Origin of the sequence: Lacticaseibacillus parakribbianus, from assembly GCF_025490915.1 — a bacterium.
GTDB lineage: Bacteria > Bacillota > Bacilli > Lactobacillales > Lactobacillaceae > Lacticaseibacillus > Lacticaseibacillus parakribbianus.
In genome coordinates this window covers 1-57,671 of the sequence record NZ_JANQBA010000003.1, presented here as the reverse complement: position 1 = coordinate 57,671, position 57,671 = coordinate 1, and the positions used below count along the sequence as shown (strand labels likewise).

Here is a 57,671-nt window from a genome sequence, read left to right as displayed (position 1 = left end):
AGGACTGGAAAGAGCTACAGGCAAAAGAGCTCATCATCAAGGGCTGGAAAAATGAAGGCACTAAGCAGTATGTCTTTAATGGGCGACAAAACAAGCACATTGCTAAGGCCACCATCCCGTACCGCCTCAAGAAGATTATTGATGACAACAATCTAAAGCCTGCTATCTCAATCCACAAGTTCCGACACAGCTATATCAGTAACATGCTTATCTCTGGCGCGAGTGTAAGCACCGTACAGCATCTGGTAGGCCATGAGTCCCCTGAGATTACACTGAGGGTCTACGCGCATATCAGTAAAGATGTAAAGACAGAGGCCGCGGATGCCTTTGCTAAGTACATGAAAGGCGATGAGCCGAAAACACCTGCTGGGAAGTCAGAAGGACGGTCAGCTGAAACCGCTCCCCAGCCGTCTAAGCCACGTAAGCCTCTCAAAACGCCGTCAGACCAGCCTGTACTTGAGTTCTACTAGCCGGTGGTAGAGAGGTGCAATTTTTCGTTAGCACTCGATTGACACGAGTGCTAAATCGCACTAACATGGGTTATGTAAACAAGAGGTGGGGCGTTGAGAGGCGCCGCACGGAATGAAAGGGAGAATTCATGATGGCAAATGACGTATTGATGACTAATGATTGGCTGGCGGATCCGTTCTTCGACGCGTTGGGCCGGCGCTTTTTCGGCGGGGTCCTGCCATCGACCGGTGACGCCGGGCTGCCGACGGACATCACCGAGTCGGCCGACGCCTACGTGCTCAAGATCAACGTGCCGGGCCGCGACAAGCAAGACATCTGGCTGAACTACCAGGACAACGTGTTGACCGTCGGCGCCAAGGCGACTGAGGACGACGCGGCAGGCGCGGTGCTGCGCGAACGCAAAACGGACCGCGTCAGCCGCGGCTTCCGTATCCCGAACGTCGCGGCCCAAGACATCACCGCGACGCTGGCCCTGGGCGTTTTGACCGTGACGCTGCCGAAGCTCACGGGCAGTTCGACCGGCGACCACCACATCGACATTCAGTAACAGAAGGCGCGGAAAGCCGGCGCGGCCTGCAGACAGTTGCAGGCCAGGCGCTGCTGCCAATTCCGCAAGCCGCAAAGTTGCGACGGCCGCGGCCGTGTTGTTAGCATGAATTTGGCGATAAGGCCAAGCTGTTTTGTCGGAAAAAGATTTGGGTGGGGCGATAGACGTCCCGCCGGTTTGGAAAGGAAGGAATTCATGATGGCTAATGATTTGATGAATCGCAATGACTGGATGACGGATCCATTCTTTGACATGGGGCGGCGCTTCTTTGATAACTTCGTGCCGACCGAAACTAGCAAGGTGCTCAAGACCGACATCAAGGAGAACGACAAGTCATACGTGGCCAAGGTCGACGTGCCGGGCATCGAGAAGAACGACATCAAGCTGAACTACCAAGACAACATCTTGTCGATCAGCGTGAAAAAGGATGACTTCAACGACCACGAAGACAAGCAGGGCAACGTCTTGATGAGCGAGCGCAGCTACGGCGCGATGAGCCGCAGCTACCGCCTGCCGAACGTCGACGAGGCCAACATCGCGGCCAAGTACGCGGATGGCGTCCTGACCATCACCCTGCCAAAGCTGACGGAAACCCCAAAGAACCCGCACACGATTGAGATTAATTAGAGCGTGGAGCCGAGCGCCTTTAGCGGGTCGGCTAGCCTAGCGCCGACGCTTGGGACGTGGTCTTCGTCCCGAGTGGCGGTGCGTAGCCAGCCGCACCCGCGTTGCTCGGTGGAACGCGTTAGAGAGGGTGGCGCGGCGCGAATTTAGCGAGTCGGCTAGCCTAGCGCTGGCGTTGCACCGCGGAGCCCGAACGGACTCCCGGCGGCTCCTCCGCCGCTCACTCCAATAATTGTCTTCTCAGCTGCCGCTGTGGAAAGGCCGAACCCAAATCGGGCTCGGCCTTTTTTTGTTCGCATTTTTTGCGATTTTCCGGCGAAAGCGGGTGCAAGTCGGCGCCAGAACGTGTACGATAGGCAGGATAAGTCAGTCAGCCAAAAGGAGATCGATGAAATGTCTACACTTGCTACGACCATCGCCGGCCGCCGCTTCAGCACCTGCCTGATGAACGCCGCGGGGATCCGCTGCCAGTCTGCGCGTGACCTCGACGCGCTGGTGGCCTCCGCCGCCGGCACCTACGTGACCAAAAGTGCAACGCCGAACAAGCGGCCGGGCAATCCTGAGCCGCGCATGACCACCTTGCCGCACGGCAGCTTCAACTCGATGGGGCTGCCGAACAACGGCCTGGCCTACTACCTGGATTACGTGCTGGCCGATCAGATCAAGCGGCCGACCGCCACGCAGTTCCTGTCGATCGCCGGCACCAGCCTGGAAGACAACCTGGCGATGCTACACGAGATTCAGGCCTCCGAGTACCGCGGCTTCGTCGAGCTGAACCTCTCTTGTCCCAACGTCCCGGGGCATCCGCAAACCGGCTACGACTTCGAGCAGACGGCCAAAACGCTGGACGCGGTGTTCGCGTTTTACGACAAACCGCTGGGCGTCAAGCTGCCGCCGTACTTCGACCTGGCCCATTTTGACGCGATCGCCGCGGTGCTGAACCAGTACCCGCTGACCTTCGTCACCACCATCAACAGCGTCGGCAACGGCCTAGTGGTCAACGCGGAGACCGAAACCGTCGCGATTCGGCCCAAGGGCGGGTTCGGCGGCATCGGTGGCGCCAGCGTCAAGCCAACCGCCTTGGCCAACGTCCGGGCCCTGTCGCAGCGCCTGAAACCCGAAATCGCGGTGGTCGGCGTCGGCGGCATCCTGAACGGGCGCGACGCCTTCGAGCACATTTTGTGCGGCGCCTCGATGCTTCAGATCGGCACCCAGTTCGGCTACGAGGGCACGGCGGTGTTCAAGCGCATCGCCCAAGAGCTCGATTCCATCATGGCGCTGAAGGGCTACAACACGATTGCCGACTTCCGCGGCAAGCTCAAGACGCTGGACTAGGGCGACGCTGCCAAGCCGCGTTCCGGCCTGCCAGAACCGCGACTTGGGGTGAGCGGCCAAGCCGGTCGGCGCCACACACAAGCGGCACCCGGGTCACGCGACCCGGGTGCCGTTTGCCGTCGGTGCGGTTCGCTCACCGGAGGGGGCGAGCTCGGCCCCGTCCTTCGCCGGGCCGTAGCCGCTGGCGACCGACCCCGTCCGGCATTCGGCTGCCGGTGGTCTTCGGTGACAGGCCGTGTCATTCGACTGACGTTATTGCGAGCGACCCGACACCGGCCCCAGCGACGCAATCCCGCCGCCCGGCCCCGCGACACGGTCTTGACCCCGGTGCCACCGTGCGGCCGAATACGTTATAATGTGAGCAAGAGGGGTTCGCCTCGGGAGTGGAGGAGCTTATGCAAGATAAAGTAACGCGGCAGACCGTGCGGCTGCCGGCCGTGGTGTGTCAGCAGCTGGGCGTTGACGCCGGCACGGAGATGCAGCTGGTGGTGGACAACAACCAGGTGGTGATTCGCCCACCACAGGCCGAGCGGCTGCGCAGCCGCGGCCTGTTTCTGGTGTGGCCGCTGATCGTGTCGGCGGTGGTGACGCTGGGGGTCTACCTGTACTGGCTCAGCCAGGGCTACCCGGTGTTGTGGCTGACCGGCGGCGATTACTCGATCGCCAGCTTCGTGATCGGCTGCGGCCTGGTGTCCGGGACGCTTTTGTTCGCCGGTTTCTTCATTAAAAACCGCAAGGACAGCGCGGACCGCCTGGCGCCAAGGCTGTATTGGCGCAACCTACCGGCGGTGCTGTTGGCCTTTGTCGTGATCTTAGGGGAGTCGTTGGTCGGCCTGTTTTGGGTGTTTGGCCAGATGTTCCCCGGCGCGTCGTTCGACCGCATCACCGCGGCCCTGGTGTTCATGGTGTTTTTGACCATCGCCAACGCGTTCATGGTGGGGGCGGCGTTGACCATCGACGCCCGGGCCCTGACGATGCTGTTGACCGTGGTAATCATCGCCGGGGTCGTGATCTCGATGGCGGCCAACGGGCAGCGCCAGTGGTGGCAGTACAACCTGAGCTTTTTGGGCACGACCATGGCCAGCAACGCCTGGCAGTTCAACCTGACGCTACTGATGTCGGCGCTGCTCATGATCGCCTTGATCGACTACTTGTTCGTGCTGCTGCATGCGAAGTACCCGCACAACTGGCGGCTGACGGCGCTGCGCGTGATTTTGACGCTGATTGCCATCGACCTCGGGCTGGTCGGGGTGTTCCCCAACGACGCGGCCTGGCACCTGTTGCACGACGAGGTGGCGGGGATGCTGGTGACGATGATCACGATTCTGATCGTCGGGCTGCGGTGGCTGTTGCCCGGCGTGACCCGCGAGTTCCTGTGGGGCTCCTACGCCGCCGGGGCGATTCTGATGGCGCTGAACCTGGGGTTTCGCATTTTTCGCTGGCCGTCTTTGACCGCGTTTGAGATTCAGGGGTTTGCGATCGGCTTCGGCTGGCTGCTGCTGCTGTTCAACCGCATCCGGACGCTGGCGGCGGCGGGGACCGTCGCCTGGCCGGTGACAATCGAGCTGGACAAGCTAGATTAGAACCATTATAATTAAGGGAAAGAAATGAGTGGGAGGCTAATGGGATGAGAAATTATCGACGGCTTTGGGCAGTACTTGCGGTGAGTGTGGTGGCGGTGCTCTGCGAGTTCGCGCTGCACCAGCCGCTGTGGGCACAGGGCATCATCACAATCCTGGGCTCCCTGATTGCGCTTTTGATGTTCATCGACATGGTCAAGACGCTGGCCTCCGGGTCGTTCGGCGTCGACCTGCTGGCGATCACCGCGGTGGTCGCGACGCTGGCCGTCGGCGAGTACTGGGCGTCCATGATCGTGCTGTTGATGCTGACCGGCGGGGATGCGCTGGAGGATTTTGCCGCCAAAAAGGCCAACGCCGACCTCAAGTCCCTGCTGGATAACACCCCGACCACGGCGCATCGCCAGGTCGGCGACCACCTGCAAGACGTCGACGTCGACGTCGTGGCGGTCGGCGACGTGATCGTCGTGCGGCCCGGCGAGCTGGTGCCGGTTGACGGCATCGTGGCGGATGGCGACAGCCTGGTGTCCGAGGCCAGCCTGACCGGCGAGGCCAAGCCGGTGGGCAAAACCACGGGCGACACGCTGCTGTCCGGGACCGTCAACGGCGACGGGGCGCTGACCGTCAGCGTCACCCACACCGCCGCGGATAGCCAGTACCAAAGCATCATCAAGCTGGTCAAGGAATCCGAGGCGCGGCCGGCCCATTTCGTCCGGATGGCCGATCGCTACGCCGTGCCGTTCACGCTGTTGGCCTACGTCATCGCCGGCGTCGCCTGGGCGCTCTCCGGTGACCCCGTGCGGCTGGCCGAGGTGCTGGTCGTCGCCTCGCCTTGCCCCCTGATTCTCGCGGCGCCGGTCGCCTTGGTGTCCGGCATGAGCCGCACCAGCCGCGCCGGCATCATCGTGAAGTCCGGCACGGCGATTGAAAAGCTGGCCCAGGCCAAGACCGTCGCGTTCGACAAAACGGGCACGATCACCCAAGGCGTTTTGGCCGTCGCAGACGTGACGCCGGCCGCCGGCTTCACTGCCGACACCGTCTTGAACCTCGCGGCCTCGGCCGAGCAACAGTCCGGCCACATCCTGGCGCGGTCTCTGGTCGAGAAGGTCGGCGCCAAGAACCTGCAGCCGGCCACCGACGTCTCCGAGGCCACCGCGGCCGGCGTCACCGCCACCGTCGCCGGTCAAAAGGTCCTGGCGGGCAAGGCCAGCTTCGCCAACGCCCCGCAGACCGTCGCCGACACCGCGGTCTACGTCAGCGTCGCCGGCCAATACGCCGGCGTCATCACCTTCTCCGACCGCACCCGGCCCGAGGCGCGTCGCACCATCGCGGCGCTGCACGACCTGGGTGTGGCCGACACCATGATGATCTCCGGCGACAGCCAGGCCGTGGCCGATGAGGTCGCGGCCGAGGTCGGCATCGACCAGGTTCACGCCGAGCAGCTGCCGGCCGGTAAAATCGCCGTGCTGGACGGCCTAGGCAAAACCGAGCGGCCGGTGATCATGGTCGGCGACGGCGTCAACGACGCGCCGTCTCTGGCGGTCGCCGACGTCGGCATCGCGATGGGGGCCCACGGCGCCACCGCGGCATCGGAAAGCGCCGACGCCGTGGTCCTGCGCGACGACCTGACCAAGGTCGCAAGCGCCGTTTTGATCAGCCAAGACACCATGCGCATCGCCCGGGAGGCCGTCTGGATCGGCATCGGCATCTGCACGGGCCTGATGCTGATCGCAGCCTTCGGCGTGATCCCCGCCATCATCGGCGCGATGTTCCAAGAAGTCGTCGACACCGTCACCATCCTCTACGCCCTCCGCGCCCGTACCGGGCGGCGGAGCGAGGTGGTGGGGTAAGTAGATTGGCAGCGAATCGGTGATAGACATCGGACGTGAACCGCGTTCGCGCAGATTACAGATGAATTACAGTTGACACGAGAACAACCCGCCTGCGGTAGTGATATACCAGGCGGGTTGTTTGCGCTGGTGCGAAGGCGGGAAGCGGGAAAAGTGATGGAGTCTGAACTAACCGATCAGCTGTGGTTTGTGGTAGGCTGCGACATCAGTGACGGGTCTTTCAGTGAGTTGCCAACATCCAAGGGTGATCTGCGAAGTGGCGAATGCGTAGTGCCAGTGGGGTGGCACCTTGAGTTCGTCAGGTGCCACGCAGGACGCGGTCGAGGTTATCGGTGATGCAGAAGGCTCTTTTGGGTGGTAGACCAAGCTGAAGACAAGTAGGTACGACGTCAATCCGATGACGCAGTCGCAATATTTGCCACAAGAATGAGAACAACGTCATCTTCAGACTTAATTTTATAGGCACACAAAAATAGCCAAAAAAAATTGACTGCGGATTGAAATCGGAATGTCTGCGTGCTAGATTAATCGTGTAAGTGTGCAATGATTCAAATCTCACATCGGCATGGAGGCACATATGGAAGATTTCAAGGATCAATTGACGTTTTTGAAAAGTATTCCAGATCCAATTGAAAAATTGTTAACGTTCAAGTTCAAGTCCGACTTCACTGATTTTGATGTTGACGTCAGTCAAAGTGTAATGGGGCTTCTCCAACAGGATTATCTATTTCTTCGCCCTTTACGGTTGTCACTTCAGCCGGGTGCCACGGCCAAGTATCAGCTTATCGAGCCAAGCGGAGATTGGTGGCGTGGTGATATCCTACATTCTTTTTGGACCACTTTCCGTCAGAGTCTCATTATCGAGCTATCCAGAGAAACCTTTGAGGAGTTCTGTAGTGAAGCTCACATTAAAACTTTGGGAGATGGTATAACTGATCATTTTCGCGAGTTTCCGCTGCCGTCGGAGGTGTGGCAATTATTGGAGAGCTTTGCAGAGGTGAATCATACGATAGGGAATATCCTGCCCGAGTTTGGATTGTCAAGACATAATATATCTTACGGACATCGAATGCATTCGATAAATACTGGACGCATGTATTTAACTAGAGATTACGCAGATTTATTTCTTCATGCAATAGACGAGTACTTCAAATATAATTGTATTGTGCTTCAACAGATGTATGGGATGAGCTTTAGAACAGTTACTGCTTGGCTAGATCATTTTGAGGGTTGGGAAGATTTCGTAGTTCAGAATCGACTGAGTGCAATGATTGATTCAAATGGAAAACCTAAAGAACTCTTTCCTATGCATTTTGAACGGTTTGATCAGATGATAGAGTCCCCAGACCGGGACTTTTCTACAATAAGTATTTCAGTGTTGCCACAGTCTCATGATGAACTTATGCTCTGTCTTGAAAATATGATTTCTCAGATAGAACAAAGAGATAAAGAGATTCGTCAACTATAGGCGTAAAAATGTTGAAGTGAGTTCTGGCTAGGAGGCACGTAATTGATCTCTCGAAATATTGATAAAACAATTAAAGAGTGGCAGGAATTTAAGAACGAAACATATTTATTCGATCCTGATTCTTCGCCGGAGGCGTTAAAATATTTTCAAAAGATTTATTCAGCACATTGGAATAAGGTAGGCAACCAATTCAATGATCTGTTTGCTTTGAACTTGAACAAAACAAAAAGGTTTTATTCAAAAGGATATTCGCGGCTGGCTTTTGTGCTCGGCATAACGGAAAGTGGCCGAAGCAAGTCAGACGAAACTAAACTTGGTCCTTCATTTAAGTTGGCTGGTGATACGGATTTTAATTTTAAGGACGAGAAGCTAGTCCAATATACAGATAAGTTGGCTGGTGATACGGATTTTAATTTTAAGGACGAGAAGCTAGTCCAATATACAGAATCTGGTAAACTAAAAGATTCCAATAGCTTGCTAAATCAACTTATGACGCTTCATTTGCAAAATCATACGTTAATCAACATGAGTCTAATGCCTAGATCTGGTTCAATGAATAACTTGAAAGGATCTGTTCGCGTCTCTGAGTCGGGGATTGGAATGGGTGGAGAGCAACTTGATCGCCAGGATACGCTAATATCCATCCTTAGCTATTACTATGAGTGGAAAAATAACACTAAAAACGATTCAGAAGTACCCGAAAAAGGGAGAAAAGAGTTTCTTGTTATATCCAACGGAAGAGGTAATGAAATCCAATTATTGAATTTTCTAAATCTGTTCGAAAATTTAGAGGATTACTGCAACCAGATGTTTCTTATTAATGATCGTAATCTTATTAATGATATGGTCGTAAGCGGGAGTAAGCCGATTATAAGCGGTGGTGAGATCCGCATCCAGGAATATCTTGATCTGATTATCCGTTACAGGAAATGTAAGCGGAGCGTAATTGATAGTTTACTCCAATAGCAGGTACTACTGAACGTATGAGTATATATCATAGAAATTCAATTTTTAATGTGAGCAAATAAACGAAATCAAGCGAACTATGAGGCACAGTATTCTTGCTTAGCATAACACCAATATTGACTATCCATTACGAATGAGTGGTTGCTATCGGGTTCGGCAAGATAATCACCTTAGCTATGTTTTCTAAGCATGTTCGTTGAGCAAAATAAGATGAGGCTTAAATTGTGCTCTGTCAAAATTGAAACGCTTCGAGCTCGAACTAGTAATCATTAATATTTGAGTATCACTGGAATCAGAGATTACCAAGCGACATCAGATAAATACCGAATCGGTTTCAATGCAGAGCCAATGAAAATGACGTCTATATTTCGCGAATGGAAGATACTAGGTTCCTCCAAAACGTTTATTTTTCATCGAGCAGGAGACATCTTGCCCCGTTGACCATTTTCAAGGTTTCAAATCTAGTTAGTTTTTCTGCGGGCCCCCGCCATGCTTTCCTTCGTCACTAGCCGCCGCCACTCCCCTGGTGGTAAAATGGGGAAAAATACTCGGAGGTTCTCATGCAAAATTTTAGCGCTCGGGTGAGTCTGGAAACTGCCAATTTGTTGGCGTTTATGAGCGATTACTATCAGCAACAGCGCGGTGTCAGCTTCAGCAAGGCCGATACCCTGACTGCGGCCTATCAGGACGCGTCTTGGGTGATGCCTGGCGACTGGGCAGCCATTCGTGACTACGCACTGCCCGAGCTGAAGCAGTTTGACCTCAAGCCATCGGCTATCAAGATTCAGATTCCGTTGGAGACTCAGATTCAAAAAGAACTTGATGATCTGAATGTCCAGATTCGGCAAGAACTGGGTGCAAACATTCTCAAACGTGGAACACAAATCAGCTACCTGCTGAAGGCCGCCTATATCAAGTACTTCGATGCCGAGATGATGCCGAAAAAAATGGTGGTGCCGACGGTAGACGCCCATGCCCTCGATTCGCTGATTGACCAATACACCCAGGCCATTCTGGCCATGACCGCCCCGGGCCGGCAAGCGACCGTCGAAATGCTGATGAAGCAGTTGAAGATCGAATTGCGTAATCTTACGATAAAAAGTTAAAACACATAATATATGGACATAAACTTGACAAAACAATCCAGCCGCGTATAATGACTCTTGCTGGATGGCTTCATCAAGGGCGGGGTACCTCACTCCCGCCCTCGTTGAACCACCCCAGCATTGACCGATGAGCCCGTGTTCCAGTCAATCATGGAGGCCTATGCGAATGGCAATTAGCGTTGATGGCAACACTGTCACCCTGCCCGACACGAATGTGCTTGAGTTTACGATGTTTGAGACCCCGCCGAGTTCGGAATGGCAGTTATACGCCAATGGTGGCACGGGGGGGAACCTATACGTACGGCGAGCATTTTTGGACTATTCTGAGATTGTGGGGCAGACCCGTAGTCCGTGGCCACGCGATGTCCTGATCAATTCGGCGGAACATTGGCTTCAACCTTGCCTTAACATTCCACAAGGGGCTGTGCCCATCAATAATGGACAGCTCTTCATTGCGAGCAACCGCACTAACGTCAAGAGCAACGATGCGGTCACCGCGGTGCAGCTCACCGCACCTAATCAACTCTACCAGCAGGTCTCGGAACTGCCGGCTAAAATATACGGCCCAAGCCAGACTTTTTTGGAACCAATTATTGGTTCCTTTTTCGTCGGCGAAGTGTCTCGGCTGGGCGGCGGGTTGTACCTTTCGTACGACTTGCTGGATCAGATTGAGTCGCTGAAGGACCGCATTCAGTTGCGACCGCTGGGACCGTTATTCCTGGGTCCCACCCCGCAAGTGGTAGCCGAGGATGGTCTGTATGACATTGACGTCGCGCATTGGCGGCTCATTCTGACAGAAACGAGGGATGACGATTGACGGCGGAAGAACTAGCACGAATGGCGTATGTATGCGAGCACTGTGGCCGAGTCGCTCACTACGCAACGCCGGAGGAAGCCTTCGACGACGGCTGGGATTACCCACCGCGGCTGGGCACATTCGGGGTTGTCAGTCCCCGGACATGTGGACAGTGTGGAATTGAGACAACCGCTTGGTGGCAGCTGGCGGCGCTGCATGTGCCACTGGATGCACTGCCACCACACCATCAGCGAACGGTCCAGCGCATTTTGGCAGAACCCGCCAGCCTCCTGGGCCGGTGTTTGACGGATGAAAGTTGATGAGGGGGTTGCGGGATGATCGTTATCGCATTGGGGGATCTGCACGGTCAGCTCGCGGTATTGCCGCGCCTGCGCAGGGTTCAGGCCCGATACCCTGAGGCGACGACGGTGTTCATCGGGGACTACATCGACTGCTTCGGTGACGACAATCCCGGGTTGGCGCTGCTGGCGGAAATTCGCGCGATTGAGGAGGCCGACCCGCTTCACACCAAGGCTTTGATGGGCAACCACGAATACGGGGCCGTATCGTTTTTCAGCGACCCTGCCAAGCGCGATTGGTTGCACTACGGTGGGGCAGCCACACTTGCCGCTGAGGCGAAGCGGCTGGGGCTATCGCCAACCCGTGAGGTGCCGTATGCCAGTGAGCAACTGGCGCTGGCAGTGAGGCAGGCGTTGCTCGCCCGGGAACCGACGCTACTCGATTGGACCGCCGCATTGCCGATGAGCTGGTCGGTTGGCAGGCTGACGTTCGTTCACGCCGGCCTCGATCAGACCAGCAATCACCCCTTTGAGGACAGCACCGTTGCCGACTATCTGTGGCTGCGCGGTGGGTACTGGTATGACCCAAACAACTGGCAGGTATTCGATCACAATCGCTTCGGCCGCACCGTGGTTGCAGGTCACACCCCCACGGGGATGATAGCGGGACGTTACCACGGCGACGTTAGAGCCGCCAAGTTAGCTTCACCACGCAACCCGATCTACGCCATTCAGTATCCCGGCGAGCCGCCGCGTTACCTGATTGATGGCGGGGCAGGCGGCCGCGACCCGCGTTTGCTCGGCAACATTGGGGTCTTTGACAGCGAGACTGGGCTGTTGATGGATGCGGTGGAGGATTGACAGAGTCGATGGGAGGCTTTGATGGCACTTTATTGTCTCAGTGACGTTCATGGTGACTTGGCCGCCTTTGACGCGGCACTTGCGCTGATTCTGTTCACTGACCCGAAGACCACGTGCTACATCCTCGGGGACCTGATTGATTGTGGTGAGCACAGCTACGGCTGTCTGCAACGCGCCTTTGAGCTCGCCAAGAGGTCGAACCAGGTTACGGTTCAGCTGGGTAATCACGAGGCGATGTTTCTGGATTTTTTGTTTGGTGAGGATACGCTGGACTGGCTGACCCAAGACGTCCAATTCAAGACGACGCTGAGCTTCTTTTCACCGGACCAGTGGCAGGCATTGTTGCAAGCGATGCAGGCCAACGTGCAGCAGAGTCGTCAGCTGGTTCGCCAAGCGTTGCTTGCGCATCACCGAAGGCTTTTGACCTGGTTGCAATCACGACCACTCGTCACGGAATTGGATGCGCAAATCCTAGTTCACGCCGGAATTGACGAGGCGGCCGGTCCGTGGTGGCGCATGGGGACGCCGGATGAGGTTCTGACCGGCAAGTATCCGGCGACAACAGGCAGATTTGCCAAGATCATCATTGCGGGTCACGTCAGCGCCGCAGAGGTGGCCGGGGACCGTGGCTTTGAGGGGCATCTCTACTGCGACGGCAAGAGCCATTTTTATATCGACGGGACCACGCTGAGAAGCCACGTTGTTCCGGTTCTACGGGTTCGGGGCAAGCGCTACGAAGAACTGTGCGAAGATGGGGTGCGGGTACTTCTGGAACAGGACTGAAGGAGAACAAAATGGAAACGACACGCGTTCTTTATGTCATCGTGGATTTACCGGGGCAGGAAGTAAGCAAAACGTTGGCCGACCACGGGTTGACCGATTATTGCGTCAGTGCGGCGGCTTTTCGGACGGCGACCGGGGCGCCACAGCTTGAGTTGGATGGCGAGGGTAAGGTGAAGCTGGCTTACAGCAAGGCCGGGGCCAAGTCCGCTCGGGAGATGTTCGAAAAAGCGTTGATGCTGCGACTTGAGGCGGGAGATCCGACCGTTGTCCTGGGTGCGACTGGCAAGCACGGGCTGAAGTTGCTGAGGCAACTCAATCCGGCCCTGGGCTATCAGATTCGCCTGGTCGACTTTGCAGCACCACTGCTGGCCGCGAACCGCGAGCAATTGGAGTGGCAGACGCTTCGTGATGCGATGAAAGAGGCCGAAAAGGAGGGCGTGCCAATTCGGGAGTGGCTGGAGGACCGAATGACGGTCAACGGCAGCGATTACCACGTCCAAGCGAGCCAAGGCGCCATCAAACTGCTGAAGCGGCGGCTGGACAAGCGTTTTCCAGGAACCATCTCCAAAGTTATCGGCGGTGAGACTGCCATTCTCGATGCCTTGGATCGTTACGATAACGCCCCTTGGGCCGATCAGGAATGGGAGGCACTGACGCCTGAGCAGTTCTTCGCCGAGGTAGATGAGCCGCTGCGCTTCCAACGTGCGAGAACCGACTCCGATTTTGGCACCAACGACCAACCGCTACTCATTATCGGCGACGTTCACGGGGATGCGGATGATCTTGCGGAGATACTAGCGGCCCATCCACACTCGGATATTACCCTGCTTGGCGACTATTTTGATCGCGGCCCCCAGAACGTGGCCGTTTTTAAGCTTTTGACGTCGCAGATTAATCGGCTTCGCTTACTGTGCGGGAATCATGAACTGGCGCTTCGCAAGGCGTTGGTGGAAGGCCGCGGGATGACCGGCGGCATTGAGCAGGAGACGGTGACGCAGTTCGCGGAGGCAGGCATCACGACCGAGGAGGTCCAGGCTTTCATTGGCGGCCTAGGGACGTACCACGCGGTGAAGTATCGGATGCGTAAGTTGCTTATGAGTCATGCCGGAGTGGAACCAGGGCTGGTTGCGGAGTGGAGTGCTAAATCGGTGACCGGCTTGCGCATCGCGCTGGCTCCCACCGAGGTGTTTGTTTACGGCGCAAAAGCACCTGGGACCACGGCATACGATCGCGACATCGACATGGCCTGGACTCAAAGCGAGGAGATTGATTGGGCTGTGTCCATTCACGGTCATCGCAATCAGTTCGATCACACGGTGTTAAGTAATGCCGACAGAGAAGTCGCAGCGGTTAATCTGGCGGATTCCAACACGACCACCATTAGGTATTTGGAAATCGAGGGCAAGGGCTACGCGCTGCACATTCGCAAGCGGTTCTCCGATCAGGAGGTCGTGATGCGGGGGCAATTCTGAGAGGCGGTTTGAGATGAGACCAGTCATTGCACTGAGCGATTTGCACGGCCAGGTGATGAGTTTCCCGCTGCTGGCCGAGGTGCGAAACCAGTATCCTGCGGCGCCGGTCGTTTTTGGTGGCGACTACCAAGATAGTTATCACCACCATACGGGCTTGAAGGTGGCCGAGACGATTTATCGGATGCAGCGTGATGAGCCTGACCGGATTTTTGCGCTTCAAGGGAACCACGACGCCGCCCTGGTCGAAAGCATGCAGGGTCAAAACACCTACTGGCTCGACGCGGAAGGCGAGGACCTCATTCTCGAATGTGTTGCCGAAGATATCCGACCACCGGCAAGCATGGCCGAGGCGTTAGCGCGGGTTCGGCAGCGCTATGGTCGGCTGCTGGTGTGGCTGGCCGGGCTGCCGCTGCACTTGCGCATTGGGCGACTCCTCTTTGTTCACGCTGGGTTCAACCTGACGCTGATCGACCCAGTGGCATTGACCCCACGACAGGATCAGTACTGGCTGCGCGAGGAATACTGGTATGGCCCTAAGGCACCCAACTGGGCACATAATCCCCTGAGTGCCAGCGTCATCTCAGGGCATACACCAACTTCACTTATTACGGGGGTGTATGACGGCGTTGCGGCTCCGGCTACGCGGCGCAACCGGGTCGCGAGCCCCCATGGCATTCTAACCGTTCAGTATGAAGGCGAATATCCCCGCTTCTTTATCGACGGTGGGTTACACGGCGGTCCGGCCGGTCGCCTGCCGAACATTGCGGTTTTGGACGCCGACACGGGGGAGCTGATTGAGGCAATCGAGGACGCCGAGAATTGAGGGGAAAATGAGGTATGTTATCGCAGATTTGCACTTTGGCCACGTGGCGACCATCGAAGCGGATCGCCGGCCATTTTCAGATGTTCAGGCGATGGACGCTGCGCTGATTGCCAATTGGCGGCGGGTGGTTCGACCGGTTGACATCGTGTACATTCTGGGCGACTTCACATTGAAGGATGCAGCCTACGCACAGACTATTCTCGCGCAGCTGCCTGGTCGCAAGGTGATGGTTCGAGGCAATCACGACCGCTTTTTGGCCGATTGTGGCGTTGCTTCTGAGCAATTCGAGCAAATCACGCAGCTGATCAGCTTCAAGGAAAATCACTTGCGTTACCAGCTTTGTCACTACCCGGTCTTAGATTATCCGGGGATGTGGCATCATCAGCGACTATTATATGGACACGTCCACGGTGAGCGAAGGTCCTACTTTCGCCGGGTGTTGACGCCGAATGCAGTGAATGTCGGGGCGAGCGAAATTGACTACACACCGCTCAGCGTTGCGCAGGTTGAAGACCGCATCACCGCGCAGTGGCGAGCCAAGCTTCTCGAGTTAGGCGCCTTGAGTGAGGCACTTGTCGGTAGGCCAATGACGCGGCAAAGTTGTCCGGAGAAAGTCGAGAGCCTCAATCAGGCATGTTGCCGGGCCGTGGTCGTGGCGTTGGCGGCTGAGCTGTTGGAAAACGTTGGGTGCCGCCTAGCCGCTGCCAAGCGGGATGACGGGTTGCGTCAGCTTGCCAGTGTGGTTTTGGACGCAATTCCGGCGCCAGAGCTGCGCGAGGCACAGCGGCGGGTCAGTCAGCGGCATCCGGACCAGTCGGGGTGGTGGGAGCAGCAATCTTAATCGAGGCAATCGTTCAGACTGCCCGTCGGTTGCGATGGCACTGCGACGAGTTGGAGGGTGTGAATGAATAAGCTTACTCAATGGTACTGGAGGTTGTGCGGATGGTACGAGCGTCGTGTTTTTAGAGGCAAGTTATTTCCTCACTACTCGAAGCTACTGCGGAGTTGGGGTGTTCAAGGATCGGTTGGCATTGAGTCCGGGTCCCTCGAGTGGGTGCTAAGTGAATGGTTAGCCATTGGCTTCGTCTACCCGTATGATATCCAATCGGCTGACGGTACCCGCAGACACGAATACGGGCATTCTTTTGAAGCGGTTGTGACCGACGCGGCACGTGATCCGCTGACTTTTTCCTATCAAGGGTTTGAGGCTTCGTACAGTAGGCAACAGCTGGCGGCGTTAGACCGTGTTCGACAACAACACATTGTGACGCCGAATGCGCATCGGTGGCAGGGATTTTTGCTTCCTGAACGGCTACAGGGAATTATCCTCGCTGAAGAAATCATGGGCAGAATCCAAATATCGCGCGATTATAACCCGTTTTTTCGGGTCGTGCAGCCGCCGTTTCATTGGTATCGGCACGGTAACGTCATTCTAATTCCAGACCCACTTCCAAGCAGGAGGCGCTGGGGGAAACACTTGACCATTTTGGGTCAGAGGTTGAAAATTCTTGGCGACTTCGTTCTGTGCCTTCATTGCGAGGACTGGGAAGTGCCGGTCAAGCGACTATCGGATTTGCGGGATGACGAAGTGGCTTGGCTGCGTGATAATGTTCACTGGAACGGCGAGCCGATGGATTGGTTCAGATTCACTGCGACGGGGACAACACGCTATGGGCTTGAACGAATTGATGGGGGCCTAACCTACCATTATTACTTGGGAGGGGTACGAGCAAAGCCGCACCCCAATCATGTTGCGACATTCGAGGACGTTCTGCAGGCGCTGGTTCGTGATCCGAGTCGCTTTTCAATAGTTGGGTACGAGGACAATTACAACGCTGCTGAACGGGCGTTTCTTGACGCCGTTCAACAGCGCTACCTAGTGCCACGTGCTGAAGACCGGTGGCAAGGTTTTTCATTACCGGAGAAGGTCCACGGGGCTTTTCTGAGACTGAGCGATGAAACGCTGAGTTATATGACGGTTAATCGCGATTATTACGTTGGCATGCGGCATTTGCAGGCGCCGTTCCGTTGGTACCGACATGGACAATTACTTATCATTCCGGACCCAGTCCCCGACGCGATAAGAGAACGGCATAAACGTGTGGCCGCATTCGGAATGACAATCGAAGTGCCTGGCGCATTCGTGATGGTCATGCATGTTGACGACTGGGAGGCCACGCCTCGGACAATTAGTGACCGTGAGTTGAGTGCCGAAGAATTTCAGGATGTGCTAAAGCATGTGAGTCTGAACGGTCATCGGGTTGCGCAGGCCGCGCGACCTCAACAGTCAGTCGCCATCCAATCAAACAAATCGGCTCAGACTAACGATGGCAGTACCACGGACAAGTAGTGGAGGGATTTGGTTATGACAACGACGGTATACAGCCTCGACCTGGCGTCTTACAAGCTGTTTCAACCGCACCGGCAACAGACCGATGTGCTGATCCTGCACGGCAGCTTCGACGCTGTCGCCGACAGCGCCGAAATCGCGGCGGATCGCCAATATGCCCGGGTGAGGCGAATCAACGCAGACGACGTGGTCGCCTCGACGCCGGGCAAACCGGCGAGCGTGTTGACCGTCGACGCGGCGCGAGACATCGATGCGTTCATCCGGCAGGCGATTGCGGATGGGCACGACCTGGTGGTGCATTGCCACGCCGGGCAGTCTCGCACCGGCGCCGTGCTGGAGCTGGCCTTTTTCCAATATGGCCTGCCGTGCGTTCACGTTCGCCGGTGGCAGTCCGGCCGCAAAATTCAGGAGGGGCTGGTGCCGGTGACGCGGGAGAACTTCTACACGTTCTACGTACCGAATCGCCTGTGGCACGGGCTGTTCCAGACGCTGTATCCCGGCGACAGCGAGCAAAAGTGATAGCAGCACAAAAAAGAAGCATTAGCAGCCGATTTCTAATAGGCGCTAATGCTTCTTCTGTTGTCTAAACGGGTTCCGCCGAGCATCGCCGACGCGTCTAGCTAGGGCTGGCACTCGAAGCAAGGACCGCTTCAAGCGCCAGTCCTACGCTAGTCGGCCGGCTAAGCGCTCGGCTCCACCCTCTAGCTCAGGTTTGCGCCGTTGCTTTCGAAGACCTGCTTGAACCAGCCGAAGGACTTCTTCGGGATCCGGGCGAGGTCGCGGAGGTCGGTGTTGGTGCGGTTGACGTAGACGGCGCCGTAGCGCTTGTCCATGTTGCCGCTGGAGGCCGGGATGTCGATCAGGCCCCAGCCGAGGTAGCCGAGGACCTCGACGCCGTCTTCGTAGATGGCGTCCTTCATGGCCTGGATGTGCTCGCGGTGGTAGTCGATGCGGTAGTCGTCCTGGATCTCCTTGCCCGTGTAGGTTTCGCGGATGCCGATCCCGTTTTCAATCGGGAACATCGGCAGGTCGTACTGGTTGTAGACCTTGGTCAAAATGTCGCGGAAGCCCAGCGGGTCGACGTTCCAGCCCCATTCGTTGCTGCGGGTGTATGGGTTTTTGACCATGCCGTAGTCCAGGTAGTGGAGCGGGTTGGTGTTGACCGGTACCTTGCTGGAGTCGATCAGGTCGGAGCGGTAGTACGAGAAGGCGATGAAGTCGGTTTTGAGCTGGGCAAAAGCGGCGCGGTCCTCATCGGTGAAGTCCCAGTCGATGTCGTGGTTCTTGATGAAGGTCAACACTTGCTTGGAGTAGTGACCCTTGGTGTAGACGTCGAGCAGGTTCTTGTTGAAGAACTCATCGATTTCACGCGCGAACTGGGCATCGCGTGGGTTCGAGGTGGCCGCGTAGCACTCCTCGTAGGCCAGCATGCCGCCGATCTGCGCGGTGGTGGACTTTTCGTGGAGGTAGTTGGCGATTTGGGCGTGAGACGACATCACGTGGTTGGTGATGGTCAGAATCGACTGGTCGTCCGTGCCGCCCTCAAGGCAGCCGGCGTAGACGTGAGCGTAAGGCGTGGTGTAAAGGTTTTGCTCGTTGAAAACAATCCAGTACGGCACGAGGTCGGCGAACTCGTCGATCATGCGCTTGCCGAACCGCACGAAGGCGTCGACCACGTGGCGGCTCAAGAAGCCGTTGTACTTTTTGGCCAAGGCCAGCGGCATGTCGAAGTGGTACAAGCAGATCATCGGCGTGATGCCGCGAGCGATCAGCGCCTTGATCTGGCCGCGGTAAAAATCGATGCCTTCCTGGTTGAAGTCGCCGTCGCCGGTGGGGCAGACGCGGCTCCAGCCGATCTGGAAGCGGTAGCAGTTCATGCCCATCTGCTGCATGAGGTCGTAGTCTTCTTCGTAGCGGTGGTACTCGTCGATGGCAACCTTCCAGTCGCCGTGTTCCTCGGTCTGCTCGCGCGGATCGTAGACGGACGGACCGCGGCCACCTTCGTTGTAGCCACCTTCCGTCTGCATGCTGGAAGTTGAGTTACCCCACAAGAAACCTTTTGGTAAAGCCTGACTCATTTGACTGTCTCCTCTCGAATCTGAAATAATGAAAGTATGGCACCGAACCCGGTGTCTTACTCGGGGGTCATTACGGTGGTGCTATGTTTGGTGCTGGCGGTCGCCGGTTTTGAAGGCGCCGGGCCCCGGGCGGCTCCGGCTGTGCGGCCGGTTTCCGCCCGTTGGGCTCCAACCTAGATTTGGAGCCGGCGCCGCTTTGCGCCGTTCCGTCTTCAAATCTGCCGGGATTAGAATCGTGAATGCCCGCAAAAAACGCGGTCATCCAGGATTCTAATCCACTCACGGCCTCCGCCGCCCGGGGCCCTGCGCCGGCCACACAGTGGCATGCGTGGTAAGCCGCAAACAGTGGGTGGCCGACGTTTTGAACGCGACTGCCCGGTTGGAACCGCCGTTCGGCACCGTTTTCAATTTGGTGTTGCTGACGCGCCGAACCCAGGGCTCGTCACGCGCCTATCTCCATTCTACACGCTTGACCCGTTCAAGCCTCAGCACATTGCACGAAAAGCACGGAATTTGCTGGGGCAAGGCGCCGGTTGCGTGGGGGATGCAGCTCGTGTTGCCGAGCAGCGCCATGTAGCAGGCGGAGGGTCACGGGCGGGTCGGGCCGTGAAAGGATGAGCGGCCCGGATGACCCGCGAATTGTGCGGGGCATTCGCGCTGCTCATCCCGGCAGATTTGGAGACGGGGTAGCCGCTTGCGGCTCCGGCTCCAAATCTAGGGCCGAGACCGTGGCTCGGCCCGGCCGCACAGCCAGACCCGCCCGTGACCCGGAGCCGGCGGCATCGCCGCCGCGGCTAAGCGCTCGGTTCCGCCTTCTAAACGGGTTCCGCTCGGCAACGCGGGAGCGGCTAGCTACGCTGTGGCACTCGGGACCCGAACTTGGTCCCGAGTGCCACAGCTGGGCTACCCGTCCCGCTAAACCCGCCTCGTTCCACCCTCTCAGACGGGCTCCGCCCTCTAGTTGCTGCTCAGATGCGCCGAGTGGAAGTAGAAGTTCATGCCCGGGTAGGCGTAGACGGAGCGGGAGAAGTTGAAGATCACGTTGTTGCGCATGTAGTTGATCTGCGCCAGCGAAATCAGGCTGGTGCCGACCTTCATCTCCATCAGGTCGGCGCGGTCGGGCCCCAGCGTCGCGACGGACATGAAGTCGTCGCTTGAGTAGGGAACGATGTCGTAGGTGTCCTTGAGAAAATCGAAAATCGATGAATCAAGCGCCTCGGTGGAGACGAACGGCACCACATCGCGCATGTAGTAGGCCTCTTCCAGGGCGTAAAGCTTCTCGTTCATGTAGCGCAGGCGGATGATGCGCCACAGTTCCTCCGCGGCCGAGATCTTCATGTTTTTGGCCAAGGGGATCTCGGCGGCGTTGACCTTGTCGAAGGTGACGACCTTCGACGTGAGCGGCCCGTGCTTGACGAGCGACTTGCCGGCGCCGATGGACAAATTGACCGTCATTTTGCCCTCGAGTTGCAGCTCGTTAATATAGTAGCCACTGCCTTGGACCCGGCGCAAAAGCCCGTGCTGGTAAACCACGTCAATCGCTCGCCGGATGGTGTTACGACTGACCTGGTAGTCGCTCATGAGCTCCTGCTCGGTTGGCAGCTTGGTGGTGTATTTGCCGGCCTGAATCGCCTTGATCAGTTCTTCCGCGATTTCGTGATACATACGCAGCCCTCCAGACAAATCTTAGTTGCAAGTACTTGTATTATTTGTACCCATGTATTATTATAGCATTGTGATGAAAGCGGTTAAACCTAACCGCCCAAAATTTTTAACTCAAGGGAGAGATTTACCATGGCAGAAAAGACGATTATGCTTGTGTGCTCCGCTGGTATGTCCACGAGCCTGTTAGTTTCCAAGATGCAAAAGGCCGCCGCAGCTGACGGCATTGAAGCCGACATTTTTGCAACCGCTGCCTCCGACGCCGATCACAAGATCGCCGAGAAGAACCCGGACATTCTGATGCTCGGCCCTCAGGTTCGTTACATGCTTGGCCAGTTCCAGAAGAAGGTTTCCATCCCAGTCGAAGTCATCAACATGCAGGACTACGGCATGATGAACGGCGAAAAAGTGCTGCGCGAAGCCCTCTCTTCCATCGAAAAGGCCGCAAACTAAGCATTCAAGAGTAAGCGCCGCCAAGTAAGCGCTTGACGACGCCCAGCAAGGCCGGCCCTTGAGCCGAAGATGACTCAGGAGACGGCCTTGTGTTGTGACTGGGCCAACCAGTCTGCCAACCGAATAATCAGGCGCCGCGGCGCCGCGAACATAAAAGGAGAAACATCACATGGCTGAAGAAGAACAGAACATGGAAACCATCATGGGGCTCATCATCAACGGCGGTAACGCCAAGAGCTCCGCTTTCGAGGCGATTGCCGCCGCCAAGGAAGGCGACTTCGACAAGGCCGACGCCAAGCTGAAGGAAGCGGATGGTTTCTTGGTTGAGGCGCATAACGCGCAGACCAAGATGCTGACGGCCGAGGCCAACGGCGACCACGCGAAGGTCACGCTGCTGATGGTTCACTCGCAAGACCACCTGATGACCAGCATCACCTTCCGCGACCTCGCCGGCGAGATCGTTGACCTTTACAAGCGTCTGGGCAACAAGTAATGACGAGCCGAGACAGCGATGTCTCGGCTTTGTTTGTTTTGGGCTTGACGGCCCAATCAGTTCCGCTCGAGTCGGGGGGCAGAGGGCGGAGCAAGTCAAAACGGGTTCCAAAGCGCAACGCGGGAGCGGCTAGCTACGCACCAGCGCCGGAGCACAACCCGCCCCAACGCTGGCGCTAGGCTACCCGTCCCGCTAAGTTCGCGCTTTTCCACCCTCTCAAACGGGTTCCCCAAGGCAACGCCGGTTCGGCTAGCTAAGGCCGGACACTGGGCCAAGTTCAGGCCCAATGCCCAGCCTTGCGCTACCCGACCGGCTAAACCCGCCTTGGGTCACCCTCTCAAACGGGTTCCACGAGGCAACGCGGGAGCGGCTAGCTACGCACCAGCGCCGGGGCACAACCCGCCCCAACGCTGGCGCTAGGCTACCCGTCCCGCTAAACCCGCCTCGTTCCACCCTCTCTCAAAGGAGCGTTATGACAATGACAAAAGGTTACAAGATGCCCGAAGGCTTTCTTTGGGGCGGCGCCAGCGCCGCTCACCAGATGGAAGGCGGCTGGCAAGAAGGCGGCAAGGGGCTGTCCATTGCTGATGTGATGCGAGCCGGGGCCAAGGACGTGCCGCGGATCGAGGACGACAAGGTGCTGGACGGTGAGGTCTACCCGAACCACTGGGGCGTCCAGTTCTACTCCCACTACAAGGAAGACATCAAACTCTTCGCCGAAATGGGCTTCAAGTGCTTCCGGCTGTCCATCGCCTGGACCCGCATTTTCCCTAACGGCGACGAGGCCGTGCCGAACGAGGCAGGGCTTGCCTTCTACGACGACGTGTTTGCGACCTGCAAGCAGTACGGCATCGAGCCGATTGTGACGCTGGCCCATTTTGAAATGCCATTGAAGCTGGTCAAGGAATACGGCGGCTTCCGCAACCGCCAAGTGGTCGACTTCTTCGTGAAGTTCGCCGAGACCTGCTTCCGCCGCTACCACAACCAGGTCAAGTACTGGATGACCTTCAACGAGATCAACAACCAGACCAGCTGGCGCGATGCTCACCCGATGCTGCAAAACTCCGGCGTGATTTTCAAGGAAGGCGAGAACAAGGAAGAGGTCATGTTCCAGGCCGCTCACCTCGAGTTCGTCGCCTCGGCCCAGGCCGTGCAGATCGCCCATGCGATCGACCCGACCCTCCAAGTCGGCGACATGATCGCGATGAGCCCGATCTACCCGCTAACCGCCAAGCCTAAGGACGTCATGATGGCCGAACGCGCGATGCGCTACCGCTACTACTTCGGCGACGTCCAGGCGCTGGGCGAATACCCGCAGTGGCTGCTCAACTACTGGGACCAAAAGGGTTACCAAATCGACGTGACGGAAGCCGACAGGGCCATTTTGAAGGCCGGCGCCGTCGATTACATCGGTTTTTCCTACTACAACTCCGGGGCCGTCGAGTACAAGGACGACAACCCGGACATGGTCTACGACGAGCCCAACTCCCAGGTGCCGAACCCGTACGTGCCACGCTCCGATTGGGGCTGGCAGATCGACCCGGTCGGCCTGCGCTACGCCATGAACTGGATGCAGGCGCGTTGGAACAAGCCGATGTTCATCGTTGAAAACGGCTTTGGCGCCTACGACAAGCTGGAAGACGACGGCAGCATTCACGACGACTACCGCATCAAGTACCTGAGCGACCACATCGCCGAGATGGAAAAGGCGGTGGTGATCGACGGCTGCAACCTGATCGGCTACACCCCGTGGAGTGCCATCGATATCGTCAGCGCCTCCACCGGCGAGATGAAGAAGCGCTACGGCCTGATTTTCGTCGACGCCAACGACGAAGGCCAGGGCAGCTTCGAACGCCGCCGCAAGGACTCGTTCTACTGGTACCAAAAGGTGATCAAGAGCAACGGCGCAGAGCTGTAGGCTGTGACCACGCAAAAGACCGCATCGACAAGCTGTCGGTGCGGCCTTTTTGGACGCTGTGGTCACGGGGGTGAGTGGGGCCGACCAGGGCGGCGCCGGCAGCGAGCCTTGCCGCTTGCGACCGGCGGTTGGCGCCTGGCCGCCACGCCGCGACCGCGGAACCGCCGCCGATGAATGCGCTTGCTTTTTGGCACTTCGCCTCGTAAACTGGCGGTAGCAAACTCGGGAGGTGCCGCCATGGCCAAGCAGTCCGGCTCCAGGCTGAACACGATTCTGCGCAACATTGAGATTGCCTTTTTCGTCGGCCTCGTGGTGGTTCACCTGACGCCGGGCATCGCGGTGCGGTGGGTGCTGCTGCGGCGTGGCTACGTTGAAGCGGCTGTGGCGGCGCGGGTCGTGCCGCGGCGGGTGAAGCACGAAAGCTACACGGAACACGACAATCAGCTGATTTACTTCGTCGAGCCGCATCCGGTGTCCCACGAGCCGGATGGCAGTTACGTCAGCGCCTACTACGTTCGCACGTACGGGCTGAGCTGGGCGGAGCCCGTGATTGATCAGATCTAGCTCGGCGTCTCAATGTCACAACGTCGGCAATCTCAAAAACCGTCTGACCTTTTTCTCATCGAAAGAAAAAGGCCAGACGGTTATCTGATTGCGGCGTCATTTTACCCAAAATGATGCAGAAAAGGCAACCGGTGGCGTCGAAGTCACCAGCTGCCTTTTTAAGCGGTCTGTTGCGTGGAACCTCACCGGCTGCGGTGCTTGAAGGCCATCGTGGCGGCGACGGCCTGCTGCCAGCCGGCGTAGAGGTCCTCGCGCCGCGCGGCCGCCATTTGCGGCGTGAAGCGGCGGCCGACCCGAGCAATTTGGCGCAGGGCCTGGGTGTCCGGCCAGAAGCCGACGGCGAGCCCGGCGAAAAAGGCGGCGCCCATCGCCGTGGTTTCGAGGTTCTCGGCCCGTTCGATCGGGGTCCCCAGCAGGTCGGCCTGAAACTGCATCAGGTAGTTGTTGTTGGCGGCGCCGCCATCCACCCGCAGCGCCGGAATCTGGATGCCGGTGTCTTGAATCATGGTGTCGACCACGTCGCGGGTCTGGTAGGCCAAGGCCTGAAGCGTCGCCTTGACGAAGTCGTCGCGGGTGGTGCCGCGGGTCAGACCGAACACCGCGCCTCTGGCATCGGCCGCCCAGTACGGGGCCCCGAGGCCGGTGAAGGCCGGCACCACGTAGACCTCGTCTTGCGACTGCGACCGGGCGGCGATTTCTTCGGAGTCACCGGCGTGAACCAGGAGCTGCATCGCGTCGCGCAACCACTGCATCGCCGACCCCGAGACGAACACGGAGCCTTCCAGGGCGTAGGTGATGTCGCCGTTCAGGCCGTAGCCGATGGTGGTCAGCAGGTTATTGGCCGACGCGGTCGGGGTGTGGCCGGTGTTCATCACGATGAACGAGCCGGTGCCGTAGGTGTTTTTGACCATGCCCGGCTCAAGCGCCAGCTGTCCGAACAAGGCGGCCTGTTGGTCCCCGGCCATGCCGGCGATCGGCGTCTCGCTGCCGTAAAAAGCGGCCGCCGCGGTGGTGCCGTAGACCGTCGCGTTGCTGCGAACCGCCGGCAGCAGGGCGGCGGGGATGTTCAAAAGCCGTAAAATGTCTTCGTCCCACTGCAGCGTGTGGATGTTGAACAGCATCGTGCGAGACGCGTTGGTGTAGTCGGTGACGTGAATCGCGCCGCCGGACAGCTTCCAGGCCAGCCAGGTGTCGATGGTGCCGAACAGCAGCTCGCCGGCCTCGGCTCGGGCCTGGGCCCCGGGCACCGCGTCCAGCAGCCAGCGGATTTTGGTCGCCGAGAAGTACGCGTCGATCAGCAGTCCCGTTTTGGCGTGAATCAGGTCGGCCAGGCCGCGGTCGCGCAGGTCCTGGGCGATCGCGTTGGTCTGGCGCGACTGCCAGACCACGGCGCGGTGGATCGGCAGCCCGGTCGCCCGGTCCCAGATCACCGTGGTTTCGCGCTGGTTGGTGATGCCGATGCCGGCGACCTGCTTGGGCTGGATGCCGCTTTGGGTGAAGGCCTGAGACATCGTGGCCGAGACGGCGTTCCAAATCTCGTTGGGGTCGTGCTCGACCCAGCCGGGCTGGTCGAAGTACTGCGTGAACTCGCGCTGCGCGTCGGCGACGATTCGCCCGGCGTGGTCGATCAGAAGGGCCCGGGTGGAGGTGGTGCCCTCGTCGATGGCGAGGATGTAATGGTTAGTCATTGTCAAACTCCTTGGGTGCCAGTGGCACGAGTGTCGGCGCCAAGCTGCGGCGCGGCCTTTCTTATGTTAGCGCATGGCCTGGGGTCGCACAACCGCAAGGCGGCAAAAAGGCGGTGGGGGAATGGCCCGGCAGCGCGGTGGTCGGTGGCCGGTGTCGCATTCGGGTCGCCGGCCACCGCGCCGCCACCGCGTTTCGGTCGGCAGCTCGTGCTGCCCGGCATTCGGGTCGCCGGCCACCGCGTTCCGACCGCCGCCGCGCCGCGGTGCTACCGCGTTTGCGGGTCGCCGGTCACCGCACCGCCGCTGCGTTTCGGGTCGCCGGTCACCGCGCCACCGCATCCGGTTCGCCGCCGCATCCGGTTCGCCACCGCATCCGGGTGGCCGGCTCGCGCCGCACCGGGCTTCGGTTGGCGCGGCACCAAAGCCCGAAGCAAAGTCGGGCTCTGGGCCCATGCCGCAAGGGCCGGCGCTTGGTACACTAATGAGCGTGGAGGTGGGGAGAACATGCGACGGTGGGTGATCAATAGTGTTGGGCTGCTGGTGATTCTGGGAACGCTGTGCTGCACGGCGCCCTTGGTGACGCGCGACCGGACCACGGCCGGGGCGGCGGTGCTCGACGCCATCAACCCGCTGGTTACCACCCAGGAGTACTACGCCAGCACCGCGGCGGCGCCGACCCGCACGGCCAACGCCCATGGCGGCCGCGATTACCACTATCGGCTGACCGCCTACGACCGCGGTGGCCGGCCCCGGCGGCTTTTGATCACCGTGACGGATCAGCCGCTACAGTCGCACACCTACCTGCGGGTGCAGGCCAAGGGCCAGACGTCCAGGGCTGGCACTCGGTGTCACGTCCCGCACTTCCCAAAAGCGTGCGGGTCAAACTCAGATAACCTCTTGTGAACGCGCGGCCGGGGCAACCCGGCCGCTTTTTTCTTACCGTTAGCGTAAGGACATTATAATAGAAGAAAGCAAAACCCCGGCGGCGTTTCAACCGAAACGCCGCCGGGGTTTGAGCTTACTTACTGGTTATCGTCGGTGCTGGACAGGTAGAGGTTCAAGGCACTCTTCAGCTCCGCGTCGGTGACCTTGACGTTGGCCTTCTTCAAGGCCTTGGAGAAGACGTTGCGCATCACCGTGGTGTTTTTGAGCCAGGAGTTGTAGATGGTGGTCTCAAGCTCCTGCTTGTGCTCGGCCAGCGTCCCCTTGCCCGGGTTCTTGACCAGCTTGATCACCTCGTAGCCGGCCGTGGTCTTGACCGGTGTCTTAGTGTAGGCGTTAACCTTCAGCGCGTAAGCCGCGTCCTTGAAGGTCGAATCCAGCGTCTTATCGGTGCTGGTCACCGTCAGCTTGCCGCCCTTGTCCTTGGTCGCGGTGTCGACGGAGTACTTGCTGGCCAGCTGGGCGAAGTCCTTGCCGGCGGCCAGCGCGTCGATCACGGTCTGAGCCGTCGCCTTGTCGGTGGTCTGGATGCGCTGCACGGTCAGGGTTGGCTTGTAGCTGGCCCATTGCTTCTTCAGCTCGGCCTTGGTGATCGGGCGTTCGGCCTTCAGCGCCGCCTCACCGAGCAGGTTCAGGCGCAGCGTGCGACGGAACAGCTTGGGGGTCATGTTGTTTTGGCTCAAAAAGGACGCGAACTGCGAGCCGTACTGCGCCTTGTAGGAGTTGTACTCGCTGGTGACGGCCGCCGTCTTGACCTGCTTGCCGTAGCTTTGGTCAAGCGCCTTGTACAATAGGAGGTTGGCCAGCGCCGTCTTGGTGTTGGGCATCGTCTTGAGCTCCGCGTAAAACTCGGATTCCTTCACCTTGTGCCCCTTGTAGGTCGCAATCACGGGGTCTTGCCCCTTGCTGTCTTGCTGGCTGCACCCCGCGGCCGTGGTCAGCCCCAGGACCAGGCCGGCCAGGAGCAGTGTTTTGGTGATCCCATTCTTCATATCCAAGCCTCCGTTTTCGTGTGAATGAAAATACTGCTTCAATTCTAATTTATTCGTAATGATATTTCAACGGAATTTGAAAATTTCCGGTGTAAGCGGCGAGAATAGCCAGGAATCAGGGCCTCTAGAACTTTTTATGAATACTTCGTTAAAATCTGATGATAAATACTGTGTTTATGATTATAATGGCGATATTGCTACCAAGGCAATTTCAAATTTTGAGAAAAGCATGGAGGGGTCATTGTGAAGCTTAAGAATCGCAAATTAACGATTTTTCTGGCGAGCACCGCGGCTTTAGGGGCATTAGCGGTCTCACCATTCCTCGAGACGCAAGTTAAGGCGGACATCAACGCACAGCTGCAAACCATCGCCAAGTCGGGCACAACGGCTAAGACGGCAGCCACGGTTGCGGAAGGGACCACCCCAATTCGCCAGGCAATCATCGATCAGCTTGCCGCCAAGGGTGTCAACTTCAACACGCTGACGAACAAGCAGCAGCAAAACGCTTACGTCGACGTGATCGTGCAGTTGACCGCTAAGCCGGCCGCCGAGAACGGCTCGGTTACCGCCAACTACTCCAGCACCGCCGAAATCCAGGCGGCGTCCAAGGCCGTCATCGCCGCCCAGGCCGGCGTCAAAGCCGCAGTTAAGACTGTGACCGGCCAAAGCGCCACCAAGAGCTACGGCTACGTGGTCAACGGTTTTGCCACCAAGGTCAAGGTCGAAGACATCGCCGCAATTCAGAAGATTGCCGGCGTCAAGTCCGTCACCGTCAACCGCCAGTTTTACTCCATCGAATCCGCCTCGTCGTCCAACGACATGGCCAACGTTTCGACCGTGTGGAACAACTACAAGTACAAGGGCGAGGGGACCGTGGTCTCCGTCATCGACACCGGGATCGACGCGTCGCACAAGGACATGCGCCTGAGCGATCCATCCAAGGCTAAGATTTCCCAGGATGACGCCAACGCGTTCGCAAGCTCCGTCGGCTACGGCCGCTTCCTGACCGACAAGGTGCCTTACGGGTACAACTACGCCGATGACTCCAACGAGTACATCGCAGACGATACCGTTGAGGAACAGCACGGCATGCACGTCGCCGGCATCATCGGCGCCAACGGCACGACTGGCGACGCGACGACCTCCGTTGTCGGCGTTGCGCCGGAAGCCCAGCTTTTGGCGATGAAGGTGTTCTCGAACTCCGACGCCGAGGCGACGACCGGTTCCGACACGGTTGTGGCCGCGATTGACGACTCCGCCAAAATCGGCGCCGACGTCTTGAACATGTCCTTAGGTTCCGGCTCTGGGACCCAGATGGCCGACGATCCGGAGCAGGCCGCGGTTCAAACCGCGATCGATGCCGGCACCGCCGCCGTCATTTCCGCCGGTAACGACGGCTCCAGCACCTCTGCCACCGACGGCTCCAACGTCGGCTACTTCGACACCGAAGACACCGAAATGGTCGGCGGCCCTGGCGTTGCCCGCAACGCGACGACCGTCGCCGCGGCCGAAAACACCGACGCCGTGGGCTACTCCGTCAGCATCAAGGATGGCGACACCGACGTGGTGACGCCTGAGCTGACCCAGCTGTCGACCAGCGCCACCCAAAAGGACTTCGACGCCAAGAAGTTCTTCATCGCGCGTGACGCCGATGGCCAGCTTGGCCTCGGGACGCCTGACGAGTTCACCGCCGACGCCGCCGGTAAGGTGGCAGTTGTTGCCCGTGGCGACTTGGCCTTCACCGAAAAGCAGGCTAACGCGCTTGCCGCCGGTGCCAGTGCCTTGATCATCGTCAACAACACCGATGGCGACGTGCCGTTGACCTCCATGTCCATCGACGACAGCATCCCAACGATTTCCTTGTCCCAGACCCAGGGCAACAAGCTGGCCGACTTCGTGACGGACGGCCACACCGACGACACGCTCAGCGTAACGCTGGGCCTGCGTCAGTCGCACAACGCGGCCTACGACGCCGACAAGATGTCCTACTTCACGTCTTACGGCCCGACCTCCGATCTGTCCTTCAAGCCGGACATCACGGGCCCTGGTGGTAACATCTGGTCGACCCAAAACAACAACGGCTACATCAACATGTCCGGGACCTCGATGTCCTCACCGTTCATCGCCGGCACCCAGGCCCTGTTGAAGGAATCGATCACCAACGCCGACAACCCATTCTTCGCCCAGTACCAGGCGATGAGCGGCGCCGAACAGGTCGGCCTGTTCAAGGCCATCGAGATGAACACGGCCAAGCCGATCCTCGACGACAACTACGACAACGCAATCCAGTCCCCACGTCGCCAAGGCGCCGGGATGGTCGACGTCGAAGCCGCGATCGAACGCCTCGAGACCAACCCGTCGACGGTTGCGTCCGACAACGGCTACCCGGCCGTTGAGCTCAAGAGCATCAGTGGCAACAAGCGCCAGTTCAACGTCACCTTCACCAACCGCACGGCCAAGGACCTGACCTACACGCTGGATCCGACCACCGGCACCCACGCCGTTTACACCGACGCCATCGATCAGACCGACGGCACGATGTACGACACCCAGGTTTACGGGGCGACGATCCGCGCCAATGACGACATCGTCGTGCCGGCCAACGGCACCAAGACCGTGACCCTGACGCTGACCCTGCCGGAAGGCCTGAGCCAAAACCGCTACATCGAAGGCTTCATGGGCTTCACCGGCTCCGACGGCACGACCCTGAACCTGCCATACATGGGCTTCCGCGGCAACTGGGATGCCCAGCCGATTTTTGATCCGGTCAACGGCCAGTCCGCACAGGCCCTGGGGCTTGGCTCCTCGACCTTCCTGTACAGTGGCACGGCCATTCTTGGGACCACCGGCGATTCCGACACCGTCGATGAAGACGCCGTCGCAATCTCGCTCAGCCCGGATGCCGACTACACCACCGTCCAGGGTGAAGCCTACACGTTCCGCAACGCGTCCGACGTGAAGTTCCAGATTCTGGACGCCGACGGCAACGTGGTCACCACGCTGTCTGAGTCGACCAACGAAACCAAGTCGTACTACTACCAAAACGGCGGTTACTACCTCACGGTCAGCCTGCCGAAGTGGGACGGGACCGTCATCGATCAGGCCACTGGCAAGTCCGTTCAGGTGCCTGATGGCCAGTACACCTACCGGGTATCCGCGATTGGCGACGGCGCTTCCGAAGACAGCCGCCAGACACTCGATCTGCCATTCAAGATCGACTCCGTGGCACCGGAATTGCGCAACATCGGTCTGACCTCTGAGAACGTCGACGGCAAGACCCAGTACTACGCAACGGGTGAGGTCAAGGATGACTTCTCCGGTTTGGACATCAGCAAGCAGGCCGGCGTCGGCATCAACGGCGAAATCAACTTCGACACCTACGAAGTGACCGGCACCACGGCCGATGGCTACACGCAGATTAAGGTACCGCTGACCGACGCGCAGGCCAAACTGTTGGCCGGCGGTCGCAACAATGTTGAGCTGTACGTGACCGATAACGCCACGAACTACGTAGATGACGTCAATGAGAACGTTCAAAAGCCTGGCGCAATTGGCACTGGTCTTGTTTTGACCAACCCAATTCCGTCGACCATCAACATCTCCAACAAGGCACTGCAAATCATCTCCGGCGGGGTCTACTACGTCATGCAGGGGACTTACGACGGCGATGTTTACGGGACCTACACCGACAAGGATGGCAACACCCAAGACCTGATCGTCAACAGCGACAGTGGTGACTTCCTGGCCGCAATGCCGATTGCCGCCCTGGCCGATTACGACACGAGCTTCAACTTCTACGCTGACGCCGCTCACACGCAGCTGCTCGGCCGCTACAACGCTCACGTCGCATTTACCACACCTGAACTTGGCAGCTTCACCGTTAACGGTGGGGCGGATCAGACCTCCGAAGCGACCGTCAAGGCTGCCGGGACCGTTTCTGCAGACACGGTTTCCGCCACGGCTTCGATCAATGGTGGAGACGCCATCGATCTGCCAATCGACGCCAGCCACAATATCGACACCGATCTGCCGGTAACCTTCGGCGACAACGCGATTACCATCACGCTGACCGATGCCGACGGGAACACCGACTCCTTCGATTACACGGTCAACTCCAGTTACGATGCAGAGCCTTTGACCAACGCGGTCACCTTCGACAACGGGATTAAGTTCGGGACCAACTACATGGACACCGCTGACAAGGCCTACGATGCCGCAACCGGCACCTACCACCTGACCGGCCACGTCAAGCACCCGACGACCAGCCTCGAAATCGCGGGCAAGCACGTCGACGTCAAGTCCGACCTGTCCTTCAGCGTTGACCTGCCGGTTGGCACCCTGGGCAAGCACGACTTCAGCGTTGTCTTTGGCAACACCCTGACCGGCGAAACCGTTCAGGAGCGTGTCTCCATCGTCCTTGATTCCATTGCGCCAGAACTGACGCTGGATCAGGCCACCGATACCGACATTCACACCGACAAGGACACCTTCACCATCAGCGGGACCGCGACGGACAACTTCGACTACCTCGAAGTCTACATCAACGACAACCAGGTACTTCAGACGTACGGTGGCGCCAACTGGAACACCAAGACGCCTGGCACCAGCCAGTCGTTCTCCGAAGTTGAAAAGCTGAAGGAAGGCAAGAATGTCTTCACGGTCACGGTTTCCGATTCCACGGGTAACCAAGTCGAAAAGACGGTCACGGTTTACTACGACAAGCCAGCAACCACCGGCACTGGCACCGAAACCGGCAACACGGGTTCCGAGACTGGCACCGGCTCCGAGACCACCACGGACACGCTCCAGAGCGTTCTGGACGCGATCGCGGCGGCCAAGAAGGACGCAAGCGACGTCGGCGAGGCCATCAACCCGGCAACGGGCAACACCTTCAACGGTGACTTCAACGCCCTGGCCGCTGACCTGAAGATCAGCAAGCTGACCCCGGCCCAGGCCAAGGCGCAGCTCGCCGACCTGATCAAGGCGGTTGCAGCCTACCGCGCCGCCAACGGCATCACCGCGCCGACGACTGACACCGATACTGACACCGACACGGATACCGACACTGGTTCCGATACCGGCGCCACCGACACCGCAAGCCCGGTCCTGACCGCGATTGACGCGGCCAAGAAGGCACTCGGCGCGACGCTCGGCGAAACCACGAACCCGGCGACGGGCCGCACGTTCTACGGCGACCTCGACGCTTTGGCAGCGCAGGTCAAGGCCGGCTCCATCTCCGATGAAGACGCCGAAACTACGCTGAACCAGATCATCAGCGCCGCCTACGTCCAAGGCGATATCGCCACGGTCAAGGCAGCCTTCGCCAAGGCCGACTTGGGCAACACCAAGGACACCGCGACGGGCCGCACCTTCAACGGCGACGTTGACTACCTGAAGGCTCAGGCCGCTTCCGGCGCGATCACGCCAGAAGATGCCGAAAAGCAGCTGAGCGGGTTCGTTGACAACGCGCTGGACGCCTTCACTGCCGCCATCAAGCAGGCGACGCCGGTTGCCATCGGCAACGCGACGGATGCCGCGACGGGCCGCAGCTACTACGGCGACCTCGACAACGCGAAAGCGGCCGGCCAAAAGGCCACGACGCTTGCCGACAAGCTGGCGCAGTTCGACGCACTGGTTGGCTTCAAGGCCGACATCGCAGCAGCCAAGGCCGGCACTACGGCTCCGGCCGCAACGACCGACACCAAGACCACTACGACCAAGGTCGGCGCTAAGTTCGCCGCCTTCGCCAAGGCCGTCAAGGCAGCCTTCCAGAACCTGACCAAGTAAGCTCCACTAACCAAAAGCACGACCATCGCAGCGATGCGGTGGCCGTGCTTTTTGGTCTGGTTGGTTACGAGGGTGAACAATTGGACTTGAACGGCGTGGAAAACCGCAGAATTTGCACCTACAAAGCGCGAGCCAAATTGCTTGACGGCTAATTGGTCCGGTGTTAAGCTACACTCGAATGATCAGTCACGTGCGGGGATGGCGCTGCGGCCGCAGTGCTGGCACCTCTGCCGCATAGGGGAACGATCCGGAGCGCAAGCGCCTCTAGTACCCCACCCATGCCAAGCCGCAGTGTAGTGCCACACGGCTTTCAAACTCAAGAGTTTTAGTGCAACTCCTTCAACTTAGGAGGAGATACCAGGGTAAAGGATTTCACCAACCCACCGCTCGCACCAAGCTGGGACCTACTCGCAACGCGAGGTAGCTGCGGCCCCGACGAGCGCGGTGGTGGCACCACCACGGTAAGCAACGGACAGCAACGTAATCGAATTAGGCCAAGGCCACCGGATTCACACCGTCCGGTGGCTTCGGCGCGGCCGCCGCAACCCAATCGTTGCGGCGGCTTTTTGACGTCATCAAGAAAGGCGCAAAAAAAAGCCCCGGCTGGTGGCACAGCGGGGGCAGGAGTAAGGAGTTTGGAATATGAAGAAAGTGGGTTTGGGGATAGAAGTAAGTGGCAGGCTTATTTCTATGGTTCCAGAATAGCCGGCGCGTGTGAAGAATCTGTGAGCGTTGCGAGAAGTTCCTGCGGCAGTTACACCGCCAGTAGCTTGAGCAGCGCCAGGGCCGCGACGGTTTGCAAGGCGCCGACGCTCAGGCCGTAAGCGAGGAAGCGCCGACCCTGGCGCATGAAGTTGCCGAAGTTCAGGCGCAGCCCGATGGCGGCCAGCGCCGTGGTTTCGAACCAGGTGGAGACAAAATGCGCCCCGCTGGCCCAAACCGGCGGCAGCGTCACCGCGGAGTTGAGGACGCAAAGAATCAAGAAGCCCAGCACGTACCACGGGACCGGCAGCCGGCGCTTGGCCTTGGCTGGCGCCGGTCGTGTGGCGGCAGTTGCGCCGGCCACGTGAGCGTTGGCCGCACCGGCCGCCGCTGGTTCGTCGCCGACCGTCGCGACACTGGCGGCTGCCACTGGTTCGTCGCCGACCGTCGCGACACTGGCGTCTGCCACTGGCCCGTCGCCGACCGTCGCGACACTGGCGTCTGCCACTGGGGTCGCCGGTGTCACCACGGCGGTCTCCGTCATTGCGGCGGCCTGGATTGCTGCGGCAGCCTCGGCCGTTGCGGCAACCGTGGTCGCCCCATCGTCGGCCGCCTCCGTCGCCGTTGCCACCGTCGTTGTGGCAGCCGGTGTCGCCCCGACTGCCGCTGCCGTCGCGGCCGCCTGCGACCGCCGCACCTTCTGCGTGAACAGCGTCACCACCACGACCAGCATGATGATGCGGGTGATTTTGAACAGCATTGCGTAGGACACGACTTGGGGGCTGAGGAGGCTGGCGCCGGCGACCACCTGGCCGACCGACTGCAGGGTGCCGCCGAGCATCGCGCTGGTCGCGAGGATGTGGCGACCGAAAACGGCCTGGCCCAAAAACGGCAGCGTCAGCATCATCACCGTGCCCAACAGGTTGACCAGCGTGATCGTCTCGCCTTTCTCGCGGTCGTCGGCACCGATGGCCGGGGCGATGGCGCCGATCGCGCTGGAGCCACACACGGCGTTGCCACCAGCGAACATCAGGCTCATGGTTTCACCAAACCCCAGGCGCCGCCCGATCAGGTAGGCGCCGCAGATCACGGTGGTCATCATCAAGAGGACGTACACCAGGCCGCGCCACCCCATGTGGGCGATGGTCTGGAAGGTGACGGTCAGCCCGAGCAGCACCACCGAGTACTCGAGCAGGCGGCTTTCGGCCAGCTTGGTGCCGGCACCGAGCCGCGGGTGCCGGCAGAGGGTGTTGCCCAAGACGATGCCGAGAAGAATTGCGAGCGTGGCGCCGCCGAGCTGCGGCAGCCAAACGGCGAGGCCGGTCGCGGCCAGGGCGACGGCAAAGGACAGGGTGAAGCCAGGCAGGACTTGTTTGAGACGTGGCATGAGAATCCTTTCGGGTGCGTTTTGAACCGAGTATACCTGGGATTTAATATCAGTGGATATCATTGTTATAATATCAGTAATCACAAAAACGGATAGCAAGGAGTCCCGGATGAAAAATCTGACCACGTTCAAAACGGTGTACGAAACCCGCAGCTTCAGCAAGGCCGCGGCCCTGTTGTTCATCGCCCAGCCGACGGTGTCGGCGCAGATCAAGCAGCTGGAGGCGGAGTTCAATACCCCGCTGTTCATCCGCAACGGCCGCGGCCAGCTCGGCGTGACACCGGCGGCCACCCAGCTCTACCAGGCGGCCAGCGACATGCTGGCGAGCTGGGCCCAGGTGCATGAGGCGCTGGTCGCCGGGCCGGCGGTGCGGCACCTGCGGCTGGCCGCCTCCCACACCTTCGCCACGGCCCTCTTGCCGCGGCTTTTGCCCGGCCTCTACACCCAGTTTCCGGCGGTGCGGTTCTCGGTGGCGATGGCCAACTCCTACGCGGTCCAGACCGCCGTGGCGCAGCACGACGCCGACCTGGGCGTCATCGAAAAACCGCTGGTGACGACGGGCCTCGACCGCACCCCCTTGATGGCCGATCAGCTGGTGCTGGCGGGGGCCGGCGACCCGTTTTTGGTGCGGGAGCCGGAGTCCGGCGTCGCCTACTACACCGCGCGGTATTTGGCCGAGCACAACGCCCAGGGGCCGCAGCTGACCGTCTCCTCCAACGCGATCATCGTCGCTTTGCTCCAGCAGGGCTTCGGCCGCTCGCTGCTGTCCAGCCGCGCCGCCGCAGGCCTACCGACCACGCCGCTGGGGCCCGACTTTGTTCGGCACTTCTACCTGCTGACCCGCAGCGGCGATTCGGCCGTGGCGCCGGTGGCCGCGGCCATCACCGCCTGGGCGGCCGCTTGCTCGGACTGAGTGGCCTGGCCGGACTGAAGGCGCCTGTTCGGACTGAGTGGCCTGGCCAGGCTGAAGGCCGCCGTTTCCGATACGGAGGCCGGTCTAGGCTGAGGCGGCCGGTCCAGACTGAAGGTAGGCCGCTAGCCAGGCGGAAGGGCAGGCGGCTGAAGCCCCAAGACGCAAACACGGCCCCTTGCAGCAATCGCGCTGCAAGGGGCCGTGGCTTTTTTGTCTAGTAAACGAAATCAAGAATCAGCCAGCCGAGGCCGGTCAAGACGATCAGGCCGATGATGTTCAGGCCGAAGAAGTCGAGGAAGAACTTGCCATTCTGGTGGTTGCCGAAGTTCGTGTATTCCTTGTAAACCAGCAGGTTGTTCATCGAGCCGATCACGGTGCCGAGGCCGCCGATGTTGGAGCCCAGGAACAGCGCCGCCGACATGGTGGTGAACTTGCCGATCAGGACGGTCGACGGGACGTTGCTGATGAACTGGCTGGAGACGATCGACGTCAGGAATACCGAGTGCTCGGAGGTCATCAGGCCGGACACGAGGTTGACGACCCAAGGAATCTGCTGCAGCACCGACACGATGACGAAGAAGCCGGCGAAGGTCAAGACAATCGCGTAATCGACGTCGCACATGATTTTTGGTGCCAAGGCGATGGCCAGGATGATGGCGGCAATCGCGCCGACCCAGGACGGCAGAACGTGGAAGACCCCGGCGAAAATCACCAAGGCGACGATACAGGTGACGACGGTCGGCCGGGCCTGGATGCGGATGTCGCGGAACGGCACCGCCGGAATCGGCTGCTTTTTGACGAACAGGCTGAAGCCGAACAGCAGGGCCAGGCTGGCAATCAGCAGCGGAATCGACCAGCTGAAGAAGCGCAGACCATTAATTTGATAATGGTTCATGAGGAAAATGTTGTGCGTGTTCCCGAACGGCGTGAACGCGCTACCGAAGTTCGCCGCCATGCCGATCAACGTGACCGGCAGGACCTCGGGCAGCTCGTACTTCTTGGCGATGCGCAGGTACAGCGGCACCAGCGTGATCACCGTGACGTCGTTGGTGAGAAACATCCCGGCGACGACGGCCAGACCCAAAAACAGCCAGGTCAGCTGGCGTGTGTTTTCGGCCTTGGTGGTGAGGCGGTAGGCGAAGTAGTCAAGGATATGTAGGTGCTCGAAGATCTGAATAATCGTCATCATGGCCAGGATCGACCATAACGTCGAGAAATTGATGTCCGCGAGCTTCGGCTTGGCAAAGAACAGGCTGATCACGGCAAGTGCCGCGGTGATCTGGAGCACCCGGTCCCTTGCGATGTTTCTGATTACGGTCATATTCACACTCTCCAAAATGACTCAACAGTACCATTTTGCGCTTATTCTGTTGCGCTGACAACGGCTTTTGTGTAAAAGCTATGTAAATCTCATGCCAGCCTAACAATCGCAAAAATGTCAAAAAAGAGGGTAAGAAACGCCGAATAAATCCCGTCAATTCGGCATTCGTCTCTGAAATGAAAATTATGAAACCGTATTCTACAAAAAGCGGTGATGTGTAAAAAACACGTAATAACCTGTTACAATGTCGTTTATTCGTAAACAGCAACAGGATTATTCGGGCGAGCGAAGGCGGCGGCGTTGACCGGACCGGGCCGAATGTGCTAGCTCAACCGGTCGTCGATGGCAGAGGCCGGCGGCAAATTCGGTGTCCGGGGATTGCCACGGTGCGGCGATCGGCCCGGCGTGTCTTTGCCCAGCATTCGGCCAGCGGCAGCGATTCACGGCCTTCACCCAAAGCGCGTGAGCTCGCGGTGGCGAAAGTTAAAGGTGTAAAGCTTCGGACGTGATAAGGGGTTTCGGCAACCGGCGCGATTGCGTCACACCGGGATTCGGGCTGCGGAGCCACCGCTGCCACCACGATAGTTCAGGTGATAGGCGGTTTCTTTCGCCAGACTATGGGAAGCGGGGGTGACAAGTTTATTTCTATATAAATGGTCACCGCCAACTCCGTCTCAACGGATCACTGATGGGCAGAGACCGCCGAAAGTACTAATAGTTAATATTCAGATATTTATTTTTAAAATTTCAAATCCCGTAAACCGGATTATTCAAATGTGAATTTTTTTGGGGGTGTTCAGCCGCTAGAATTAAGAGTGTAGAAAAGATGTTGCAGAGCCGCCAACCGGTTCACATACACAAACATGGAGGGATTTCCTTATGAAGAAGAACGTTAAACTTACCGCACTTGCCCTGTTCTCCACCCTGGCCTTGACCGGTGTCATGGCGGCCAACAGCGTTTCCGCTGACACAGTTGATCCACAAACAACGCCGGCCGTTGAAACGGGTCACGCTTACGTGACCTTCACCCGTAACTCCACCACCGGCCCGCTGAACCCGGGCAAGCCTGGTGAAGGCGAGACCGAAACACCAACGAACGAAACCGGTGCGCTGACGCTGGATGCGATTCCGACCAGTCTGAACTTCGGGACGCAGGAGGCCTCGGCCACCAACACGGTGATCAACCTGCTGGCTTCCACTGATAACGATCGTGGGATTTCTCCTGCCGGCCCGGCAACTACCGATGTCAACGACGGCACGGAACGTGTGGTTTACACCCAGGTGACCAACTTGCTGCCGGCTGAAGTGACGACGGTTGATGGGACCAAGACTTCTACTCCGGTTAACTGGAACTTGAGCGCTCAGCTCAGTGGTTTCACGACTGACACCGGCGCTGAGTCGCTGAAGGGTGCCAGCATCGTGATGAAGTCTGGGGTTAACCAGAAGCTTTCCGACGATGGTGCGGCTTGGATTGCGCCAACGAGCGCAACACTGAGTGACAACATCGTGCTGAGCGCCGGCGGTGATGCTGTGAGCTACGCCAGCGGTGACGAAAACGGGATTTTGCAGCAGGTTTGGAACACTAAGAATGTGACCCTGAACGTGCCGACCTCTGCACAGACGATCGGTAACTCGACCGCAACGGTAACCTGGACGCTGACCGCTACGCCAACCCACACAGCTAACAACTAAGCACATCAAGACGGTTAATATGGTAGACTATATTTGCCTGAAATGAGGTAATTATCGACGACGGGGATGGGGACATGATCAAGAAATGGAGCGGAAAGGTTGCTGTGTTCGCGGCAATCTTAGGCGTGGGGCTTACCACGACTAGCGCGGTACATGCAGCAGATGGGACTGGCGGCGTTAAGTCGGTTCCCTTATCAGTTATACCGGTCGCCAACAAGTATTCCGTTGGCACCAACGCCGGCTTCTTCGACCTCAAGATGAAGCCGGGACAGTCAACTGAGCTGCAGGTTAAGCTAGCCAATACTGGTAGCAAGCCGCTGAAGGTGCGAGTGGACGCAACGGCGGCCACCACCAACAGTAGCTCGCAGGCCGACTACACGAAGACGTCCACGGACTACGATGCGACACTAACCTACCCACTACCGACGCTGATTCAGATTCCCAAGGCTTATCGTAATCTCACGATTCCTGCTCGCACCACGGCGCTGTACCATATGCCGCTGACAATGCCCAAAAAAGCATTTAAGGGTGTCATTCTGGGAGGACTTCACGTTCAACCGGTCACAACGACCAGTGCCAAGAAGGGTATCAGCAACCAATACGCCTACGTGATGGCGATTCAGCTGAGCAATGGGACAAGTCAAAAACCGGATCTCCGGTTGAAAGGTGTTTCAGCGGGACGTGCGGATTCGCAGACCAGTGTGAATGCCACTCTGCAGAATTACCGGGCCAGTCTGCTTCTGAACGGGACAATCAAGGCCCATGTGACGAAGCAGGGGCAGAACCGAACGTTGAAGTCGCTTCAGGTCAACAAGGCCTCGGCGGCTCCGAATTCTCACTGGACAGTCAAAGTCCCTTGGACCGGCGCTATCGCCCCCGGTGATTACACACTGCACTTGACCTACCGTTCCACGGACAAGCAGTTCTTTAGTGCCCGGACCTGGACGTTCACCAAGAACTTCCACGTCTCGGCGATTCAAGCCGCTCAGTACACGCTGGCGGAAATGCACATTCCGTGGTGGGTCTACCTGATTCTACTTCTGATTCTTCTGCTCTTGATCGTGCTCATCATCCTGCTCCTAAAACGGAGAAAGAAGGAGGACAAGCATGAGGAGACACCTGCAAGTTAAAATTCTGCTCGTAGCGCTATTCGCGATGGCTTCCGTTGTGACGACCGTTGTCTCCGCTGATGATAATCAGACGAGTCAGGCCTCGGTCACATTCACCGGCAAAGCCCTGAACCCGCGGGATCCGACCCTACCGCTGACCGGCGGCGGTGGCACGACCAGCGGCAACTCGGGCAAAAAGGCCGAGCCGACCGTGGTGGTCACGACTAAAGCCGAGAAGACCAAGGTCAAAACCGCCCAGACGGCGACCAAGACCACGGCTGCGACAACGCAGACGCGGCTGCCGCAAACCGGCAGCGTGACGCTACCGGCCGCGGCAATCATTGACTTGGCGCTGTCCGGTCTCGGCCTGGCCGGCTGGACGCTGCGCCGCGACGCAACATTAGCTGAATGAAACTGAAGAAGCGCCGGGCTGCCAAGGTCTTGGCGCTTCTTTTGGCCATAACAGGAGGGAGGGGCCGCAGATGCGAGCCTGGCGCTGGATCAATCGGATACTCGCCGCCGCGGTGGTGGTGCTGGCCGTCGTCGCCTTGGCACGGCTGGGCTTCACCGCCTATGCGGCCCGGGCCATTCGGCCGCAGCACGTCGCGGTCGGCCGGACCACGACCAAATCGGCCGCGGCCAGTGAGCCACAGCTGGCGCTATCCGGTCTGCGCTACCGCACCGGCCGCGACTTCCTGAACCGCCCGGCGCTGGTGGTGTCCTACCACCTGCGCAACCGCGGCGGTGCGGCCGCGCTGCCGTCCTACGTGCTGGACAGCACCGTGAGCTTTCTCCAGCAGACTCAGACGGGCCTGACCGGGGTGTTGGCGACCACGACGCTGGCGACCGGTCAGCTCAGCATGCTCGCGCGGAATTACGCCGAGAATGCCGGCATCAAGCTCAAGGCCGGCGAGGCGGTCAAGGTCATCGCCGCGTATCGGCTGGAGAGCTTGAACTTGCCGGTGACCGTGATGATCAACGGCCATCAAGACCGCATCCTGCGGCCCTGGCAGCTGAAGGCGGTGACGGCCGATGAGTAAGAAGCGCAACCAATCCGGCCCCGAACGTGCGGCCCTGCCGCCGACTAGCTCGCGGAGGCCACGGCGCCGCTGGTGGGTTCAGGCCCTGGCCTCGGTGCTGCTGCTAACCGCGGGGTTGGCCCTGGCCGCGTATGTGTTTCAGGACCAGCTGACCGCGGCGCTGATCCGCCGCAACCGTGTGGCGGTCACTACCGCCACTGTGACCCAGGCCAAGCGCCGGGCGACGACTACGACGCCGAGCTATGATTTTGCCCGCGTCAAGCCGCTGTCTCTGGCCGGCCTGAGCCAGGCGGCTTTGGCGCAACACGCCGTGGCCGCCGTCGGCAAGCTGGTGGTGCCGGATGTCGGGATGAACCTGCCGATTGCCCTGGGCGTTGGCGACAACGTGCTGGCCTTCGCCGCCGGAACGCTCACCGCCAATCAGGTGATGGGCCACAGCAACTACGCGCTGGCCGGCCACCACGTTCACACCGACGAGGCCCTGCTGTTCGGGCCGCTGGTCCGTACCCGCGTCGGCACTCAGGTCTTCGTCACCGACATGACCCGCGTTTACGCCTACCAGATCTACGCGAGAACCTACATTCGCGCCACTCAGGTCGGGGTGCTGAATCCGACCAAGCAGCCGGAACTGACGCTGGTTACCTGCGACGACGACGGCACCGGCCGCCTGGTCATCCAGGCCCGGCTGATTGGCGAGACCACGGTCGCCAAGGCCCCGCAGTCGCTGCAAAAAGCGATTGCGAAAAATGATTGAGCGGTGGTTGCCGATTGGTCAGGGCCGCGCAGCGGGTGAGCCCGGCCACCGCGTCACGGTCCTGGCCGCCGACACTGACCGACTGCCCCGACCAACGGCTCTGGCCGCCGACACTGGCCAACTGCCCCGACCAATGGCACCGCCCGACGACACACGCCGGGACGCACGATCAACGCGTCGGTCACCCGATGAACGACCCGAATGAACAGGATGCACAAAGCCTTTTTAGCAAAGCTGGCGGTAACTGCCGCCGGTGATGCGCTATGATTATCTTATACAAACCCACGGGAGGAATCGCCATGCGCAATCTTCATGCGAAAACTAAAAAGCCGCTGCGGCTCAGACTGATCACCCTGCTGGCCACCTTGATGGCCGTCGCAGGCAGCCTGGCCGGTGCGGTGCCGGTTGTCCTGACCGCCGCGGCGATTCCGGGGAGTATCAAGATGGACACGACGGACAAGACCAGCAACAGCTATGTGGCGGGTCAGACAGTCAATGTCAAGGTTGTTGACAGTGATGCCAGCGTCGGTCGCACGGTGACCTATGATCTCGGTGCAGCTAACTTAACGACGACGACCGATACCTTGAAGGCCGGACTGACTGCCTTCGACAGTTCTGTGACAGCGCTGGACAATGCCAAGTTCACGATGACGCAGTCCGGCAGTAAGGTGACCGTGGCTTACAAAACCAGCGGTACCGTGTCGTATGCGATTCGCGCGACGGCCGGGCATTTTGCCCAGAGCACCAGCAGCAACAAGTCTACACTGACGGCGTCAGTTGGCGGCGTCACCGCCGGTTCACTGAGTTTGAGTGAGGCGTACAGCATGGCCAACCCGACCCGGTCGGCGGATGGCTATCGGTTCATTCCGCGGTCGGTCGGCAACGACGTCGATGGGGCTCCTTACACGCTGTCGGAATTTCCACTTTTCTACTATACGCGGGGATGGCTCGACGGGACAATGCAGTATGCGACCTTGTACGATAACGCCTCCAGTAATTCAACGTCGCTGTTGAAGTACGCGATGGGACTTGGATCACTCAGCGGTGGCGGCGTGACGGCCGGCAACGGAGCGGTCCCGGCAGGATTCTTCACTGATTATTACACCAACGTCGCTGGGGTTCCAACGCTCGTCCCGACACTTTCCGGCATGATACCCTTCCAGAGTTCAACTTTGATCAGCTACAAGACCCCTGTGGGTGGGACCATCGGCAACACCGGCTCCTACGCGCGTCTAAACACCTCTCTTTTTAGCAAGAATTACTATATGCCTAACACGCCAACCCTCCCAACCATCAGCCTGGATGGCTTAGGGATGCCTCTATGGAATAACACGAAGAGCTCGGCCAACAAGGGCCTCCAGCAGTACACGGTGGTCGGCAAGACCTTATACCTCAAGTTGTACCAGGTGAAGTCGCTGAACGTGATTGATTCGGTAAAAAACACGTCGGTTGCGAACGTCGACGCTGAGTTCGCCGATATGCAGGCCAAGACGACCGCTGGTGGTGACGCCGAAATCCAGCCCAAGGGTTACACGACAGGCTCCGCCTTTTACTGGGGTGTGGGGACCGGCGACGGCAACCAGCCGCTCTCGAGCCTGAGCTTCACCAACAGCGACCAGTACTACCTACCAGGCGGCAAGTTCACCATCGGCCTGGATTCAACGACGGGCAAAATCACCTCGACTGCACCAGCCGGTGTGACGAAAACTGTTGCCGCCAAGGCAGATTCACGCCTTGAGACCCTGAATGTCTACGTGACGCCGCTGAGCAGCCTGACCGATGCACAGAAAACCATGCAGATTAAGGCGGTCAACACGGCTACCCCGACCGAAGTGGTGCCCGGCGAGCAGTTTACGCTCAAAGAGCTGAACAACACGACCGATGCCGTGGCCGGCGGCGACCAAACGACCGCCACCAGCACCGGTCTGGCCAGCTGGAGCGTCCCGAACACCTTGCTCGGAACCCAGACGCGGTACGTTTCCTTCAAGGCGACGGCGCCAAGCGGTTGGGCCGCGCCAACCAAGACTTACTATGCCAAGTGGGAGCTGGGCAAGGGCTTCACCGGCGTCAACACCGTTGGGGCGACCGGCAGTTTCGATACCACTGTCGACAGTGTCTCGATCGACAACGGTCAGCTGGTGGTTGGTAACACCAAGCAGGCGGCGGTGAAGACCTACACGATTGAAACGGATTTTTCTGCCAAAATGCCCACGGCTCCGACCAGCTCCGTAACTAACTTGCCAGGCATTCCGACCTATGCGTATGGTAGTCTCAAACACCTGACCGGTGTTGCGGTTAATCTTTTGGGTATGGGTGCAACCAGCACTGGCAAGACGCTGAGGGTACCAGCTCAGGCCGATGGGATTCTCGATGTCACTGACGCCCAAATTGCCAGCCTGTTTGGCACCACCGCCAACACGATTGCGGCCGGAACGACCTATGATGTACGAGTGACACTTGACGCGACGAACGCCAAGTACGCAACCCCGGCCGACGCCGCAGAGGCAAGCATCAGCGGCTTCACTAATCCCCTGCCTCGTACCGTCAAGTTTACGTTTGGTGGGAGCAATGATGGCTTTTCGACCTACATGGCAGAGACCAACACGGATGCCTATAAAATTAATGATCACACCTATCTAGATGCGGCCAATCGAAGCAATGTGAGCGTTGCTAAAGGAGGATTAGCGGTCATCTTGCGGCGTGATACGATTGTTGTGCAGGGCCATACGTTGGATGACAAGATTGTTGGCCTGCTCGGAGCCCAGCTCCAGCTGACCTTCTACTCGGATGCCGCCCGGACCAAGGCTATTGGTCAGGCCCTCGTCGCCAGCGACACGGAGAACGGCGAAATTGTCTTACCCGATCCGGACACATTACTGGGTGGTAAGGGAATAATTGTTCCTAACACGCAACTTTACGTGCGGCTATCTGAGCCCACGCCATTTGCTGGTTACAGCAGTCTGGCAGAACCGATTGACTTTGACTACAACCAGTTTTTCGGCTATCAGATGGCTAGCGGCTTTGACCCGAGTAAAACCAAGGTGGAGCAGGGTGATGGTAGTCAGGTGCTCCTCACTTACAGCAATACGGACGGATCGGTGACGAATAATTCTCAGATGTACGTCAGTTCCACCACCACCATCACCCTCCAGCAGGAGCTCCAGACGGTGCCGACCCTGACCACGCACCCGACGGACCTGAACTTCGGACAGACCGTCATGGTGCCTTACGCGCAGCGCCAGGCCCTGAAGACCGGCGCGACCAAGCTCGCCGGCTGGAATGGGACCACGCCGCCGACCGTTCTGGCCACGAACCTCCCGACGGACCTCAGTGCCGCCAGCGGCAGCGGCGTTCTCGCCGCCACCGTCGAGGCGCCGACCGCCGGCGGCTGGCGCCTGAGCGTCACCGGCAACACGATGAAGCCCGAGGCGACCAGCGGGGACCTGACCGGCGCCGACATCAGCCTCGGCGCCGTGACGACCTACTTGGGTGACGCGACCAGCGCCGGCGCCAAGGTCGCCGGCCTGTCCGGCACCGCCAACCAGACGGTGCCGCTGGACGGCACCAAGCAGACACTGGTGGAGAACCTCGCGGGTGCATCCGGCACCTACCGGATGCTCTGGGACGCCAAGAACGTGTTCCTGAACCTACCGGCCAACGCCGGTGCCAGCGACGGTGACAACTACGCGGCCGACATGACCTGGCAGGTCGAAGTCGCACCGTGATTGGCAATCAAAACGGCACCTCCCGAGTTTATCGAGAGGTGCCGTTTTTGCGTCTTGAAAAGGGGGGCCGCTCGCCAAGCGGCTGTGTCGCAGGTCGTTCATATTGTGAACCGCCGGCGTTAGCCCGGCAGTCGCTCCGGCGGCGAAGGACCGCGTAGCTCTGGCCACCGTCCGAAAATCGGGTGGGTGGTCAGCGCTGGCGGCAAGCAACCGCGCAAGTTCAACGCTGCAGCCCGGAAGCGGCTGAGTGAGCCGAGGCCCCCGGCGGTGAGGTAACCACCGTACAGGGCTGCTGCCACTCGCGGGAACTGGCCGCAGACTGCGGCCAGTCGCGAGCGGCCACTACCGGTTGCTCAGCAGGTAGAACACGCCAAGCGCCAGTCCCGCCAGCACGATAATCAGGCCGGCGACCAGCCACGGGGCCAGAGCGAGGCCGTGGCGCGTCGGGGATTGGGTGCTGCTGGTCGCGGCCTGGGTGACCGCAGCCTTGACTGCGAATCGGCGGGTGAAGTGCCAGGTTTTGGCGCCGGCCTTGGCCGTGATGGTGGCCTCGTAGCGGCCGGCCGCTAGTGTCGTCGGGGTCAGCGCTACCGGAAAGGCGAAGACGCTGTTTGGCGCCATGCGCAAGCCGCTGACCTGGCGGTGAAGGACCACCTTGGTCGAGCCGACCCGGGTGATCGCCGCCTTGACGTTCAGGTCATTGACGATGGTCGCCGCGGTGTTTTCAAGCTTGGCGGCGACGGTCACACCGCTGCCGGTGGCGGTGGCCGCAACCTGGTTCAGCCGTAGCTTGGGCGCCGGCAGCGGTTTGGTCTGCCGCAGCTGCAGACCAATCACGTAGGCGACCTGGCCGGCGTCGGCGCCATCGGCCTGCTGGACGCGGATGCCGCCCAGCAGAATCCCGGCGAAAGACGTCTGCGGGACGGTCAGCCGCAGCGCCACGGTGGCCACCTTGTGTGGGCCGACGGTGACGGTCTGAACCGCCGGCAGCAGCGTCTCGATGTTGACGGCCAGCGACTTGGCGGCCGGCAGATCATGCTTGGTGTAATCGATCACACCGGTGGCGCTGGTGGCGGCGCGGTTGACGGCGACCTGGTAGCGATGCGACGCCGCGGTTTGATTTTGCACCTTGATGTGCAGCGTCTGCTCGCTGCCCGGCGTCACCCGCAGGTCGAGGTAGCCGCTCGCCCGGTCGATCTGGTTGCTGGGAAAAACCGGCGCCACCGCGAAGGTCGCGGCCTTAGCCGTGGCGACCGGCCACAGCAGCACCGCTGCGGCAAGCAGGAACAAAAAACTGGCCAATCGTTTCATAAAAAGCGTCTCCTTTGACTTTGGTTCCAGTTTACCAGTCTGGCTGGCGAGTTGCGACGGCAAGGTGATGATTCCCATAATCAGGCGCCGGCACCACGCCTGGTCGGCTTTTGAAAGACTGAGTTGCGAAAAACGGATTGCCTCCGGTCACGGTCGCCGAATTGTGCCTTGCGGTGTTATTCTAATGCCATTGCGGCGGCCTCCGCCGCGGTGGGACAACCCGTGCCGGCCGCAAAGCAGAATATGTGCATTATATTTCAATAATCATCTTGAAAAATGAGCGAAATCAACTAAACTGGACGTATAAAGTTCATTAACTGGGGGAACAGTTTTTCGGGAGTGTGACCAATCTGAGGAGTGGGTCACATGCAACGAAATGAACAACGTGCTAAATTAGCTCGGGCGACGTACCAGGAAAAACGTCACTACAAGATGTTCAAATCTGGTAAGGCCTGGGCAGTCATGGGCATCTCTCTGTTCTTTGCAGGGAGCCTTAGCTTCGTGCGGCCGGCCAGCCCGGTCCACGCTGCTGAGACCACTGCGGTTCAGACGGCGACGCCCCAGGTCACCATCCAGAATCTGACAGGCACCAGCGCGACCGGCAACGTCTTCGACGTTGCCCTGGCCGCCGGCTTGGTGGCTCCGGACTGGACAGCTGAAGATTTCCAGACCACTGCGGTTGCAGGCCTTGATGGCCAGTACACCGCCACTTTGAGTACCCAGGGCCTGGCCGCGTTGCAGGCGGCCAACCCGGCCCAAAAGCTGACCGCGACCGACGTGAAGGCCGGAACGCTGACGGTGGCGCAGCCGAGCGATCCGCAGTCGGCCGCGGCAACCGACGTTAAGGCCGCGGCCGCCGGTGCCGTTACCGGACAGACCGTGGCTGACCGGACCGTGACGACCGCCGTCCAAGGGGCGACCGTCGCAAGCGCGACCGCGGTCAAGACTGCCGGCACCAGTGAAACAACAAGTTCAACCGAGGCGACGCCAAGCGTTGCGCCGGTCGATTCGCGTGACAAGACGGAGACGACCGATGCAGCTGATGCGGCTGGTACCGCGACCACGGCTGCGGCCAGCGGCGTGAGTGCGTCTAGTGCGACCAGCACGGATGCAACGACTGGCATTGCCGATTCCGCCAATGCGACCGACGGCAGTGCCGATGCCACCGCAGCCGAGCAGGAGACTGCTCAAGAAGCGACCGCGGCCAAGCGTTCGGCTCAAAGCGTCGCATCTGAAACGCCTCAGACGCCGGCCGCACCGACCGGAACTACGCCGTCGAACGCGTCGACGGCCACGCTGACCCCTTCCGCGACAGAAGTTGGCTACCAGTCCGGGCAGACTGCACTCCAATTCACCATTGATATGAGCGTCAAGCAGGGCGATGTGGTCACTGTCACGCTGCCGGCCGACACGGGCGTCTTCATGTACAACCGAATCGCAGACTTCCAGTCCCCTGATATCGGTAGTTCGAAGATGGTCAAGAACGCGGATGGCAGCCGAACCGTTACCACGACGTTTAAGCAAGGGGGGACCTTCCAGCAGATCATTTATTACGATCTGCGGAGCAATTACATCGGTCAGGAGAAGCCGGCCGATTTTGTTGGCGTCCGCCAGTACACCGCCACCGTTGACGTTAACGGGGTGCAGACCGGTGAGGCCAGCTGGACCGCCACGGCCACACCGACGGCCGATGTGAAGTCGCCGACCCGAATCCACCCGGGAACGAATATCGATAAAATTCTCCCGAACGTGGACTATGTCTGGGAGCTTGCGATTAACGAAGACGATGGGGTCTTCGATGACTCGGAGGATTCGAAGCGGGTCAACTCCGCGGTCAACCACGGCACCGTCATCACCGTGCCGACCCCGGCTGGGTTCGTTCTGAACGCCGAATTAACGGCAGCGGTCAACGCCTTTGATGACGGCACGACCATTACCCAGGCCGGTGGCGCAGGCAGTGATGTGATTATTACGGTGCCGAAGGGCGCTGGGGGTCAGAACTTCCAGGGCCAAGCACCTTACCGGATTGCCGGACAGTTTGATTTGACACAGACGACCGATGATCAGACCCTGACGGCGGCCGGTCCCGTGGTCATGGTGCAGCAGGTTGATTCGGCAGGGACCAAGTGGACCTTCACGGGTGCGACCTGGACGGCCACGCTACTGGGCACCGCCGCTGGGAGCCAAGGCGCTGTTGCTGAGTACGACGGCAAAGGTAACTCCAGCAGCAATGACGCAAAGTTGGTTCTGGACGCCGATCCGACCAACGACCCGGCCTCTTTGTTCAGACTTGCCGCGACCTATGACGGTGCGGCACCGGCGACAGACGCCACCATTACCATCACCGTTCCGGATGGCATGAACGTCAACAAGATCCAGACCCCGGCAGGCACGGCGACTTACCATTGGTACATGCCGGGAACTAAGAGCTACAGTTATGTCCTGACGTTGGCCGACGGTACTACCGAGACCGGCACGGTTGCGGCCGGTGAGGCGATTACCAGCACGGGCACAATTCGCACCGCTGTGTTGACCCCCGACTACCTGGTTCCAGGGGCTCAGACTGACTTTTTCACGGCCTACGGGCACCTGTCGGCCACCTATGATAACGGCGATGCGGTGCAAGTTGGCGCTCAACTGATTGCGACCATTACCTTGGATGCGCCTGGCATCGACGCCGCAAGCAATAAGCCCGGGAAGGTTACCGAAACGGTGGTTGAGCCAACCGGTTGGATTCACGTGATTGGGTACGATTCACGTCCGAGTGATCCCGGGACGAACACGCCGGGACAGGGTCAGGACAGCAAGATGTATGTATCCCTGGCCGGCAACAGTGGCCAGACCACGGATCTGATTTACGAACCGATTTTCTACTTCGTGGTGCCGAGTGCCTTTGTCGTTGACGGAGTGAACTACGCACAGGATGCCAAGATTACAACGACAGAGATTGAGGGCGGCAGCACGGTGGTGAAGGTTGACTTCACCGGGACCGGTGAATCAGTCAACACGGCCACGATTACCACATCTAATCTGCAGGTTGTCATGCACAACGCGCCTGATGCAATGGCCGGCGACTATCATTTGCGGGCTTACGTCACAACGCCGAACACCCCGATTTCACAGACCACCAAGGTCACGAACCTGGCTGAGACGCTGGGTGACGCGGATGCCATCGAAGTTGACGCAGATGGCCTTGATTGGAAAATTGAAACCATCGAAGGTACTTACGAGTCCAGCGTCGCGCAGGGGGATGATCTGTCGCCGACCGACGCCGCGACCATCGATAAGAACAGCACCAACCCGATGACCTTCTACACCGCCGTGTTGAACACGGCCGGCCAGGGTGTCACGGATGCCGCAGTCGCGGTCAACCTGCCCGAGGTCGGCGACGACCAAGGCTCGACCTACACGTTCCGGCTCACCGGTTCCGTGCAGCTGCCTGACGCGCTGACCCTGCAGGACGGTTCTACCGTTCCGCTGACCGGTGCCAAGGTGCTGTACTCGACCAGTCGCTCAACGCTGAGTGGCACCACGCCGGACCTGACGGGTTACGTCGAGGCCGATGGGGTCACCAACTGGGCTGCGATTCGCTCGCTGATCATCGTGCTCGGCGACCTGCCACAGGCCTCGACCACCGGCCGCATTGCCATTGTCGGCACGGTCGAGGACATGAAGAATCAGGCACTCACCACCGGCTACATCTCGACGGCCCTTTACACGGCCGGCAACACGGTCTCGGTTTACGACAAGGCCGCAAGCCTTGCCATCACCGGCGAGTCGACCATCTACGCTCGGGCGCATTACGTCGACGCCGCCGGCAAGGACCAGTACGTCGCGTTGACGGACTTGAACAAGACGCTCAAGGACAAGATTGACACGCTGGAAAACGACTACCCCGCCACGCTGTCGGCTGCCGATCTCGCGCTTTTGCCGGAAGGCTACACGCTGCGAGCCAACTCGCTGCACCTGGTCGACGGTGAGGACGACGGCGTTGCCGCATTCGGCCAGACCGTTGTCGACAACTTCGACGGCGACTTCGCCCAGTACGAGCTGGATCAAGAAGCTTCTTTGGACGTGAGCTACGTGGATGATACCACGGGGGACACGGTCTCGACCCTTCCTAAGGCGGTCTCCGGCATCGTTGGCCAAACCGGCACCTACACGACCGTTGTGCCGAGCGGCTACGTTTTGGCCAAGGATCAGGCCAGCACGGTCGCCTACACCCTCACCGCGGATGAATCGGACAACCTGACGATCCACCTAATTCACGCCACCACGACTGATACGCTGGAAACCGTTCGCACCATCAACTTCACCGTCGCGAACGACCCGAAGCTCGCGCCGGCAACGGTCACGCAGACGGCGAATTGGAACGTGGTCACGGACAACCAGACCGGGGTCACGACGTACACGCTGGATAAACCTTACGCGGCTTACACCGCGCCGGAAGTCAAGGGTTACAAGATTGATGGCGACAAGACGCTGACCGGTGGCGTGGTCGGTGAGTCGACGACGACCGAGCCGGAGGACACCACGGCGGTGTTCAACTATGTGCCCGACACCGTGACGGTACTCATCAAGTACGTCGACGACGACAACAACGGCGCCCAGGTTGGCGAAACCGAGACGGTGAGTGGCCTCAATGGCGAGACGACACAGGTTGTGGCAAAATGGCGCCCTGGCTATTACTTTGCCCCGGGTACTTACGACATCAACAACGTGACGCTGACACCAACCCCTGGTGTCGTGTTGTTTCACCTGAAGCACGAAATCACCCACGGCACGAAGACGACGACTCGGACCATCACCTACGCCGGTGCTGGCACTAAGACGCCGGAGCCAGTCGCCCAGGTTGTGACCTGGAACACCTCGACCGACTTGGTGACGGGCCAAACCGTTGCGACGGCCCAGGATGGCTACGCGGCGGTTGAGACGCCGACCATCGAAGGTTACACAGTCGACAAGGCTAGCGTCGACTCGGCCACACTTGCGCCGACGACGATTGACGCGTTGAAGGACACGGTGGTGACGGTGACCTACTCGGCTGGTACTCAGACGGTCAACGTGAAGTACGTCGATGACGCCAAAAATGGCGCTCAGGTCGGCGAGGTTACGACGTTGAGCGGCGACACCGACACCACGGCCGACTGGACGGCTACAGTTCCGGAAGGCTACGTTCTGGCTGACGGCCAGGCCGCAAGCGGTTCGGTAACCTTCGAGCCGGGTACCGGCGACGTAACCATTCACCTGACCCATGGCATCACCCACGGCACGAAGACGACGACTCGGACTATCACCTACGCCGGTGCTGGCACCAAGACGCCGGAGCCGATTGTACAAACTGTGACCTGGAACACCTCAACCGATGTTGTGACGGGCCAAACCGTTGCGACGGCCCAGGATGGTTACGCGGCGGTTGAGACACCGACCATCGCCGGCTACACACCGGACCCCGCCAACGTTGATGCGGCCACACTTGCGCCGACGACGGTTGACGCGCTGAAGGACACGGTGGTGACGGTGACCTACTCGGCTGGTACTCAGACGGTCAACGTGAAGTACGTCGATGACGCCAAAAATGGCGCTCAGGTCGGCGAAATCACAACGCTGAGCGGCGACACCGACACCACGGCCGACTGGACGGCTACGGTTCCGGAAGGCTACGTTCTGGCTGACGGCCAGGCCGCAAGCGGCACGGTGACCTTCGAGCCGGGTACCGGCGACGTAACCATTCACCTGACCCATGGCATCACCCACGGCACGAAGACGACGACTCGGACCATCACCTACGCCGGTGCTGGCACCAAGACGCCGGAGCCGATTGTGCAAACCGTGGCCTGGAACACCTCGACCGACAACGTGACGGGCCAAACCGTTGCGACGGCCCAGGATGGCTACGCGGCGGTTGAGACGCCGACCATCGCCGGCTACACACCGGACCCAGCCAACGTTGATGCGGCCACACTTGCGCCGACGACGGTTGACGCTTTGAAGAATACCGACGTGACGGTGACCTACACTGCTGATGGACAACAGGCCACGGTTCGTTTTATCGATGATGTCACCGGCAAGCAGGTCGGCACGGATGCCACCCTGAGCGGTGCCACTGATGAGACGGTGGCCTGGACCGCGGATGGCACCGCGATGACCGCGGCTCACACGGGCTGGCTGGATTGGCAGATGCTGGGTTACAAGCTGGCGGAAGGCCAGGCCGCAAGCGGCGACTACACTTTTGCTGCCACCGGTAACGCGCCGCTCGTGATCCACCTGACCCACGCCCAGACCGTGGTGCCAGCCGCCGTCACGACGACTTACACCGTGGTTTACCAAGCCGGCAACGGCAAGGACCTCGGCCTCGCCCCGAAGACGCAGACCGTGGCTTGGCAGGCGACCACCGATAATGTGACTCATGTCACGACCTACACGCCGGACAAAACGGCGCTGGACTTGGTGGCCTCGCCGAGCGTCACCGGCTACACCGCGAATGCGGCGACCGCTTTTGGCACGGCGCTGACCAGCACCACGACCAAGCCAATTGACGTCACCACCACGGTGACCTACTCCGGCACCACGCAGTTCGCGCAGTTCCTCTACATCGACGATTCGGCCACCACGGCCGGTCGCCTAGTGATTGTGAACCGCGATCAGCGCAGCGGCGCCACCGCGACGACCGGTACCTACCACGTGACCGTGCCGGCCGGCTACCTGCTGGCGGCCAATCAGGGCGACACGGTTGCCTACGAGATTCCGGCCAGTGATTTCAGTCTTTACCAGATCCACCTGGTTCACCAGGTGACGCATGGCACCGCGACGACCAAGCGAACCATCACCTATGTGGGTGCTGGCACCGCAACGCCGAAGCAGGTTGTTCAAAATGTGACCTGGAACACCTCAACCGATGTTGTGACGGGTCAAACCGTTGCGACAGCCCAGGATGGTTACGCTACAGTTGTCACCCCGGCCATCGCCGGCTACACACCGGATGTGAAGCGTGTCGACGCGGCAGCTCTGAACCCGACGACCATCGACGCCCTGAAGGACACCGCAGTGACGGTGACCTACAAGGCCGATATCCAAACAATCAATGTGAAGTACGTTGACGACGCCAACAAGGAAGCTCAGGTCGGAGAGACCGGCACTTTGAGCGGCGCGACCGACACCACCGGTGACTGGACGGCTACGGTTCCGGAAGGTTACGTACTGGCTGACGGCCAGGCCGCAAGCGGCACGGTAACCTTCGCGGCAACAAACAATGACGTGATTATCCACCTGACCCACGCGGTCACCCACGGCACGGCGACGACGACTCGGACCATCACCTACACCGGTGCTGGGACGAAGACGCCAGCGCCAGTCGCCCAGGTTGTGACCTGGAACACCTCGACCGACAACGTGACGGGCCAAACCGTTGCGACGGCCCAAGGTGGCTACGCGGCGGTTGAGACGCCGACCATCGCCGGCTACACGCCGGACCTGGATAACGTTGACATCGCCACGCTGGCGCCGACCACGGTTGACGCTTTGAAGGACACCGCAGTGACGGTGACCTACAAGGCCGATACCCAGAAGGTCAACGTCAAGTACGTCGACGACGCGAACAACGAGGCCCAGGTTGGGGACACCGAAACGCTGAGCGGTGCGACCGACACCACCGGTGACTGGACGGCTACGGTTCCGGAAGGCTACGTACTGGCTGATGGCCAGGCCGCAAGCGGTTCGGTAACCTTCGAACCAGACGCTGATGACGTGATTATTCACCTGACCCACGGCATCACCCATGGAACGGCGACGACGACTCGGACCATCACCTATAAGGGTGCGGGGACGAAGACGCCAAAGCCAGTCGCCCAGGTTGTAACCTGGAACACCTCGACCGACAACGTGACGGGCCAAACCGTTGCGACGGCCCAGGATGGCTACGCGGCAGTTGTCACCCCGACCATCGCTGGTTACACACCAGATGTGAAGCGCGTCGACGCGGCAACTCTGAACCCGACGACCATCGACGCCCTGAAGGACACCGCAGTGACGGTGACCTACAAGGCCGATACCCAGAAGGTCAACGTCAAGTACGTCGACGACGCGAACGACGAAGCTCAGGTCGGAGACACCAAGACCCTGAGTGGCGCAACCGACACCAAGGCAGACTGGACGGCAGAAGTGCCGACCGGGTACGTTTTGGCCGATGGTCAAGCCGTAAGCGGCACGGTGACCTTCGAACCAGGCATGAGCGACGTGATCATCCACCTGACCCATGCGGTCACCCACGGCACGGCGACGACGACTCGGACCATCACCTACACCGGTGCTGGGACCAAGACGCCGGCGCCAGTCGCCCAGGTTGTAACCTGGAACACCTCGACCGACAACGTGACGGGCCAAACCGTTGCGACGGCCCAAGGTGGCTACGCGGCGGTTGAGACGCCGGCCATCGCCGGTTACACGCCGGATCTGGATAACGTTGACATCGCCACGCTGGCGCCGACCACGGTTGACGCTTTGAAGGACACCGCAGTGACGGTGACCTACAAGGCCGATACCCAGAAGGTCAACGTCAAGTACGTCGACGACGCGAACGACGAAGCTCAGGTCGGAGACACCAAGACCCTGAGTGGCGCAACCGACACCAAGGCAGACTGGACGGCAGAAGTGCCGACCGGGTACGTTTTGGCCGATGGTCAAGCCGTAAGCGGCACGGTGACCTTCGAACCGGGCATGAGCGACGTGATCATTCACCTGATCCACGCGGTCACTCACGGCACCGCGACGACGACTCGCACCATCACCTACGTGGTGAATGGCGCGGCGACCGCCCCGGCACCGTTGACGCAGACGGTTGACTGGCTGACCACCACCGACGTTGTGACGGGTCAAACCGTTGCGACGGCGCAAGGCGCCTACGCCGGGGTCACCAGCCCGACGATTGCGGGTTACACCCCGGATCAGACGACGGTGGCCCAGCTGGCTCCGGATCCGACCGCGACGCCGAGCGACACTGCGGTTACGGTGACCTACACCGGCAATCAGCAGAAGGCGCAGATTATTTTCTCCACGCCAAGCATTGTGACACTGGCCGTCGTGAACGCGACCGGTGCCTCCGACTCGGCGGTTCCGGATGCCGAGTGGTCGACGCTACTTGCGGCGTTCATCGCCAGTGGCTACCAGGTCCAGAAAAACGAGGCGGCCGGCGCAACGTTCGATCACGACGACGCGGTTGAGCAGCGCTTCGACATTGTCCTAATCCGTCCGAACACGAACCCAGGCGGTGGCGATACGACGAACCCAGGCGGTGGTGATACCACCAACCCAGGCGGTGGCGATACCACCAACCCAGGCGGTGGCGACACGACGAACCCAGGCGGTGGCGACACGACGAACCCAGGCGGCGGTGACACGACGAACCCGGGCGGCGGTGATACCACCAACCCAGGCGGCGGTGATACGACGAACCCAGGCGGTGGCGACACGACGAACCCAGGCGGTGGCGATACCACCAACCCAGGTGGCGGCGATACCACCAACCCAGGTGGTGGCGACACGACGAACCCAGGTGGCGGTGACACGACGAACCCAGGTGGTGGCGCCACCACCAACCCAGGCGGTGGCGATACCACCAACCCAGGTGGCGGCGATACCACCAACCCAGGTGGCGGCGACACCACCAACCCAGGTGGCGGCGATACGACGAACCCAGGCGGTGGTGATACCACCAACCCAGGCGGTGGCGATACCACCAACCCAGGTGGCGGCGATACCACGAACCCAGGTGGCGGCGATACGACGACTACCCCTGGCAAGGGGACGGCGACGAC

The 57,671-nt window shown here is 59.7% G+C and carries 38 protein-coding genes and 1 pseudogene (1 of these 39 running past the window's edge); 31 read left to right on the top strand and 8 right to left on the bottom strand.

Features of this window, described 5'->3' with window-relative positions:
* The 17 genes from NUH19_RS03700 to NUH19_RS03620 form a co-directional block, all read left to right on the top strand.
* Window positions 1-470: the 3' portion of a tyrosine-type recombinase/integrase gene (locus NUH19_RS03700; protein ID WP_262315203.1), read on the top strand. It extends 805 nt beyond the left edge of the window; only the last 470 of its 1,275 coding nucleotides appear in the window; the start codon falls outside the window, past its left edge; the stop codon is at window positions 468-470.
* A gap of 131 nt (window positions 471-601) precedes the next feature.
* Window positions 602-1,018, top strand: a complete 417-nt coding sequence (locus tag NUH19_RS03695; protein ID WP_262315202.1) for an Hsp20 family protein — start codon at window positions 602-604, stop codon at window positions 1,016-1,018.
* Window positions 1,019-1,216: 198 nt separating this feature from the next.
* Window positions 1,217-1,645, top strand: coding sequence for an Hsp20/alpha crystallin family protein (locus NUH19_RS03690; protein WP_262315360.1), 429 nt, complete (start codon window positions 1,217-1,219; stop codon window positions 1,643-1,645).
* Between the two features lie 390 nt (window positions 1,646-2,035).
* Window positions 2,036-2,977: a dihydroorotate oxidase gene (locus NUH19_RS03685; RefSeq protein ID WP_262315201.1), complete on the top strand. Its 942-nt coding sequence runs from the start codon at window positions 2,036-2,038 to the stop codon at window positions 2,975-2,977.
* Between the two features lie 395 nt (window positions 2,978-3,372).
* The gene (locus NUH19_RS03680; protein WP_262315200.1) at window positions 3,373-4,560 is read left to right on the top strand and encodes a DUF998 domain-containing protein; all 1,188 of its coding nucleotides are present in this window, start codon (window positions 3,373-3,375) and stop codon (window positions 4,558-4,560) included.
* Window positions 4,561-4,604: 44 nt separating this feature from the next.
* Window positions 4,605-6,404 carry a heavy metal translocating P-type ATPase gene (locus tag NUH19_RS03675; protein WP_262315199.1) on the top strand — a complete coding sequence of 600 codons (1,800 nt, stop codon included), beginning with the start codon at window positions 4,605-4,607 and terminating at the stop codon, window positions 6,402-6,404.
* A 577-nt stretch (window positions 6,405-6,981) separates the two neighbouring features.
* A complete protein-coding gene (locus NUH19_RS03670) occupies window positions 6,982-7,872 on the top strand; it encodes a hypothetical protein (protein ID WP_262315198.1) in 891 nt (296 codons plus the stop codon).
* Between the two features lie 42 nt (window positions 7,873-7,914).
* Window positions 7,915-8,838, top strand: a complete 924-nt coding sequence (locus tag NUH19_RS03665) for a hypothetical protein (protein ID WP_262315197.1) — start codon at window positions 7,915-7,917, stop codon at window positions 8,836-8,838.
* A gap of 560 nt (window positions 8,839-9,398) precedes the next feature.
* Window positions 9,399-9,944, top strand: a complete 546-nt coding sequence (locus NUH19_RS03660) for a hypothetical protein (protein ID WP_262315196.1) — start codon at window positions 9,399-9,401, stop codon at window positions 9,942-9,944.
* Window positions 9,945-10,110: 166 nt separating this feature from the next.
* Window positions 10,111-10,761, top strand: a complete 651-nt coding sequence (locus NUH19_RS03655) for a hypothetical protein (RefSeq protein ID WP_262315195.1) — start codon at window positions 10,111-10,113, stop codon at window positions 10,759-10,761.
* Between the two features lie 314 nt (window positions 10,762-11,075).
* The gene (locus tag NUH19_RS03650) at window positions 11,076-11,900 is read left to right on the top strand and encodes a metallophosphoesterase (protein WP_262315194.1); all 825 of its coding nucleotides are present in this window, start codon (window positions 11,076-11,078) and stop codon (window positions 11,898-11,900) included.
* Between the two features lie 21 nt (window positions 11,901-11,921).
* Window positions 11,922-12,683: a metallophosphoesterase gene (locus tag NUH19_RS03645; RefSeq protein ID WP_262315193.1), complete on the top strand. Its 762-nt coding sequence runs from the start codon at window positions 11,922-11,924 to the stop codon at window positions 12,681-12,683.
* Between the two features lie 11 nt (window positions 12,684-12,694).
* Window positions 12,695-14,155: a metallophosphoesterase gene (locus tag NUH19_RS03640; RefSeq protein ID WP_262315192.1), complete on the top strand. Its 1,461-nt coding sequence runs from the start codon at window positions 12,695-12,697 to the stop codon at window positions 14,153-14,155.
* Window positions 14,156-14,168: 13 nt separating this feature from the next.
* Window positions 14,169-14,978 carry a metallophosphoesterase gene (locus NUH19_RS03635; RefSeq protein WP_262315191.1) on the top strand — a complete coding sequence of 270 codons (810 nt, stop codon included), beginning with the start codon at window positions 14,169-14,171 and terminating at the stop codon, window positions 14,976-14,978.
* 7 nt (window positions 14,979-14,985) lie between these two features.
* Window positions 14,986-15,819, top strand: a complete 834-nt coding sequence (locus tag NUH19_RS03630) for a metallophosphoesterase (RefSeq protein WP_262315190.1) — start codon at window positions 14,986-14,988, stop codon at window positions 15,817-15,819.
* Between the two features lie 63 nt (window positions 15,820-15,882).
* Window positions 15,883-17,328, top strand: a complete 1,446-nt coding sequence (locus NUH19_RS03625) for a hypothetical protein (RefSeq protein ID WP_262315189.1) — start codon at window positions 15,883-15,885, stop codon at window positions 17,326-17,328.
* A 15-nt stretch (window positions 17,329-17,343) separates the two neighbouring features.
* The gene (locus tag NUH19_RS03620) at window positions 17,344-17,847 is read left to right on the top strand and encodes a protein-tyrosine phosphatase family protein (RefSeq protein WP_262315188.1); all 504 of its coding nucleotides are present in this window, start codon (window positions 17,344-17,346) and stop codon (window positions 17,845-17,847) included.
* Window positions 17,848-18,029: 182 nt separating this feature from the next.
* Here the strand turns inward: NUH19_RS03620 and NUH19_RS03615 are convergent, their stop codons facing one another.
* Both NUH19_RS03615 and NUH19_RS03610 read right to left on the bottom strand, forming a co-directional pair.
* Window positions 18,030-19,406 (bottom strand): glycoside hydrolase family 1 protein, encoded by a 1,377-nt coding sequence (locus tag NUH19_RS03615; RefSeq protein WP_262315187.1) that lies wholly within the window; start codon window positions 19,404-19,406, stop codon window positions 18,030-18,032.
* 957 nt (window positions 19,407-20,363) lie between these two features.
* Window positions 20,364-21,071 (bottom strand): GntR family transcriptional regulator, encoded by a 708-nt coding sequence (locus NUH19_RS03610; RefSeq protein WP_262315186.1) that lies wholly within the window; start codon window positions 21,069-21,071, stop codon window positions 20,364-20,366.
* A 129-nt stretch (window positions 21,072-21,200) separates the two neighbouring features.
* Here NUH19_RS03610 and NUH19_RS03605 point away from each other — a divergent pair, with 129 nt between their 5' ends.
* The 4 genes from NUH19_RS03605 (at window position 21,201) to NUH19_RS03590 (ending at window position 24,496) form a co-directional block, all read left to right on the top strand.
* Window positions 21,201-21,521 (top strand): PTS sugar transporter subunit IIB, encoded by a 321-nt coding sequence (locus NUH19_RS03605; protein ID WP_262315185.1) that lies wholly within the window; start codon window positions 21,201-21,203, stop codon window positions 21,519-21,521.
* Between the two features lie 169 nt (window positions 21,522-21,690).
* Window positions 21,691-22,014 (top strand): PTS lactose/cellobiose transporter subunit IIA, encoded by a 324-nt coding sequence (locus NUH19_RS03600; RefSeq protein ID WP_262315184.1) that lies wholly within the window; start codon window positions 21,691-21,693, stop codon window positions 22,012-22,014.
* Between the two features lie 478 nt (window positions 22,015-22,492).
* Complete coding sequence (locus NUH19_RS03595; RefSeq protein ID WP_262315183.1) at window positions 22,493-23,932, top strand: 6-phospho-beta-glucosidase; 1,440 nt, start codon at window positions 22,493-22,495, stop codon at window positions 23,930-23,932.
* Window positions 23,933-24,169: 237 nt separating this feature from the next.
* Window positions 24,170-24,496: a hypothetical protein gene (locus NUH19_RS03590; protein WP_262315182.1), complete on the top strand. Its 327-nt coding sequence runs from the start codon at window positions 24,170-24,172 to the stop codon at window positions 24,494-24,496.
* A gap of 182 nt (window positions 24,497-24,678) precedes the next feature.
* Here NUH19_RS03590 and glpK read toward each other — a convergent pair whose 3' ends face one another.
* Window positions 24,679-26,184 (bottom strand): glycerol kinase GlpK, encoded by a 1,506-nt coding sequence (gene glpK / locus NUH19_RS03585; RefSeq protein WP_262315181.1) that lies wholly within the window; start codon window positions 26,182-26,184, stop codon window positions 24,679-24,681.
* 504 nt (window positions 26,185-26,688) lie between these two features.
* Here glpK and NUH19_RS03580 point away from each other — a divergent pair.
* Window positions 26,689-27,087 carry a YxeA family protein gene (locus tag NUH19_RS03580; RefSeq protein ID WP_262315180.1) on the top strand — a complete coding sequence of 133 codons (399 nt, stop codon included), beginning with the start codon at window positions 26,689-26,691 and terminating at the stop codon, window positions 27,085-27,087.
* A gap of 119 nt (window positions 27,088-27,206) precedes the next feature.
* Here NUH19_RS03580 and NUH19_RS03575 read toward each other — a convergent pair whose 3' ends face one another.
* Window positions 27,207-28,118 carry a peptidylprolyl isomerase gene (locus NUH19_RS03575; protein WP_262315179.1) on the bottom strand — a complete coding sequence of 304 codons (912 nt, stop codon included), beginning with the start codon at window positions 28,116-28,118 and terminating at the stop codon, window positions 27,207-27,209.
* Between the two features lie 243 nt (window positions 28,119-28,361).
* On the opposite strand from NUH19_RS03575, the gene NUH19_RS03570 reads away from it, so the two are divergent.
* Window positions 28,362-33,905 (top strand): S8 family serine peptidase, encoded by a 5,544-nt coding sequence (locus NUH19_RS03570; RefSeq protein WP_262315178.1) that lies wholly within the window; start codon window positions 28,362-28,364, stop codon window positions 33,903-33,905.
* A 754-nt stretch (window positions 33,906-34,659) separates the two neighbouring features.
* Here NUH19_RS03570 and NUH19_RS13170 read toward each other — a convergent pair.
* Both NUH19_RS13170 and NUH19_RS13165 read right to left on the bottom strand, forming a co-directional pair.
* On the bottom strand, window positions 34,660-35,151 hold the full coding sequence (locus NUH19_RS13170) for a putative sulfate exporter family transporter (RefSeq protein ID WP_420844667.1): 492 nt from the start codon (window positions 35,149-35,151) through the stop codon (window positions 34,660-34,662).
* 135 nt (window positions 35,152-35,286) lie between these two features.
* A pseudogene (locus tag NUH19_RS13165) lies at window positions 35,287-35,994 on the bottom strand (YeiH family protein); the annotation flags it as partial.
* Window positions 35,995-36,103: 109 nt separating this feature from the next.
* Between NUH19_RS13165 and NUH19_RS03560 the strand changes: the two are divergent.
* Window positions 36,104-36,907, top strand: a complete 804-nt coding sequence (locus NUH19_RS03560) for a LysR family transcriptional regulator (RefSeq protein ID WP_262315176.1) — start codon at window positions 36,104-36,106, stop codon at window positions 36,905-36,907.
* Between the two features lie 214 nt (window positions 36,908-37,121).
* On the opposite strand, the gene NUH19_RS03555 is transcribed toward NUH19_RS03560, so the two are convergent.
* Window positions 37,122-38,228, bottom strand: coding sequence for an SLC13 family permease (locus tag NUH19_RS03555; RefSeq protein ID WP_262315175.1), 1,107 nt, complete (start codon window positions 38,226-38,228; stop codon window positions 37,122-37,124).
* An 879-nt stretch (window positions 38,229-39,107) separates the two neighbouring features.
* On the opposite strand from NUH19_RS03555, the gene NUH19_RS03550 reads away from it, so the two are divergent.
* The 6 genes from NUH19_RS03550 (at window position 39,108) to NUH19_RS03525 (ending at window position 46,548) form a co-directional block, all read left to right on the top strand.
* The gene (locus NUH19_RS03550) at window positions 39,108-39,920 is read left to right on the top strand and encodes a WxL domain-containing protein (protein WP_262315174.1); all 813 of its coding nucleotides are present in this window, start codon (window positions 39,108-39,110) and stop codon (window positions 39,918-39,920) included.
* A gap of 74 nt (window positions 39,921-39,994) precedes the next feature.
* Window positions 39,995-41,050 (top strand): WxLIP family cell surface protein, encoded by a 1,056-nt coding sequence (locus NUH19_RS03545; protein WP_262315173.1) that lies wholly within the window; start codon window positions 39,995-39,997, stop codon window positions 41,048-41,050.
* Window positions 41,028-41,441 carry a hypothetical protein gene (locus NUH19_RS03540; RefSeq protein WP_262315172.1) on the top strand — a complete coding sequence of 138 codons (414 nt, stop codon included), beginning with the start codon at window positions 41,028-41,030 and terminating at the stop codon, window positions 41,439-41,441. The genes NUH19_RS03545 and NUH19_RS03540 overlap by 23 nt, the downstream gene beginning before the upstream one ends.
* 70 nt (window positions 41,442-41,511) lie before the next feature.
* Window positions 41,512-42,069 (top strand): DUF4352 domain-containing protein, encoded by a 558-nt coding sequence (locus NUH19_RS03535; protein ID WP_262315171.1) that lies wholly within the window; start codon window positions 41,512-41,514, stop codon window positions 42,067-42,069.
* Complete coding sequence (locus NUH19_RS03530; RefSeq protein ID WP_262315170.1) at window positions 42,062-42,823, top strand: class A sortase; 762 nt, start codon at window positions 42,062-42,064, stop codon at window positions 42,821-42,823. Before NUH19_RS03535 ends, NUH19_RS03530 begins: the two co-directional genes overlap by 8 nt.
* Window positions 42,824-43,122: 299 nt before the next feature.
* On the top strand, window positions 43,123-46,548 hold the full coding sequence (locus NUH19_RS03525) for a WxL domain-containing protein (protein WP_262315169.1): 3,426 nt from the start codon (window positions 43,123-43,125) through the stop codon (window positions 46,546-46,548).
* A gap of 342 nt (window positions 46,549-46,890) precedes the next feature.
* Here NUH19_RS03525 and NUH19_RS03520 read toward each other — a convergent pair whose 3' ends face one another.
* Entirely contained in the window at window positions 46,891-47,859 is a 969-nt protein-coding gene (locus NUH19_RS03520) for a WxLIP family cell surface protein (protein ID WP_262315168.1), read from the bottom strand.
* 366 nt (window positions 47,860-48,225) lie between these two features.
* Here NUH19_RS03520 and NUH19_RS03515 point away from each other — a divergent pair.
* The coding region (locus NUH19_RS03515) for a mucin-binding protein (RefSeq protein WP_262315167.1) at window positions 48,226-57,671 on the top strand (9,446 nt) is incomplete at its 3' end.

Excerpts from the sequence above, each read along its gene's own strand:
- NUH19_RS03695 (WP_262315202.1), top strand. The coding sequence starts at position 602 with ATGGCAAATGACGTATTGATGACTAATGATTGGCTGGCGGATCCGTTC.
- NUH19_RS03690 (WP_262315360.1), top strand. The coding sequence starts at position 1,217 with ATGGCTAATGATTTGATGAATCGCAATGACTGGATGACGGATCCATTC.
- NUH19_RS03685 (WP_262315201.1), top strand. The coding sequence starts at position 2,036 with ATGTCTACACTTGCTACGACCATCGCCGGCCGCCGCTTCAGCACCTGC.
- NUH19_RS03680 (WP_262315200.1), top strand. The coding sequence starts at position 3,373 with ATGCAAGATAAAGTAACGCGGCAGACCGTGCGGCTGCCGGCCGTGGTG.
- NUH19_RS03675 (WP_262315199.1), top strand. The coding sequence starts at position 4,605 with ATGAGAAATTATCGACGGCTTTGGGCAGTACTTGCGGTGAGTGTGGTG.
- NUH19_RS03670 (WP_262315198.1), top strand. The coding sequence starts at position 6,982 with ATGGAAGATTTCAAGGATCAATTGACGTTTTTGAAAAGTATTCCAGAT.
- NUH19_RS03660 (WP_262315196.1), top strand. The coding sequence starts at position 9,399 with ATGCAAAATTTTAGCGCTCGGGTGAGTCTGGAAACTGCCAATTTGTTG.
- NUH19_RS03655 (WP_262315195.1), top strand. The coding sequence starts at position 10,111 with ATGGCAATTAGCGTTGATGGCAACACTGTCACCCTGCCCGACACGAAT.
- NUH19_RS03650 (WP_262315194.1), top strand. The coding sequence starts at position 11,076 with ATGATCGTTATCGCATTGGGGGATCTGCACGGTCAGCTCGCGGTATTG.
- NUH19_RS03645 (WP_262315193.1), top strand. The coding sequence starts at position 11,922 with ATGGCACTTTATTGTCTCAGTGACGTTCATGGTGACTTGGCCGCCTTT.
- NUH19_RS03640 (WP_262315192.1), top strand. The coding sequence starts at position 12,695 with ATGGAAACGACACGCGTTCTTTATGTCATCGTGGATTTACCGGGGCAG.
- NUH19_RS03635 (WP_262315191.1), top strand. The coding sequence starts at position 14,169 with ATGAGACCAGTCATTGCACTGAGCGATTTGCACGGCCAGGTGATGAGT.
- NUH19_RS03630 (WP_262315190.1), top strand. The coding sequence starts at position 14,986 with ATGAGGTATGTTATCGCAGATTTGCACTTTGGCCACGTGGCGACCATC.
- NUH19_RS03625 (WP_262315189.1), top strand. The coding sequence starts at position 15,883 with ATGAATAAGCTTACTCAATGGTACTGGAGGTTGTGCGGATGGTACGAG.
- NUH19_RS03620 (WP_262315188.1), top strand. The coding sequence starts at position 17,344 with ATGACAACGACGGTATACAGCCTCGACCTGGCGTCTTACAAGCTGTTT.
- NUH19_RS03615 (WP_262315187.1), bottom strand. The coding sequence starts at position 19,406 with ATGAGTCAGGCTTTACCAAAAGGTTTCTTGTGGGGTAACTCAACTTCC.
- NUH19_RS03610 (WP_262315186.1), bottom strand. The coding sequence starts at position 21,071 with ATGTATCACGAAATCGCGGAAGAACTGATCAAGGCGATTCAGGCCGGC.
- NUH19_RS03605 (WP_262315185.1), top strand. The coding sequence starts at position 21,201 with ATGGCAGAAAAGACGATTATGCTTGTGTGCTCCGCTGGTATGTCCACG.
- NUH19_RS03600 (WP_262315184.1), top strand. The coding sequence starts at position 21,691 with ATGGCTGAAGAAGAACAGAACATGGAAACCATCATGGGGCTCATCATC.
- NUH19_RS03595 (WP_262315183.1), top strand. The coding sequence starts at position 22,493 with ATGACAAAAGGTTACAAGATGCCCGAAGGCTTTCTTTGGGGCGGCGCC.
- NUH19_RS03590 (WP_262315182.1), top strand. The coding sequence starts at position 24,170 with ATGGCCAAGCAGTCCGGCTCCAGGCTGAACACGATTCTGCGCAACATT.
- glpK (WP_262315181.1), bottom strand. The coding sequence starts at position 26,184 with ATGACTAACCATTACATCCTCGCCATCGACGAGGGCACCACCTCCACC.
- NUH19_RS03580 (WP_262315180.1), top strand. The coding sequence starts at position 26,689 with ATGCGACGGTGGGTGATCAATAGTGTTGGGCTGCTGGTGATTCTGGGA.
- NUH19_RS03575 (WP_262315179.1), bottom strand. The coding sequence starts at position 28,118 with ATGAAGAATGGGATCACCAAAACACTGCTCCTGGCCGGCCTGGTCCTG.
- NUH19_RS13170 (WP_420844667.1), bottom strand. The coding sequence starts at position 35,151 with ATGACGGAGACCGCCGTGGTGACACCGGCGACCCCAGTGGCAGACGCC.
- NUH19_RS03560 (WP_262315176.1), top strand. The coding sequence starts at position 36,104 with ATGAAAAATCTGACCACGTTCAAAACGGTGTACGAAACCCGCAGCTTC.
- NUH19_RS03555 (WP_262315175.1), bottom strand. The coding sequence starts at position 38,228 with ATGACCGTAATCAGAAACATCGCAAGGGACCGGGTGCTCCAGATCACC.
- NUH19_RS03550 (WP_262315174.1), top strand. The coding sequence starts at position 39,108 with ATGAAGAAGAACGTTAAACTTACCGCACTTGCCCTGTTCTCCACCCTG.
- NUH19_RS03545 (WP_262315173.1), top strand. The coding sequence starts at position 39,995 with ATGATCAAGAAATGGAGCGGAAAGGTTGCTGTGTTCGCGGCAATCTTA.
- NUH19_RS03540 (WP_262315172.1), top strand. The coding sequence starts at position 41,028 with ATGAGGAGACACCTGCAAGTTAAAATTCTGCTCGTAGCGCTATTCGCG.
- NUH19_RS03535 (WP_262315171.1), top strand. The coding sequence starts at position 41,512 with ATGCGAGCCTGGCGCTGGATCAATCGGATACTCGCCGCCGCGGTGGTG.
- NUH19_RS03530 (WP_262315170.1), top strand. The coding sequence starts at position 42,062 with ATGAGTAAGAAGCGCAACCAATCCGGCCCCGAACGTGCGGCCCTGCCG.
- NUH19_RS03525 (WP_262315169.1), top strand. The coding sequence starts at position 43,123 with ATGCGCAATCTTCATGCGAAAACTAAAAAGCCGCTGCGGCTCAGACTG.
- NUH19_RS03520 (WP_262315168.1), bottom strand. The coding sequence starts at position 47,859 with ATGAAACGATTGGCCAGTTTTTTGTTCCTGCTTGCCGCAGCGGTGCTG.